This is a genomic window from Herbaspirillum sp. Her2, from assembly GCF_057961375.1.
This window is the reverse complement of record NZ_CM176331.1, coordinates 1-57,160: the sequence shown is the minus strand read 5'-3', so window position 1 is coordinate 57,160 and position 57,160 is coordinate 1. Positions and strand designations below refer to the sequence as shown.

The 57,160-nt window shown below is 59.7% G+C and carries 48 protein-coding genes, 3 tRNA genes, 6 rRNA genes and 2 pseudogenes (1 of these 59 cut by a window edge); 22 read left to right on the top strand and 37 right to left on the bottom strand.

The features are described from left to right. Positions 1-116 carry the beginning of a methyl-accepting chemotaxis protein gene (locus ACWHXP_RS00295; protein WP_489634742.1) on the bottom strand. It extends 2,101 nt beyond the left edge of the window, so 116 of the gene's 2,217 nt are visible here — the first part of the coding sequence; its start codon is at positions 114-116; the stop codon falls past the left edge of the window. 128 nt (positions 117-244) lie between these two features. After that, the gene (locus ACWHXP_RS00290) at positions 245-829 is read right to left on the bottom strand and encodes a chemotaxis protein CheW (protein ID WP_134223284.1); all 585 of its coding nucleotides are present in this window, start codon (positions 827-829) and stop codon (positions 245-247) included. A gap of 95 nt (positions 830-924) precedes the next feature. Here ACWHXP_RS00290 and ACWHXP_RS00285 point away from each other — a divergent pair, with 95 nt between their 5' ends. Further along, on the top strand, positions 925-1,116 hold the full coding sequence (locus ACWHXP_RS00285; protein ID WP_489634743.1) for a hypothetical protein: 192 nt from the start codon (positions 925-927) through the stop codon (positions 1,114-1,116). Between the two features lie 161 nt (positions 1,117-1,277). Here ACWHXP_RS00285 and ACWHXP_RS00280 read toward each other — a convergent pair whose 3' ends face one another. Beyond that, on the bottom strand, positions 1,278-1,430 hold the full coding sequence (locus ACWHXP_RS00280; RefSeq protein WP_006461975.1) for a rubredoxin: 153 nt from the start codon (positions 1,428-1,430) through the stop codon (positions 1,278-1,280). A 98-nt stretch (positions 1,431-1,528) separates the two neighbouring features. On the opposite strand from ACWHXP_RS00280, the gene thiD reads away from it, so the two are divergent. Then, positions 1,529-2,377, top strand: a complete 849-nt coding sequence (thiD, locus tag ACWHXP_RS00275; RefSeq protein ID WP_039786906.1) for a bifunctional hydroxymethylpyrimidine kinase/phosphomethylpyrimidine kinase — start codon at positions 1,529-1,531, stop codon at positions 2,375-2,377. Positions 2,378-2,411: 34 nt separating this feature from the next. Beyond that, the gene (hemL, locus tag ACWHXP_RS00270; RefSeq protein WP_310837904.1) at positions 2,412-3,695 is read left to right on the top strand and encodes a glutamate-1-semialdehyde 2,1-aminomutase; all 1,284 of its coding nucleotides are present in this window, start codon (positions 2,412-2,414) and stop codon (positions 3,693-3,695) included. A 164-nt stretch (positions 3,696-3,859) separates the two neighbouring features. Here the strand turns inward: hemL and erpA are convergent, their stop codons facing one another. The 6 genes from erpA to rplM all read right to left on the bottom strand — a co-directional run bounded on the left by erpA (position 3,860) and on the right by rplM (position 7,565). After that, positions 3,860-4,225: an iron-sulfur cluster insertion protein ErpA gene (gene erpA / locus ACWHXP_RS00265; RefSeq protein ID WP_008331898.1), complete on the bottom strand. Its 366-nt coding sequence runs from the start codon at positions 4,223-4,225 to the stop codon at positions 3,860-3,862. A gap of 73 nt (positions 4,226-4,298) precedes the next feature. Next, a complete protein-coding gene (locus ACWHXP_RS00260) occupies positions 4,299-4,694 on the bottom strand; it encodes a bactofilin family protein (RefSeq protein ID WP_039786903.1) in 396 nt (131 codons plus the stop codon). 9 nt (positions 4,695-4,703) lie between these two features. Next, the gene (locus tag ACWHXP_RS00255; RefSeq protein WP_121044014.1) at positions 4,704-5,408 is read right to left on the bottom strand and encodes a DUF6776 family protein; all 705 of its coding nucleotides are present in this window, start codon (positions 5,406-5,408) and stop codon (positions 4,704-4,706) included. Positions 5,409-5,431: 23 nt separating this feature from the next. Then, positions 5,432-6,469, bottom strand: a complete 1,038-nt coding sequence (gene argC / locus ACWHXP_RS00250; RefSeq protein WP_134223286.1) for an N-acetyl-gamma-glutamyl-phosphate reductase — start codon at positions 6,467-6,469, stop codon at positions 5,432-5,434. Between the two features lie 265 nt (positions 6,470-6,734). Continuing rightward, positions 6,735-7,127 (bottom strand): 30S ribosomal protein S9, encoded by a 393-nt coding sequence (rpsI, locus tag ACWHXP_RS00245; protein WP_006461968.1) that lies wholly within the window; start codon positions 7,125-7,127, stop codon positions 6,735-6,737. A gap of 9 nt (positions 7,128-7,136) precedes the next feature. Further along, positions 7,137-7,565, bottom strand: a complete 429-nt coding sequence (rplM, locus tag ACWHXP_RS00240) for a 50S ribosomal protein L13 (protein WP_013235788.1) — start codon at positions 7,563-7,565, stop codon at positions 7,137-7,139. On the opposite strand from rplM, the gene ACWHXP_RS00235 reads away from it, so the two are divergent. Then, complete coding sequence (locus ACWHXP_RS00235) at positions 7,564-7,953, top strand: hypothetical protein (protein WP_134136562.1); 390 nt, start codon at positions 7,564-7,566, stop codon at positions 7,951-7,953. The two genes, rplM and ACWHXP_RS00235, sit on opposite strands and share 2 nt — an antisense overlap. A gap of 255 nt (positions 7,954-8,208) precedes the next feature. Beyond that, a complete protein-coding gene (locus tag ACWHXP_RS00230) occupies positions 8,209-8,667 on the top strand; it encodes an OsmC family protein (protein ID WP_489623753.1) in 459 nt (152 codons plus the stop codon). 81 nt (positions 8,668-8,748) lie between these two features. Here ACWHXP_RS00230 and coq7 read toward each other — a convergent pair whose 3' ends face one another. The 9 genes from coq7 to ACWHXP_RS00185 all read right to left on the bottom strand — a co-directional run bounded on the left by coq7 (position 8,749) and on the right by ACWHXP_RS00185 (position 19,692). Next, entirely contained in the window at positions 8,749-9,375 is a 627-nt protein-coding gene (coq7, locus tag ACWHXP_RS00225) for a 2-polyprenyl-3-methyl-6-methoxy-1,4-benzoquinone monooxygenase (protein WP_489623754.1), read from the bottom strand. 96 nt (positions 9,376-9,471) lie between these two features. Next, positions 9,472-10,506, bottom strand: coding sequence for a dihydroorotase (pyrC, locus tag ACWHXP_RS00220; RefSeq protein ID WP_034329873.1), 1,035 nt, complete (start codon positions 10,504-10,506; stop codon positions 9,472-9,474). A gap of 230 nt (positions 10,507-10,736) precedes the next feature. Further along, complete coding sequence (locus ACWHXP_RS00215; protein ID WP_008331909.1) at positions 10,737-11,465, bottom strand: amino acid ABC transporter ATP-binding protein; 729 nt, start codon at positions 11,463-11,465, stop codon at positions 10,737-10,739. Positions 11,466-11,549: 84 nt separating this feature from the next. Continuing rightward, positions 11,550-12,245: an amino acid ABC transporter permease gene (locus ACWHXP_RS00210; protein ID WP_039786895.1), complete on the bottom strand. Its 696-nt coding sequence runs from the start codon at positions 12,243-12,245 to the stop codon at positions 11,550-11,552. A gap of 3 nt (positions 12,246-12,248) precedes the next feature. Beyond that, a complete protein-coding gene (locus tag ACWHXP_RS00205) occupies positions 12,249-12,998 on the bottom strand; it encodes an amino acid ABC transporter permease (protein ID WP_134223288.1) in 750 nt (249 codons plus the stop codon). A 187-nt stretch (positions 12,999-13,185) separates the two neighbouring features. Further along, a complete protein-coding gene (locus ACWHXP_RS00200) occupies positions 13,186-14,133 on the bottom strand; it encodes an amino acid ABC transporter substrate-binding protein (RefSeq protein ID WP_121043861.1) in 948 nt (315 codons plus the stop codon). A 928-nt stretch (positions 14,134-15,061) separates the two neighbouring features. Next, positions 15,062-16,354, bottom strand: a complete 1,293-nt coding sequence (locus ACWHXP_RS00195) for a Glu/Leu/Phe/Val family dehydrogenase (protein WP_489623756.1) — start codon at positions 16,352-16,354, stop codon at positions 15,062-15,064. 329 nt (positions 16,355-16,683) lie between these two features. Then, positions 16,684-17,700 (bottom strand): LysR family transcriptional regulator, encoded by a 1,017-nt coding sequence (locus ACWHXP_RS00190; protein WP_204725993.1) that lies wholly within the window; start codon positions 17,698-17,700, stop codon positions 16,684-16,686. A gap of 87 nt (positions 17,701-17,787) precedes the next feature. Further along, entirely contained in the window at positions 17,788-19,692 is a 1,905-nt protein-coding gene (locus ACWHXP_RS00185) for an ABCB family ABC transporter ATP-binding protein/permease (protein ID WP_489634744.1), read from the bottom strand. A gap of 159 nt (positions 19,693-19,851) precedes the next feature. On the opposite strand from ACWHXP_RS00185, the gene ACWHXP_RS00180 reads away from it, so the two are divergent. Continuing rightward, positions 19,852-20,286: an acyl-CoA thioesterase gene (locus tag ACWHXP_RS00180; RefSeq protein ID WP_489623759.1), complete on the top strand. Its 435-nt coding sequence runs from the start codon at positions 19,852-19,854 to the stop codon at positions 20,284-20,286. A gap of 113 nt (positions 20,287-20,399) precedes the next feature. Further along, positions 20,400-20,666: pseudogene (locus tag ACWHXP_RS00175) on the top strand (2-hydroxyacid dehydrogenase); the annotation flags it as partial. Here the strand turns inward: ACWHXP_RS00175 and ACWHXP_RS00170 are convergent. The 7 genes and pseudogenes from ACWHXP_RS00170 to ACWHXP_RS00140 form a co-directional block, all read right to left on the bottom strand. Beyond that, positions 20,646-20,909, bottom strand: a pseudogene (locus tag ACWHXP_RS00170) (type VI secretion system tip protein VgrG); the annotation flags it as partial. The pseudogenes ACWHXP_RS00175 and ACWHXP_RS00170 overlap by 21 nt on opposite strands. 470 nt (positions 20,910-21,379) lie before the next feature. Continuing rightward, the gene (locus ACWHXP_RS00165) at positions 21,380-21,820 is read right to left on the bottom strand and encodes a hypothetical protein (protein ID WP_489623762.1); all 441 of its coding nucleotides are present in this window, start codon (positions 21,818-21,820) and stop codon (positions 21,380-21,382) included. 10 nt (positions 21,821-21,830) lie between these two features. Further along, on the bottom strand, positions 21,831-22,730 hold the full coding sequence (locus tag ACWHXP_RS00160; protein ID WP_489634745.1) for a hypothetical protein: 900 nt from the start codon (positions 22,728-22,730) through the stop codon (positions 21,831-21,833). After that, positions 22,727-22,972, bottom strand: coding sequence for a hypothetical protein (locus ACWHXP_RS00155; protein WP_489623764.1), 246 nt, complete (start codon positions 22,970-22,972; stop codon positions 22,727-22,729). The genes ACWHXP_RS00160 and ACWHXP_RS00155 overlap by 4 nt, the downstream gene beginning before the upstream one ends. A 326-nt stretch (positions 22,973-23,298) precedes the next feature. After that, positions 23,299-24,999, bottom strand: a complete 1,701-nt coding sequence (locus ACWHXP_RS00150) for a long-chain fatty acid--CoA ligase (protein WP_276841248.1) — start codon at positions 24,997-24,999, stop codon at positions 23,299-23,301. 253 nt (positions 25,000-25,252) lie between these two features. Then, positions 25,253-26,410, bottom strand: coding sequence for an aminopeptidase (locus ACWHXP_RS00145; protein WP_489623765.1), 1,158 nt, complete (start codon positions 26,408-26,410; stop codon positions 25,253-25,255). A gap of 8 nt (positions 26,411-26,418) precedes the next feature. After that, complete coding sequence (locus ACWHXP_RS00140; RefSeq protein WP_489634746.1) at positions 26,419-28,521, bottom strand: molybdopterin-containing oxidoreductase family protein; 2,103 nt, start codon at positions 28,519-28,521, stop codon at positions 26,419-26,421. 107 nt (positions 28,522-28,628) lie between these two features. Here ACWHXP_RS00140 and ACWHXP_RS00135 point away from each other — a divergent pair, with 107 nt between their 5' ends. Then, on the top strand, positions 28,629-29,438 hold the full coding sequence (locus tag ACWHXP_RS00135) for a helix-turn-helix domain-containing protein (RefSeq protein WP_489634747.1): 810 nt from the start codon (positions 28,629-28,631) through the stop codon (positions 29,436-29,438). Here ACWHXP_RS00135 and ACWHXP_RS00130 read toward each other — a convergent pair. Next, positions 29,435-30,061, bottom strand: a complete 627-nt coding sequence (locus tag ACWHXP_RS00130) for a LysE family translocator (RefSeq protein ID WP_489634748.1) — start codon at positions 30,059-30,061, stop codon at positions 29,435-29,437. The two genes, ACWHXP_RS00135 and ACWHXP_RS00130, sit on opposite strands and share 4 nt — an antisense overlap. A 154-nt stretch (positions 30,062-30,215) precedes the next feature. Between ACWHXP_RS00130 and ACWHXP_RS00125 the strand changes: the two genes are divergently transcribed. The 4 genes from ACWHXP_RS00125 (at position 30,216) to ACWHXP_RS00110 (ending at position 33,309) form a co-directional block, all read left to right on the top strand. Next, the gene (locus tag ACWHXP_RS00125) at positions 30,216-31,409 is read left to right on the top strand and encodes a M20 aminoacylase family protein (RefSeq protein ID WP_489634749.1); all 1,194 of its coding nucleotides are present in this window, start codon (positions 30,216-30,218) and stop codon (positions 31,407-31,409) included. Between the two features lie 133 nt (positions 31,410-31,542). Then, positions 31,543-31,893 carry a DUF1304 domain-containing protein gene (locus ACWHXP_RS00120; RefSeq protein ID WP_034333253.1) on the top strand — a complete coding sequence of 117 codons (351 nt, stop codon included), beginning with the start codon at positions 31,543-31,545 and terminating at the stop codon, positions 31,891-31,893. A gap of 15 nt (positions 31,894-31,908) precedes the next feature. Beyond that, the gene (locus ACWHXP_RS00115) at positions 31,909-32,427 is read left to right on the top strand and encodes a DUF695 domain-containing protein (protein WP_039786873.1); all 519 of its coding nucleotides are present in this window, start codon (positions 31,909-31,911) and stop codon (positions 32,425-32,427) included. Positions 32,428-32,589: 162 nt separating this feature from the next. Next, positions 32,590-33,309, top strand: a complete 720-nt coding sequence (locus ACWHXP_RS00110) for a DUF4088 domain-containing protein (protein ID WP_121043903.1) — start codon at positions 32,590-32,592, stop codon at positions 33,307-33,309. Between the two features lie 19 nt (positions 33,310-33,328). On the opposite strand, the gene ACWHXP_RS00105 is transcribed toward ACWHXP_RS00110, so the two are convergent. Continuing rightward, positions 33,329-34,195, bottom strand: a complete 867-nt coding sequence (locus ACWHXP_RS00105; RefSeq protein WP_489634750.1) for a DUF3047 domain-containing protein — start codon at positions 34,193-34,195, stop codon at positions 33,329-33,331. A 148-nt stretch (positions 34,196-34,343) separates the two neighbouring features. Further along, a complete protein-coding gene (locus ACWHXP_RS00100) occupies positions 34,344-35,327 on the bottom strand; it encodes a LysR family transcriptional regulator (protein WP_034333243.1) in 984 nt (327 codons plus the stop codon). A gap of 242 nt (positions 35,328-35,569) precedes the next feature. Here ACWHXP_RS00100 and araD1 point away from each other — a divergent pair, with 242 nt between their 5' ends. The 10 genes from araD1 (at position 35,570) to ACWHXP_RS00050 (ending at position 45,363) form a co-directional block, all read left to right on the top strand. Further along, the gene (gene araD1 / locus ACWHXP_RS00095; protein WP_489623771.1) at positions 35,570-36,565 is read left to right on the top strand and encodes an AraD1 family protein; all 996 of its coding nucleotides are present in this window, start codon (positions 35,570-35,572) and stop codon (positions 36,563-36,565) included. A gap of 171 nt (positions 36,566-36,736) precedes the next feature. Further along, complete coding sequence (locus ACWHXP_RS00090) at positions 36,737-37,420, top strand: amino acid ABC transporter permease (protein ID WP_121043909.1); 684 nt, start codon at positions 36,737-36,739, stop codon at positions 37,418-37,420. A gap of 9 nt (positions 37,421-37,429) precedes the next feature. Continuing rightward, positions 37,430-38,080 carry an amino acid ABC transporter permease gene (locus ACWHXP_RS00085; protein ID WP_121043912.1) on the top strand — a complete coding sequence of 217 codons (651 nt, stop codon included), beginning with the start codon at positions 37,430-37,432 and terminating at the stop codon, positions 38,078-38,080. After that, positions 38,064-38,798 carry an amino acid ABC transporter ATP-binding protein gene (locus tag ACWHXP_RS00080; protein ID WP_034333235.1) on the top strand — a complete coding sequence of 245 codons (735 nt, stop codon included), beginning with the start codon at positions 38,064-38,066 and terminating at the stop codon, positions 38,796-38,798. Before ACWHXP_RS00085 ends, ACWHXP_RS00080 begins: the two co-directional genes overlap by 17 nt. 69 nt (positions 38,799-38,867) lie before the next feature. Continuing rightward, the gene (locus ACWHXP_RS00075; RefSeq protein ID WP_039786863.1) at positions 38,868-39,674 is read left to right on the top strand and encodes a transporter substrate-binding domain-containing protein; all 807 of its coding nucleotides are present in this window, start codon (positions 38,868-38,870) and stop codon (positions 39,672-39,674) included. 93 nt (positions 39,675-39,767) lie between these two features. Next, the gene (locus ACWHXP_RS00070; RefSeq protein WP_134223313.1) at positions 39,768-41,303 is read left to right on the top strand and encodes a UxaA family hydrolase; all 1,536 of its coding nucleotides are present in this window, start codon (positions 39,768-39,770) and stop codon (positions 41,301-41,303) included. A gap of 251 nt (positions 41,304-41,554) precedes the next feature. Beyond that, complete coding sequence (locus ACWHXP_RS00065) at positions 41,555-42,730, top strand: fumarylacetoacetate hydrolase family protein (RefSeq protein WP_489634751.1); 1,176 nt, start codon at positions 41,555-41,557, stop codon at positions 42,728-42,730. Between the two features lie 16 nt (positions 42,731-42,746). Beyond that, a complete protein-coding gene (locus ACWHXP_RS00060) occupies positions 42,747-43,511 on the top strand; it encodes an SDR family oxidoreductase (RefSeq protein ID WP_489634752.1) in 765 nt (254 codons plus the stop codon). Between the two features lie 223 nt (positions 43,512-43,734). Beyond that, positions 43,735-44,649, top strand: coding sequence for an SMP-30/gluconolactonase/LRE family protein (locus tag ACWHXP_RS00055; protein WP_489634753.1), 915 nt, complete (start codon positions 43,735-43,737; stop codon positions 44,647-44,649). 159 nt (positions 44,650-44,808) lie between these two features. Beyond that, positions 44,809-45,363, top strand: a complete 555-nt coding sequence (locus tag ACWHXP_RS00050) for an acyloxyacyl hydrolase (protein ID WP_121043921.1) — start codon at positions 44,809-44,811, stop codon at positions 45,361-45,363. Positions 45,364-45,935: 572 nt separating this feature from the next. On the opposite strand, the gene rrf (ACWHXP_RS00045) is transcribed toward ACWHXP_RS00050, so the two are convergent. The 9 genes from rrf (ACWHXP_RS00045) to ACWHXP_RS00005 all read right to left on the bottom strand — a co-directional run bounded on the left by rrf (ACWHXP_RS00045) (position 45,936) and on the right by ACWHXP_RS00005 (position 56,910). Then, positions 45,936-46,048, bottom strand: a 5S ribosomal RNA gene (gene rrf / locus ACWHXP_RS00045). 139 nt (positions 46,049-46,187) lie between these two features. Beyond that, positions 46,188-49,059, bottom strand: a 23S ribosomal RNA gene (locus ACWHXP_RS00040). Positions 49,060-49,428: 369 nt separating this feature from the next. Then, positions 49,429-49,505, bottom strand: a tRNA-Ile gene (locus ACWHXP_RS00035). Between the two features lie 118 nt (positions 49,506-49,623). Next, positions 49,624-51,154, bottom strand: a 16S ribosomal RNA gene (locus ACWHXP_RS00030). Between the two features lie 536 nt (positions 51,155-51,690). Beyond that, positions 51,691-51,803: ribosomal RNA gene (rrf, locus tag ACWHXP_RS00025) — 5S ribosomal RNA — on the bottom strand. Positions 51,804-51,942: 139 nt separating this feature from the next. Next, positions 51,943-54,815: ribosomal RNA gene (locus tag ACWHXP_RS00020) — 23S ribosomal RNA — on the bottom strand. 284 nt (positions 54,816-55,099) lie between these two features. Then, a tRNA-Ala gene (locus ACWHXP_RS00015) sits at positions 55,100-55,175 on the bottom strand. A 7-nt stretch (positions 55,176-55,182) separates the two neighbouring features. Continuing rightward, positions 55,183-55,259 (bottom strand) — tRNA-Ile (locus ACWHXP_RS00010). A gap of 118 nt (positions 55,260-55,377) precedes the next feature. Beyond that, positions 55,378-56,910: ribosomal RNA gene (locus tag ACWHXP_RS00005) — 16S ribosomal RNA — on the bottom strand. Together the 16S, 23S and 5S rRNA genes with 3 tRNA genes alongside form the textbook arrangement of a ribosomal RNA operon. Between the last annotated feature and the right edge of the window lie 250 nt (positions 56,911-57,160).

The following is a 57,160-nucleotide window of genomic DNA, read 5'->3' as shown; positions in this document are numbered from 1 at the left end:
CCGCCCTGCCCGGCCGACCGGCCTCGATCGCCTCCGGCCACGGCAGCGCTCCCGGTGCCGGACCCAGGGGCGGCCGGGAGCTTCTTTTTCGACAGATACGGCAAGGTCGGTTCCATGGCCGGCGTTCCTATTCCCTCTTTACAGATCTCGCAGATCTTCTGGATTTCTCAGGTTTTTCTGATTTTCAGGCCTGCAGCTGCAGTGGCTTGCAGAGGCCGCCTCGGCGTCGCTTGCGACACGGCTGCTAGCGGCCGATCTGCAGAAAACGGCTGTCCTGGCTCAGCAGCGACAGGTCCAGTTCATCCCATTGCTGACCACCGCTGTCTTTATAACGTCCGGCAAGGCCCAGCAAGGGAATTTCCGTATCGTAATTTTTCGATATTTTGGTCATTTCTGTGATGTCACGCAGTCCCAATACCCTTGACACCAGCAAGCCGCATTGCGGTGCCAGGCCGTGAGCCAGCAGCAGGACGTGGCTGCTGCGGCCGATTTCCTGGGGGACGGCACCGGCCAGGCCCATGAGATCGGCCAGGCCGATCAGGCTGCCGCGGATGTTGAGCAGGCCGCGAAACCAGTCGCGGGTGGCGGGTACGGGGGTGATGGCAAGGCCGGACAGCGGAACGATCTCGCCAGCCTGGGCCAGCGGGACCAGATAGCAGTGCTCGCCCATGGCGACCGCCAGGCGGCGCGAGCGCATGCTTTCGTTGTCGGAAGCGGCCATGCGCGCCAGCAGCGAAGCCTGGAACTGCTCCAGTCCCTCGCGCTCCGGCAGGCCGGGAAAGCTGCGGGCGGCGGGCGCGTTGATGACGAAATCCTTGGTGTGTGGCATACCAGCCCTCATGAAACGGTTAAGAAAGGCCATGCCGCCGCACGCTTGCGCGCACGCCGAAGCGCGCCAGCGGCGCGTTGGCGGGGCTGGGCTCAATGGACAAGACCGTCGGGGGAGATGCCGTACAGGGGCCGGGCGGACGTCTGTGCGTCCTGTTATCCGGTCATGCGGGCAAAGCTGGTACTGTTCACGATTTTACCCAGAAAAGTTCGCTGCTTTTCCGCCCGGCAAAGACATGGCACCAGCAGGCAGAAAAAAATGATGGGAAAACGCGACGAAAACCGTGACAAAGCGAGAGTTTGATGTAGATCAAATCCCGTAAGGCAGGAAAACAGGAGGGTGAGCGGCAACTCCCGGCCAAGGAAGCGCCGCCAGCGTGCCGCCGGGCACATGGCGGCGGGACGCAATGCCGAAGCCGTCGGCGGCGGTGCAGGCGATCAGCAGGCGATCAGATGGCGACCATCTCGAAATCTTCCTTGCGGGCGCCGCATTCCGGGCAGGTCCAGTTGATGGGCACGTCGTCCCAGCGGGTGCCCGGGGCGATGCCTTCTTCGGGCAGGCCTGCTTCTTCGTCGTAGATCCAACCACAGATCAGGCACATCCAGGTTTTGAATTCGGTTTGGCTGCTATTCGTCACGGCTGACTATCCCTAAAATCAATCAAGTAAAATGCTAAGTCAGCTATCTTAATCTACTCGACGTGCAAAACCAAACTCCTCCCCTCATCCTCAGCTTCGGCGCAGCTGATCCGGTCGGCGCCACGGGCGTCCAGGCCGATCTCGCCACTTTCGCCGCCATGGGCTGCCACGGTTTGTCGGTGGTGACGGCTTTGCTCATCGGCGACACCGCCCGCGTCGAAGACGTGCAGGTGGTCGACGTCGACTGGGTCGCCGACCAGGCCCGCGTGATCCTCGAAGACATGGCCGTGGCCGCCTTCAAGGTCGGTGCGCTGGGCAGCATCGAGAACATCTCGGTGATTGCCGAGATCGTCTCCGACTATCCCGACGTACCGCTGATCCTGGATCCCTTCATCAGTGCCCTGGCCAACCAGGAAGACGAGGATGATCGCCTGATCGCCATCCGCGAACTGCTGATCCCGCAGGCCACGGTGCTGATCTGCTCGGCCGGCGAACTGACCCGCCTGGCCGAAACCTGGCGCGAGCCGGTGCCGGGCGATGCGCTGGAGCTCGATGCCATGCGCATCATCGAGATGGGCTGCGAATACCTGCTGGTGACCAATACCCAGACCGACCTGCAGGAAGTGGCCAATTCGCTCTTCGACGAATCCGGCCTGGTGCGCCAGGATGCCTGGCCGCGCCTGCCGGGCTCCTTCGTCGGTGCCGGCAGCACGCTCTCGGCGGCCATGGCAGCGATGCTGGCCAATGACCTGGAAGTGCCGCTGGCGGCGTCCGAAGCGCAGGAGTTCACGCTGGCCGCGCTGGCCAATGCGCAGCGCATCGGCATGGGCAAGCTGCTGCCCGACCGCTATTTCTGGGCGCGCGAATCGGAAGATCCCGCCGATCTGGACGCGCCGCCTTCCATCAACTGATTCACTGCATCCGGACGGTATCGTCCGCACACTCATGACCAAGACCAATGCATCCCTGTTCGCCCGCGCCCAGCAAAGCACGCCGGGCGGCGTCAATTCCCCGGTACGCGCCTTCCGCTCGGTAGGCGGCACCCCGCGCTTCATCGAACGCGCCGAAGGCCCCTGGTTCTGGGATGCCGAAGGCAAGCGCTACATCGACTACATCGGCTCCTGGGGCCCCGCCATCGTCGGCCACGCCCATCCGGAAGTGGTCAAGGCGGTACAGCAGGCAGCTGCACGCGGCCTGTCCTTCGGTGCACCGACCGAGGCTGAAATCGAGATGGCCGAAGAGATCATCAAGCTGGTGCCCTCCATCGAGCAGATCCGCCTGGTCTCCTCCGGCACCGAAGCCACCATGAGCGCGCTGCGCCTGGCCCGTGGCGCCACCGGCCGCGACAAGATCATCAAGTTCGAAGGCTGCTACCACGGCCACGCCGACTCCCTGCTGGTGAAGGCAGGCAGCGGCTTGCTGACCTTCGGCAATCCGACCTCGGCCGGGGTCCCTGAAGACTTCGCCAAGCACACCCTGGTGCTGGACTACAACAACGCCGCCCAGCTGGAAGAGGCCTTCAAGAATGCCGGCAACGAGATCGCCTGCGTGATCGTGGAACCGGTGGCGGGCAACATGAACCTGGTGCGTGCTTCGGATGAATTCCTGCGCACCATGCGCCGCCTGTGTACCGAATACGGCGCCATCCTGATCTTCGATGAAGTGATGTCGGGCTTCCGCGTGGCACGTGGCGGCGCCCAGGAGTTGAACGGCATCGTTCCCGACCTGACGGCGCTGGGCAAGGTGATCGGCGGTGGCCTGCCGGTGGCCGCTTTTGGTGGCCGCGCCGAGGTGATGAAGCATCTGGCACCGCTGGGTGGCGTCTACCAGGCAGGTACCCTCTCGGGCAACCCCGTGACGGTGGCGGCCGGCATGGCGACCCTGAAGATCATCCAGCAGCCGGACTTCTACACCCATCTGACGGCCCAGACCCGCAAGCTGGCCGATGGCCTCGCCGCTGCCGCCAAGGCAGCCGGCGTGAGCTTCGCAGCCGATGCCATCGGCGGCATGTTCGGCCTCTACTTCGATGCCAAGGTGCCCACCAGCTATGCCGAGGTGATGCAGGGCGACAAGGAACGCTTCAACCGCTTCTTCCACAAGATGCTGGATGCGGGCGTGTACTTCGCGCCTTCAGCCTTCGAAGCCGGCTTCGTGTCGGCCCAGCACAGCGATGCGATCATCGAGGAAACCATCGCCGCTGCGGCCAAGGCCTTCACCGAACTGGGGTGAGGCTGGTGCGGGCATTTCCGGTGGCGCCTGGCCGTTCCCGGAAACGCCCGCTGCACGGTGGGTCCAGGGCGATATGAAGGTTCTGGACATGAAAAAAGGACGCCGAGGCGTCCTTTTTCTTCATCTCCCCGCAAAGCTGCGCCAGGCGGGGAGTCTGGCAGCGCTTACACCGAGAACGAAGAGCCGCAACCGCAAGTGGTCGTGGCGTTCGGGTTCTTGATGACGAATTGCGCGCCTTCCAGGTCGTCCTTGTAGTCGATTTCAGCGCCCACCAGGTACTGGTAGCTCATCGAGTCGATCAACAGCTGGACGCCGTTCTTGCTCATCGTGGTGTCGTCTTCGTTGACGATTTCATCAAAGGTGAAACCGTACTGGAAACCCGAGCAACCGCCGCCCTGCACGAAGACGCGCAATTTCAGGTCGGGATTGCCTTCTTCCTCGATCAGCTGGGCCACCTTGGCGGCTGCGCTGTCGCTGAAGTTGATCGGGGCGGGCATGTCGGTTTGTTGCAGTTCGGCTACGGCATTCATTTCGGGCTCCTGCTGGGCTTGAGGCGGATCAATACATCAGATCGATAAAGCCATTATAAGCGCTTGCGGATTTTCATGCTTCCGACGATGCAGCCAGCTTCAGCACCGGCGTCTCGACCTGCTGGTCATGGCTGAGCTTGCCGGAGACCAGTGCCCCGCCATGCATCTCCAGCGCCTTGTAGAAGACATTGCCGGTAATGCGAGCCTTGGGCTGCAGCTCCAGCAGTTCGGTGGAGTGGACATCGCCGACGATCTCACCGTTGACGATCAGGTGAGCCGCGCGCACCTCGCCGACCACCTTGGCGTGCTCCGAGATGACCAGCACGCTGGGCTGGCCGGTTTCGGCGTTGATGTTGCCGGTGATGGCGCCGTCGATGCGCAGGCCGCCCTTGAAGCCGACGTCGCCCGTGATGCTGGTGGACATGCCGATCAGGCTGTCGATCGTGCTTTTGGTCTTGCGTGTAAACATGGAATCACCTCACAGATCTACCGACTGCTGGGCACGCACCTGGCCGCGGTCGAGAACTCGGACTGCCACCGACTTCACGATGGCACCTTCGGGAATGGTCAGCAGGCCTTCGACCCGCTGGTAATACTTGAATGCGAGCCGATAGCGCGCCTGGTCAGCGGAATTGCCTTCCGGGAAGTTGATGGTAACACCTTTGCCGCCCTGCACCATATTGACACTAAGCTGCAGGTTTCCTGCAAACTGTTGCGTTCCCCCACCACCTTGCATGACCAGCACGCGATAGCGCAGCTGGTTGGGCGCGGCCTGTTCGGCCTTGAAGCGCTGGATGGTGATGCCGGGTGCGCCCAGGTTGGTCGGCAGCAGGCTGTCGAAGAAGGCCAGATCTTCCTTCTGGCGATTGATTTCCGCCTCCATGTTCTTGACCTGGGTCGCCAGGGTGGCTTGCGCCGTCTGGGCAATCTTCAGTTCATTTTGCGACGCGTTGGAGGCAGATTGCAAGCGCTCATTTTCCGCGGTCAGCTTCTTGACCTGTTCGCTCAATTGCTCGATCTGCTCGCCCGCATCCCCATGCAGGCCAGGCAGGTTGTTGCGCCCCAGCTGGTAGGTCCAGACTGCCGCCGCCGCTCCCACGGCCACCACCGCTGCCCACAGAAGGATCAGCAGCGGCAGCGGCAGATGGCGCTTGATGGTCATCTTCGGCGCAGAAATCGTCATGCGCCGACGCCACAAGCGGTACTTCACGGCAGGACCGGGACCTGCTGCAGGCCGCTGGTTTCTTCCAGACCGAACATCAGGTTCATGCACTGCACGGCCTGGCCGGAAGCACCCTTGACCAGGTTGTCCTGGACCACCAGCACCACAACCGTGTCGCCATTGTCCGGACGATGCACGGCCAGGCGCAGCATGTTGGAAGCGCGCGTGGTGCGGGTCTCGGGATGCGAACCGAAGGGCAGCACGTCGACGAAGGGCTCGTCCTTGTAGGCGTCTTCGAACAGGGCCTGCAGGGCGGCGTTGTCGATGTCCTTGGTCAGGCGGGCGTACAGGGTGGAATGCATGCCACGGATCATCGGCACCAGGTGCGGCGTGAACAGCAGGCCGACCTTGTCGCTGGTCAGGTGCGACAGGCGTTCGATGGTTTCGGGCGAGTGGCGATGGCCGGAGACGCCATAAGCCTTGAAGTTGTCCGAGGCTTCCGAGAACAGCAGGCTCAGTTCCGCCTTGCGACCGGCGCCGGAGACGCCGGACTTGCAGTCGGCGATCAGGTGCGAGGCATCGATCACGCCGGCCTTCAGCAGAGGTGCGAAGCCCAGCTGCATGGTGGTCGGATAGCAGCCAGGATTGCCCACCACGCGCGCCTTGCGGATGGCCTCACGGTTCAGTTCGGGCAGGCCGTAGGCGGCTTCCTTGAGCAGGTCAGTGCAGCTGTGCGGCAGCTTGTACCACTTCTCGAAGGCGGCCACATCCTGCATGCGGAAGTCCGCGGCGAGGTCGATCACCTTCACGCCGGCGGCCACCAGTTCCGGGGCCTGGGCCATGGCCACGCCGTGCGGGGTGGCGAAGAAGACCACGTCGCAGTCGGTCAGGCGCGCCTTGTCGGGCGAGGAAAAGGCCACATCGACGCGGCCGCGCAGGGAGGGATACATCTCGGATACCGGCATGCCGTCTTCCTTGCGCGAGGTCACGGCCTCCACCCGGGCTTGCGGGTGAGTCGCAAAAATACGCAGCAATTCGACGCCGGTGTAACCGGTTCCGCCAACGATACCTACCTTGATCATGTCTGTTCCTTGCGAGAAAAGGCGAAGAGAAAACGCCGTGGCGGACGAGCGCCGGACGCGCGTGCATGGCACGCTGAAAAGCGGTCAATTTTAGCAGGAGAATATTTCCCGCTGATTTCCGCTCGGACAGTAATTTCCGCAAATAGCCGAAATTATCGTCACACTACGAGACGTTGCGCAAGCAAGCCACACCTGCAGCGACAACGCATAAAAGCAAAAAGCCGCCGGCACAGATGCCGACGGCTTTCCGTAATGCAAGAAACGATTAACGCTTCGAGAATTGCTTTGCGCGACGTGCCTTGCGCAGACCAACCTTCTTACGTTCGACTTCACGCGCGTCACGGGTGACGAAGCCTGCGTTCGACAGAGCCGACTTCAGGCCGGCGTCGTAGTCGATCAGGGCGCGGGTGATGCCGTGGCGAACAGCGCCGGCCTGGCCGGATTCGCCGCCACCGTGGACGTTCACCTTGATGTCGAAACGTTCGACGTTGCCGGTCAGTTCCAGCGGCTGACGGATCACCATCAGGCCGGTTTCGCGGGAGAAGTACTCAGCGGCGGGCTTGCCATTGACGATGATGTTGCCCGAACCTGCCTTGATGAAAACACGCGCCACTGCACTCTTGCGACGGCCGGTTCCGTAATTGTAGTTACCGATCATGTCTGTTCCTTAGAGGGCGAGGGGTTTCGGTTGCTGCGCGGCGTGCGGATGGTTGCCATCTGCATAAACCTTCAGCTTCTTGATCATGGCGTAGCCCAGCGGACCCTTGGGCAGCATGCCCTTGACGGCCTTCTCCAGCGCACGGCCGGGGAAACGCTGTTGCATCTTCAGGAAGTTGGTTTCGTAGATGCCGCCCGGATAACCGCTGTGGCGGAAATAGGTCTTCTCAGTGGCCTTGGTGCCGGTCACGCGCAGCTTGCCTGCGTTGACGACGACGATGAAGTCACCGGTATCGACGTGCGGAGTGAATTCGGGTTTGTGCTTGCCGCGCAGTCGGAGTGCCACTTCGCTGGCAACACGTCCGAGGACCAAGTCCGTCGCGTCAATCACGAACCACTCGCGCTGAACCTCATGGGCTTTAGCGGAAAAGGTCTTCATGTTTGACTTTCTCTATCAATATATAAACGCTCAAATGGCGGTTCCGCTCATGCGGGCCAGCCGGCGGATGCCTGCTGTCCTGGGTACTTCGCTTCGCGGACTCATCCTTTTATCTTCCCGAGCGCATGGGAAAGCCGGCAAGTATAGCCTTTTCAAGGACTTAGCGTCAAAAGGTTTCGGGGGATTGTGGCGTCAATCCGGCAATTTGCCGGGGTTTTATCGCTGGAAGACTGCATTTCATTGCCGGTGGCACAACTTTGCGTCGCACTTTGGCCAAGCTTGGCGAAAAAAGGACAAAAAAAACCCGGACACTGAGGTTCCGGGTTTAATCCACACCAATGAGGAGGGTGGAGGAGACATCGTTACGTGCTGCAAAAACTTCCGTTGAATTCAATATAGCAAAGCGGTTTGTGCAACGCAATAACGCGAGGCGAATAAATTTGTAACTGTCTGCAAGCGGCGTCACTGCTGGGTTACAAGTTGCTGAAAGCACAGTGGAAACGCGATAGATGAATATTCATTCGACAATTTTTCCGCAGCGCAAAAATCACGGAGCTTCACATGCCCTCCCCTGTACCGGCTGCAGGTATGCGCGTCAAAAGCTACAATACGCAGCTTCATTGAACCGATTGGGACGAGACAGATGGAATGCACAGTACGTTGGACCGGCTTGTCCGGCATGACCTTCACCGCGGAAACCGGTTCGGGCCACCTGCTGACGATGGATGGCGCGCCCGATGGCGGCGGCCGCAACCTGGCCCCGCGTCCGATGGAAGTGGTGCTGGCCGGTACCGGTGGCTGCACCGCCTATGACGTGGTGGTGATCCTGCGCAAGAGCGGCCAGGACGTGCGCGGCTGCGACGTGACCCTCAAGTCCGAGCGCGCCGAGACCGATCCCAAGGTGTTCACCAAGATTCATTTCCACTTCGTCGTGCGTGGCCGCAACCTCAAGACCAACGTGGTCGAGCGCGCCATCAAGCTGTCCCACGACAAATATTGCTCGGCCTCGATCATGCTGGAGAAGACGGCCGAGATCACGCACTCCTTCGAGATCATCGACGACCTCACCGATATCTCCTCTGCAGCCGCCCAGCAGCAGTAAGTTTCGGGGCAGGATGCAGCAAGAAAAAAAAGCGGCCGAGGCCGCTTTTTTCATGTCCGGCGATCCGCTTGCCGTCCGGGTTCAGACCCGGTAAGCCACCGTGGTCATGACCTTGGCCATGGCCTTCATCAGCCCACGGACCGGTGCCGGCACTTCGGCTGCGCCCAGGTCACGTGCGGCCTGGCCGTGCTCGATCTCATCCAGGCGCATCTGGTCGACGATGGCGCGCGAGCGGTTGTCCTGGGCCGGCAGCTTGTCCAGGTGGCCCAGCAGGTGGTGCTCGACCTGGCGCTCGGTCTCGGAGACGAAGCCAAGATTGCGCGCATCGCCCAGCCGTGCGGCGATGCTGCCCAGCACATAGGCGCCGCCATACCACAGCGGATTGAGCAGGCTGGTATGCGACCCCAGTTCGCGCAGGCGTTCGGCGGTCCAGGCGAGGTGATCCTCTTCCTCGATGCCGGCGCGCTTGAAGGCCGCCTTGATATCTTCCGTCTGGGCGAAGCGGCCCTGGGCATCGTAGAGCGCCTGAGCACAGACCTCGCCCACGTTGTTGACCCGCATCAGCCCGGCCGCGTGGCGTTTCTCGGCCTCGTTCATGACACCGTCCGGCAGGCCGCGCCCCGGGTTGGGACGGCTCTCGAACACCACGCCGCTGATCACGCGCAGCGCCTTGTCGAAATCGGTAATCAGTTCATCGACGACTTGCATACAGCTCGCCTTTCTCTCGTTGTGATGGACATCCCGGCCGCGCCGCCTGGGCGCGCGGACCGGGGACGAAGGAATACGGCTGATCCCTGAAACGGATCAGACCATCTTCCAGTGGATCTGTTCGCCTGCCGACAGCGGCACCACCGTGGCATCGCCCATGGGCAGCTCGGCGGGAATGGCCCAGGTCTCGCGCTGCAAGGTGACGGTGCCGGTATTGCGCGGCAGGTTGTAGAAGTCCGGACCGTTGAAGCTGGCGAAGGCTTCGAACTTGTCCAGCGCACCGGCGCTGTCGAAGGCCTGGGCATACAGCTCCAGTGCATGCAGCGCGGTGTAGCAACCGGCGCAGCCACAGGCGTGTTCCTTGGCACCCTTGGCGTGCGGGGCCGAATCGGTACCGAGGAAGAACTTGTCATTGCCCGAAGTGGCTGCCGCCACCAGCGCCTTGCGATGAGTCTCGCGCTTGAGGACCGGCAGGCAGTAGTAGTGCGGACGGATGCCGCCCTTGAAGATCTCGTTGCGGTTGAACAGCAAATGGTGCGCCGTGATGGTAGCGGCCGTCGGGCCTTCGCCGGCCAGCACGTAGTCGGCCGCTTCCTTGGTGGTGATGTGCTCGAAGACCACCTTCAGTTCCGGCATGGCCTGGCGCAGCGGCTTCATGATGCGGTCGATGAAGACGGCTTCGCGGTCGAACAGGTCGATCTCGGGGTCGGTTACTTCACCGTGGACCAGGAAGGGCATGCCCACTTCCTGCAGCACCTCCAGGGTCTTGTAGCACTTCGACAGGTCGGTCACGCCGGCGTCGGAGTTGGTGGTGGCACCGGCCGGATAGAGCTTCACGGCCTTGACGAAACCGCTTTCCTTGGCACGGCGGATTTCCTCGGGCGGGGTGTTGTCGGTCAGGTAGAGCACCATCAGCGGCTCGAAGGACATGCCTGCGGGCAAGGCGGCCAGGATGCGATCGCGATACGCACCGGCCTGCGCAGTGGTGGTCACCGGCGGCTTCAGGTTGGGCATGACGATGGCGCGTGCGAACTGGCGTGCCGTATGCGGCAGCACGTCCTGCATGGTGGCGCCGTCGCGCAGGTGCAGGTGCCAGTCGTCCGGGCGGGTGATGGTCAGTACGTTACTCATTGCGGATCTTTCGGTCTTGGAGTGGTGTCGGTCTGAGGATTACGGATCAGGCAAGGCATCCCGGCCGATGCGGGCTGTGGAGAGCCAGCCGCGATGTCTTCAAGGGCGACATTCTACCGTAGCCGTCAAGCACCCCGGAGGGCAAGCCCTGACCCGCTTTTGACCTGGCACAAACGACAAGGGCCGCCCCGTTGCCGGGGCAGCCCTTGCCGCGATGCGAATGCGCGCGATCAGTGGGTGATGATCTTGGCCAGGAAGTCGCGTGCGCGTTCCGAACGCGGCGAGGCGAAGAACTCATCCTTGGCGCAATCTTCCACGACCAGGCCCTTGTCCATGAACACCACACGGTTGGCGACCTTGCGGGCGAAGCCCATTTCGTGGGTCACGACCATCATGGTCATGCCTTCCTGGGCCAGGCCGACCATGACGTCGAGCACTTCATTGATCATTTCCGGATCCAGCGCCGAGGTCGGTTCATCGAACAGCATGGCGATCGGGTCCATCGACAGCGCGCGGGCAATCGCCACACGCTGCTGCTGGCCGCCGGAGAGCTGGCCGGGGAACTTGTCCTTGTGCGCCAGCAGGCCCACGCGGTCCAGGTACTTCAAGCCCTTTTCAGTAGCCTCTTCCTTGGAGCGGCCCAGCACCTTGATCTGGCCGATGGTCAGGTTCTCGCGGATGGAGAGGTGCGGGAACAGTTCGAAGTTCTGGAACACCATGCCGATGCGCGCACGCAGCTTGGACAGGTTGGTCTTGGGGTCGCCGACGGAGACGCCATCGACGGTGATGGTGCCTTTCTGGAAAGGCTCCAGGCCGTTGACGGTCTTGATCAGCGTGGACTTGCCGGAACCGGACGGGCCGCACACCACCACCACGTCGCCCTTCTTGACGGAGGTCGAGCAGTCGGTCAGGACCTGGAAGCTGCCGTACCACTTGCTGACATTGTTGAGTTCGATCATTTGATTCTCCTGGATTTCTGAATTCTGGATTCACTGGCAGCCAGCCTGGCGCCACAAAGCGCGGGCGGCGGCCGTCAAAAACATTTAGCGGATGATGGCGATCTTCTTCTGGAAGCGCTTGACCAGTTGCGACAGGCCAAAGCTCAGCACGAAATACACCACGGCCACGAAGAGATACATTTCCACCAGGCGGCCATCACGCTGCGCGATCTTGGAAGCGCTGGTCACGAAGTCCGGCACCGAGCCCAGCACGTAGACCAGCGAGACGTCCTGGAACAGCACGATGGTCTGAGTCAGGAGGATCGGGGTCATGTTGCGGAAGGCCTGCGGCAGCACCACGTTGCCCATCATCTGCCAGTAGTTCATGCCGATCGCATAGCCGGCGAACACTTGCCCGCGCGGAATGGACTGGATGCCCGAACGCATGATCTCGCAATAATACGCGGCTTCAAACAGGATGAAGGTGATCAGGGCCGACTGGAACGCACCGACCTGGATGGGTTCGGAGGCACCAATGATCCAGGCACCGATGAAGGGCACCAGGAAGTAGAACCAGAAGATCACCAGCACCAGCGGAATGGAGCGGATCAGGTTGACGTAGGTGGTCGCGATGAACGACAGCGGCTTGTTGGACGACAGGCGCATCATGGCCAGCAGCGTGCCCAGGATGATCCCGCCCAGCATGGCCGAGAAGGTCAGAATGAGCGTGAACTTCAGGCCGGTCGTGAAGAGGTAGACCCACGAGCGCTGGATGACGTCGAAATCGAAATTGCTGAACATGGATCAATGCCCTCCTGCGCTGGTGCTGCCGCCGGTGATGTAGCCCGGAACGGCGGTGACCTTTTCCAGCAGGCGCGCCATCAACAGCGCGATCACGGAAATGATCAGATAGATGATCGTGGCACCGCTGAGCGCCTCGAAGGTCTGGAAAGTGAATTCGCGCATCGAGTAGGTTGCGGCAGTCAGTTCCACCAGGCCGATGGTCAGTGCTACCGAGCTGTTCTTGATGATGGCGGCGAACTCGTTGGTCAGTGCCGGGATGATGATGCGGAAGGCCATCGGCAGCAGCACGTAGCGATAGGTCTGCACCGGGGTCAGGCCCAGGGCGGCACCCGCCATGCGCTGGCCGCGCGGCAGCGCCTGGATGCCGGTGGTCACCTGCACGGCCACACGGGAAGAGGTGAAGAAACCCAGGGCCAGGGTCGCGGTCACGAAGGACGCATCCGGCAGGCTCTTGATCCAGTCACCGATGGCGCTGGGCAGCAGTTCCGGCACCACGAAGTACCACAGGAACATCTGGACCAGCAGCGGAATGTTGCGGAACAGTTCCACATAACCGTTGGCAATGCGCACCACCCAAGGTTTGGTGGTGGTACGCAGGGTACCGAAGATGGTGCCCAGGACCAGTGCCATGATCCAGGCGCAGGCGGCTGTGGCCAGGGTCCATTTCAGGCCCGCCAGCAGCGTGTCAATGTAGGGGATGCCATCGGGAGACATCTCCCAGAAGATTCCCCAATTCCAGTTGTAATGCATAAATGGCCTCGTCTGTGGTTCGAAGTCTGTGTTCTCGGGCGCGGTCACCAGGCAAATGCCGCGCCGCTTCTTGTTGGTTCAGCGCCTTGGCCGCCCCGGCATTGCCGCAAGGCAAGCGGGACAGTTCCGGCTAAACAAAACGGGGGACAGGCCCCCGTTTCGTTCGATTGCACGAAGCAATGCGCTTTTACTTCTTCTTGCCCAGGTTCTTCTGCGCTTCCGGCACGACAGCGTAGGCAGCCGGATCGTAGGAGTCGGTCGGCTTGGCCAGAACGGCTTGCAGCTGCGGGCTCATCGGCACGTTCAGGTTGACACCCTTGGGCGGGATCGGCGACTGGAACCACTTCGCGTAGATCTTCTTGATGTCGTCACCCTTGTAGACCACGGTCAGGGCTTCGTCGACGACCTTCTTGAAGTCGTTGTCGCCCTTCGGCAGGATCAGGCCGTACGGCTCGACCGACAGGGCTTCCGAGGAAACCTGGTAGTCAGCCGGGGCCTTGGAGTTGGCGGCCAGCGAGGACAGCAGGATGTCGTCCATCACGAAGGCCGCGGCACGGCCGGTTTCCACCATCAGGAAGGCTTCGGCGTGGTCCTTGGCAGCCAGGATGTTCATGCCCAGGTTGCGTTCGGCGTTCAGTGCGGTGATCTGCTTCAGGTTGGACGTACCGGAGGTCGAGACCACGGTCTTGCCCTTCAGGTCATCCAGCGTCTTCAGGTTGGCCGACTTCTTGGACAGGAACTTGTTGGCAGTCACGAACTCGGTCACCGAGAAGGCCACCTGGTTCCAGCGTTCCTGGTTGTTGGTTGCGGAGTCGCAGGAGATGTCGGTGGTACCGTTGGCGATCAGCGGGATGCGGGTGGCCGAGGTCACCGGCACCATCTTGATGTTCAGCGAGGTCAGGCCCAGCTTCTTCTGGATCGCGGTCGCGGCCTTCAGGCACAGGTCGATCGAGTAGCCTTGGTAGGACTGCTTGTCGTCCAGATAGGAGAAGGGAATCGACGAATCGCGCACGCCCAGCGTCAGGGTGCCCGAGTCCTTGATCTTCTTCAGACGGCCGGTGAATTCCTCAGCATGCACCGAGCTCATCAGTACGCTTGCCCCAACCAAAACCCCTGCTAGCTTCAATAACTTCATTGTGTGACCTCCTGGAAAAATTTTTTACGTAACGGTTCAAATGGCCTGGTAGCGAATCCGCTTGCGCGCTGCCCCTACCGGGCTGGCCGGCCGTATTGACGAGCCTGTTATTGTTCTCTGCCGTGTCGCCTATTCTGTGTGCTAACACAGTTCTTTGCCAGCTTTGTTTGCTCCACCACTGGCGATCTCTGGCGATGACCACCCCCTCGGTGAAGCGCAGACTGGCAAATTACCCGAGCGCAACTGTCGGCGGGCGCATTGTACGACATATGCCGCCCGGTCTGGCAATCCGCAGAAACCCTCATGGCGGCGGTACCACGATCCGACGCAATGAGGAGGGTTTCGCACCTCGCAGGAAGCCCTGAAGAGGACGTCGGCAGCACGGCAGCAACCCCATTCCTTTCAGCAATATCCATGCCAGAAACGCCATCCGCACGCAGCACGCGAGCGCATGGGCGTGCTGCGGCAGGCAGCATCATGACAGCGGTGATCGGGGAATGGACAGAAGCCGGAGGCACCAGCGCAGAGCCAGTGTGGACGCCGCTTGCGGGGCGATATGCAGAAACGTGCAGGGAAGAATGGAAGCCAGCGTCAGTGCGGCGAATGCGAGTGCGACAAACGTGAAGAGACAGGTCAAAACCACACCGTCCGATAACGTGCACGACATCGGCATGACAGGCCGCAGCAGCCCGTGCCGGATCATCCGCACATGCGGCAGCGCCCGGCATGTTGATGCCGGGTCCGTCACTGAAGATCTTGCGCCGCAAGGCTGGTTGGCCTGCGGTGCGCATGCGCACAGCAACCACGTCTCCTCCGAACCAGAGTGCTCTGGAATCATGCGGCCGACGGTCTGTGGCGCAGTGCGCCGCCGTCTTTGGCCGTGGTGGTCCGGTGCTCGCCGGACCGTTTTTTTTACAGCATCACTGCATCACGGATACAGGCCGCGCATTTCACGCGCCTGCAGCACGCGGGTACACGCCACGATGAAGGCCGCGGTACGCAGCGACACGTTCTTCTCTTCGGCCAGCTGCCATACGGCGGCGAAGGCTTCGCGCATGATGCGGGTCAGGCGCAGGTTGATTTCATCTTCGGTCCAGAAGAAGCTGGAGAAGTCCTGCACCCATTCGAAGTAACTCACCGTCACGCCACCGGCGTTGGCGATCACGTCCGGCACGATCAGCACGCCCTTGTCGCGCAGGATGTCATCGGCGGCCGGGGTGGTCGGGCCGTTGGCGCCTTCCAGGATGATCTTGGCCTTGATGTGATTGGCGTTGGCTTCGGTGATCTGCTGTTCCAGTGCGGCAGGCACCAGAATGTCGCAGTCGACCGACCAGAATTGGGCGCGGTCGGTGATTTCATCCGCACCTTCGAAGCCCTTGACGCTGCCATTCCTGGCCACGTAAGCCTGCAGTGCCGGCACATCCAGGCCACCGGCATTGAAGACGGTGGTCACGTGGTCCTGCACCGCCACCACCTTGGAACCGGCTTCAGCGAACAGGCGCGCAGCGATGCCGCCGACGTTGCCGAAACCTTGCACCGCGACCTTGGCATCCTTGATGTCCATGCCGCGCTTGGCAGCGGCTTCGCAACCGACCACGAAGACGCCACGACCGGTGGCTTCATGGCGGCCCAGGCTGCCGCCCAGGGAGATGGGCTTGCCGGTGACCACGCCCGAGGACGTGCTGCCCTGGTTCATGGAGTAGGTATCCATCATCCAGGCCATGATCTGCGAATCGGTGTTCACGTCCGGTGCCGGGATGTCCTTGTTGGGGCCGATGATGATGCCGATCTCGCTGGTGTAGCGGCGCGTCATGCGCTGCAGTTCGCCACGGGAGAGCGTCTTGGGATCAACACGGATACCGCCCTTGGCACCGCCATAGGGCACGTTCACGGCGGCATTCTTGATGGTCATCCAGGCCGACAGGGCCATCACTTCGGACAGCGTCACATCCTGGTGGAAACGCACACCGCCCTTGCCGGGACCGCGCGAGGTGTTGTGCTGCACGCGATAGCCCTCGAAGTGGGCAATGGTGCCGTCGTCGCGCTCGATGGGCACGTCGACCACCAGGATGCGCTTGGGACGCTTCAGGGTTTCCACCCAGCGGGCCAGCGAGCCCAGGTGGGGCGTGACGCGGTCGATCTGTTCGAGATAGACGCCCCACGGACCGATGCCGTGCGGGACGAGATAGGAAGGCACTTCGTGATTAGGTACGTTCGACATGATGCAATCGCTCCTTTGGATAGCCGTGCTGTTCAAAGACAAAAGGCCTGCAAATTCCGAAAGTCCGCCAGGCATGTTACTCCGTCGGCAGCGGCCTGCAAGCCGCACCACAAGGCGCGCAAGAAGGCGGCGACGGAGGCGCGCCCGCCAGCGCGGCGCGGGGTGCGCCTGCTGGAAATTCGTGCCTGTCCGATTCAGCGCCGCCATCGTAGCCAGCCGCTCAAAACAACGCTAATGCTTTGTGAGCATGCAATTATGCAGCGCTTGCATAACCTTTGAAATCCCTTGATGGACAAGGGATTGCGCCATTTTCACCTGTTAATTTTTGATCAGGAATCGCGTTTTTCAGCCGTGCGCGGACTTTTTCCGCCAGCCCCCTTGGGACGCTCCCCACGTTCGCCGCGCTCGGCCTTTTCCTGCCGCTGCGCATCCAGCTCCACCAGGTATTCCCACAGCCGCGCCACCAGCGCCTTGCCGGTACGCTGGGCGGTCGGGCGCTCGCGATAGAGGCGGATTTCCATCTCCACTTCCCACTCCCCGGTGGGACCGTCGGTGCGCGCCAGCTGGCGGTTGCGCACTTCGCGCAGCACCGACGATTCCGGCAGGAAGGCCACCCCATGACCCTCCAGCGCCATCATCTTGAGGCTTTCCGACATGTCGGTCTCGTAGTGTTTCATCAGGTGCAGCGGACGCTTGGTGTCGGCCATCATCAGCTCCACCATGCGGCCCAGGTAGGCATTGCTGGTGTAGGAGAGGAAGGGCACGGGAGCCTTGGCGCTGCCCGGGAAAACGTAATCCGGCTTGCCGTTGCGGTCGCAACGCGAATACGGGCGCAGGGTTTCGGTGCCCATGGTCAGCATGTCGTAGCGGCTGGCATCGAGCTGGACCGGCTGGCGCGGATGGTGATAGCACAGCAGCAGGTCGCAGCCGCCTTCGACGATGGTCATCACGGCATCGTGGACGTTCAGGGCGATCAGACGCGTATTGATGGAGCCGAAGCCCGACTCCAGGGCGCTGAGCCACTTGGGCATGTAGGTCAGCGACAGCGTATGGGGGACGGCGAAGTCGATGGTGGTCTGCGCCGTGGGCCGCTTGCCGCGCAGCAGCGCGCGCGTGTTGTTGATCTGGCCCAGCATGGCCACGGCCTGTTCGTAGAAGACTTCACCGGCGGCCGTCAGGCGCGTGGGATAGGAGGTGCGGTCGATCAGGTCGGTGCCCAGCCAGGCTTCCAGTGACTGAATGCGCCGCGAGAAGGCCGGTTGCGTCACATGCCGCAGCTCCGCCGAGCGACTGAAACTGCGCGTTTCCGCCAGGGAGACGAAATCCTCAAGCCATTTGCTTTCCATTGCCCGCCCACTTCCCGTTCTAGGTCGAATGCGCGAATTGTGCCGCTGTGCCCGCGCCGGCGCAAGCTGCGCGCGCGGGCGAGGGCCTCAGCGACGTTCGGCCGGCATCAGCACCGTCGGTTCGGCACCGGGCTCGGCCGCCGCTGCCACGCCCTCCGGCTGCGGCACCACCGAACCGCCCTCCTCTTCCGCGCCGGCCTGCTGGCGCAGCCACATCTGCGCATACAGGCCATCGGCCATCAGCAGCCCGGCGTGGGTGCCGCGTTCGACGATGCGGCCGTGATCCATCACCAGGATCTGCTGCGCATTGACGATGGTGGACAGGCGATGCGCAATGACCAGCGTGGTGCGCTCGCGCGCGATCTCTTCGAGCTGCTGCTGGATGGCCTGCTCGGCGCGAGAATCGAGGGCCGAGGTGGCTTCGTCGAAGATGAGGATGGCCGGATCCTTGAGCAGCGTGCGGGCGATCGCCACACGCTGCTTTTCGCCGCCGGACAATTTCAGTCCGCGCTCGCCGACCATGCTGGCGTAGCCATCGGGGAGCGACTCGATGAAGTCATGGATATAGGCCGCCTTGGCCGCTGCCACGATCTGCTCGCGCGTGGCCCCCGGCTTGCCGTAGGCGATGTTGTATTCGATGGTGTCGTTGAAGAGCACCGTGTCCTGCGGCACGATGCCGATGGCCTGGCGCAGCGAGGCTTGCGTGACATTGCGCAGGTCCTGGCCATCAATGCGGATGGCCCCTCGGTCGACATCATAGAAGCGATACAACAGGCGCGACAACGTCGACTTGCCCGAACCGCTATGACCGACCACTGCCGTGGTGGTACCGGCCTGCACCTTGAAATCCACATCGAAGAGAATCTGGCGATTGCGCTCGTAGCTGAAGTCGACATGCTCGAAATGCAGCTCCGCGCCCTGCGTCTTCAAGGGCTGTGCACCGGGCCGGTCGGCCACTTCGCGGTTTTCTTCCAGCAGAGAGAACAGGCGTTCCATGTCGGCCAGGCTCTGCTTGATCTCGCGATAGAGCACGCCCAAAAAGTTGAGCGGAATGTAGAGCTGAATCATGAAGGCATTGACCAGCACCATGTCGCCCAGCGTCATGCTGCCATCGATGACGCCGGCGATGGCGCGCCACAGGATGAGCGTGACGGCGATGGCGATGATGGCCGACTGCCCGGTGTTGAGCAGCGACAGCGAACTCTGCGATTTGACGGCCGCGCGTTCATAGCGCTGCAGGCCTTCGTCATAGCGGCGCGCTTCGAATTCCTCGTTGCCGAAATACTTCACCGTCTCGTAGTTGAGCAGCGAATCGATGGCGCGCGTATTGGCATGCGAATCCAGCTCGTTCATGGTGCGGCGGAAATGCGTGCGCCACTCGGTGACCGTGATGGTGAAGAGGATGTAAAGCACCAGCGCACCGGCCGTGATGAGCGAGAACCAGATGTCGTAATGCGTGCTCAGGTAGGCCAGCACCAGCACGATCTCGATGATGGTCGGCAGGATCGAGAACAGCGTATAGGACACCAGCGTGGAGACCCCGCGCGTGCCGCGTTCGATATCGCGCGTCATGCCTCCGGTCTGGCGGTTCAGGTGGAAGCGCAGCGACAGCGCATGCAGGTGGCGGAAGACCTGCAGCGCGATGGTGCGCACGGCGCGCTGCGTGACGCGGGCAAACATCAGTTCGCGCAATTCGGTGAAGAGCGCCGTGGCCAGCCGCAGCGCGCCGTAGGCCACCAGCAGGCCGAGGGGCAAAACCAGCAGGGCTTGCGGATGCGCGGGCGTGATGGTCATGGCATCGACCAGTCTCTTCAACACCAGCGGCACGCCCACGTTGGCCAGCTTGGCCCCGACCAGGAAGGCCAGCGCAAGCATCACGCGCCACTTGTAGGTCCACAGGTACGGCAGCAGCGTGCGGACGACTTCCCAGTCGCCACGCTGGCGTTTGATGGGGACTTGCGATGAGGAGGCGGAATTGGGGTAGCGGCGCATGGGCGGGTCGGGTTGAAAGGGGTCGGGCACGGCAACACAGCAGGCGGGCAACATCCGATACACTAGGCCGTTGCCGCGCCTGCGGGCGCACAGCCGCAAAACCGAATTATAAGAGCCATCCCGGCGCGCCGCCGGACATCACCTGCAAAGGAGCCTTCCATGTCATCCACCGTTTCCCAACTTCCGCCGGGCAAGGCACCGCAGCTGCGCGTCATGCCCATGCCGTCGGATGCCAATGTCTATGGCGACGTCTTCGGTGGCTGGATCATGGCCCAGGTCGACATCGCCGGCTCGCTGCCGGCCACGCGCCGCGCCAACGGGCGAGTGGCGACCATTGCGGTCAATTCCTTCCTGTTCAAGAATCCGGTGTTCGTGGGAGACCTGCTGTCCTTCTATGCCGATATCGTCAAGGTCGGCAATACCTCCATCACGGTCAACGTCGAAGTCTATGCCGAGCGCAATCGCCTGCAGACCGAAATCGTCAAGGTGACCGAAGCCACCCTCACCTACGTGGCCACCGATGAAAACCGCAAGCCGCGCCCGCTGCCGCCGCTGGATCCGGTGCGCGAAGCGGGGGCCAGCCCGGCGGTCTGAGCGCCGCCCTTCCCCTCCTGCGGGCTTGAAAATTTTTCAGCCCGCAGGGTGCAGCGCAGACGTATCGTTATGCCTCCCTCACTGTCTTCCTCTTCCTCTTCTTCATACTGCCCATGACCTCCTCCAGCCGCCCTGTCGTCCTCATCGTCGCCCGCCTGCCGCAGCACCTGCTGGACTTGCTGCAACAGAACTTCACCTGCCACAACCTCATCCTCGATCCGCTCACCGAGGAAGCGCTCGCTGCCATCGCGCCACAGGTGCGCGGCATTGCCGCCAATGGCGAAGCCAAGGTCGGGCGCGAGTTCATGGCGCGCTTTCCGGCGCTGGAGATTGTCTCGGTGTTCGGGGTCGGCTATGACGGGGTGGATGTACCGGCTGCCGTCTTGCCGGACGAGCTCCACGCAAAGCAATTTGCCCTGGAGGTCCTTGAGTTCGAGCGTGGCGTTGTCGGCCAACAGCTCGACGGTGAATTCGAAGTCGCGCGACAGGCCTTCGCTGGCGTCAAGCTTGTTGACGAGCAGTTCAGAAAGGGGGGCGTCGTTGTGTGGGAAAGTGAGCCGCAGAATGCGGGCGTGCTGATAGTCTGAAAGCAGCTGCTCCAGACCCCGGAGGGTTTCGCTCATGCAGGAATCCTGTGTTCATCAAGTTTCCCTCCCTGATGTAACACCGGCGCGCATTTTAATATTTCCTCGTGGAAAGCCGCAACTACCTCGTGACACCGATGGCCAAAAAATCTGATGATCTGCCCGAAGGGGAACCAGTTCTTGTCAGCGGCGTACCGTCCCACCCATGCAGAACCTTAAGCAATACGGCCCCGGAACTTCGATCACGTTGAATTCGGATGGCGGCTCAAGCTTTCAATAGCCCCGTTATAACGGCCAGGAACGATGGCCTGATTTTTAAACGAAGGAATGTCACTCTCTGCTTGTCATGAATCAAGCTGTCAATCTTGGCAGCACCATGGATCCCCTCGTTTTCTCGCGGTGTCATGCCAAAGCATGATTTCCAGGATCGACTTGACTGGAAATGTCGACTGTCTCATGTCCGTTCATGTTTTTGAGTAGATCAACAGAACCTCGGAATATAAGCGGCTTCAAGTTTCTTCTGTTGGCCAATCGTCCCATCTTCCTTTTGCAAACACGGCCACCGATTTGTTACTGTCATCGTGGCCCCCAAAGCCGCCTGCTGCCAATCCGAGTTTAAGAAAAATAGTCGTGCCAGCGATCATGATCGGCGCATCGTCCCAATCATGCAGAACCTTAAAAGCATGCGCTCCCGGAACTTCGAACAATTTAAGTCCATTCAATTGCACATTTGGCAGATTGGGATACAGGCTAATCTCTACTAGTCCATCATCCGCATCTGAGAAAGTTAACTGCAGACGCTTCTCGCTCCAATACTCCGTTGATTCATCGAAGAACTGGCATTTCTTTGCGGATAGCGGCGCGCCTAATATTTTATGAGCTTCGCCTCGATTCATTCCGAACTTGAGCGGTCCGACGCCGAGGTAGGACGTGATGATATGTTCTCGCATAGTCAATCTCCTAAGGCAATAATCCGTGCTTATCAAGACATTTAAAATATTCCAGCATTTCTAGCATCGCTTCGTTATATTTTCGCGGGTTGCCCGCGTTCTTGACTATCTTTCGTACATCCTTGATTTCAATGGCCATCGCTTTACGCCATTGTTTTTTCTTGATGAGATTTTCGACCGTCGTTCGATAGAAAGTAGCTTGTTTGGAATATCCGTTGCTTGACGTTTCTATATGGTCGAGAGGATCCATCTGAATTGCTGGGCCTTCATTGAGCATCAACGGACTGACGTGATCGGCTGGCATGTGATGCGAGTCTTTCCCGTCATTTCTGGGCTTGCTCGTCTTGCCATGCGCCCCTCCTCGATAAGGGCCTTTGCCACTCCCCTGACGCAAATGATCGCAAGGCCCCTTTGGTTTTTTCTTTACCGTGGTATCTTTGCCGCCCCCCTTGCCTCCACCGCCCGCATGGGCCGCCTTCACGGCATTGGCTTCCTTCGCGGCCTTGGCAGTTTCCACCGCTTCTTTTGCAGCCCTCGCCACTTTGACCGCTTCTTCAGCTTCGCGCGCGCCCTTTGCTGCGCTTGCCGCGCTCACTGCTCGCTTGGCCACCTTGCCTGCCGTCGTAACGACTTTTCCGCCCGGAATCATGCTGGCTGCCGCGATACCTGCTTCAACGTGGTCGCCCTCGGCGGTATAGAGCGCCGCATCGATCGCACCCGTGATCACCGACAAGCCCGGAACAAAACTCGCAACGCCCAGCACCCCGTGCACCCAAGGACTGGACCTTTGCCAAAACGTTTTCTCGGCGGTGGTCTCCGGTTTCAGCGCTGCGTTGTCTCCTCCGCCGTGCGGCTCTATGCGTGTTGCTGACCTCTCAGCCTGCTCGAGGATGACTCCTTTGGTCGTCATGGCCGCTTGTCCCGCGTCATGTCGCACGGGAGGCAGGTCAGGTTTCCGGATTCAGTTCGGGCGTTATCCGCCCGGCGCCAACGATTGAGAGCAAAGTTGCGTGACAGCCCTTCGCTGGCGTCAAGCTTGTTGACGAGCAGTTCAGAAAGGGGGGCGTCGTTGTGTGGGAAAGTGAGCCGCAGAATGCGGGCGTGCTGATAGTCTGAAAGCAGTTGCTCCAGACCCCGGAGGGTTTTGCGCATGCAGGATTCCTGTGTTCATCAAGTTTCCCTCCCTGATGTAACACCGGCGCGCATTTTAATATTTCCCAATGGAAACGCGCAACTCCTGAATGACGACGGCGGGCGACTGCATGAATTTTCGCCCCAAGGTGCGATACCCCTTCAGGCAAGGAGCCGGCCTGTCCCTCCCGAGAATCCGATCTGCCCAGGAAAATGACGACTCAACACCAGCCATCTCGTGTGAGCCCAAACTGAAAAGGCCTGAGTCCGGTGCAATACCGAACTCAGGCCTTGATGCAGAAACTGACTGACGTACGTAAGGAGATCAGATTACGGCAGCACTCGTTTCATGCTGCCTGTTTCTGCGGTGCCTTCGCAGGATCATCCCGCAACTCGCGGCGCAGGATCTTGCCCACGTTGGTCTTGGGCAGCTCATCGCGGAACTCGATGTACTTGGGCTTCTTGTAACCGGTGAACTGCTCCTTGCAGTAAGCCATCAGCTGCTCACTGGTCAGCGACTTGTCCTTGCGCACCACGAAGAGCTTGACCGCTTCGCCGGTATGTTCATCAGGCACGCCCACACAGGCGCACTCCAGCACCGCCGGATGCTGCGCCACCACGCCTTCGATTTCATTCGGATAAACGTTGAAGCCCGAGACCAGGATCATGTCCTTCTTGCGGTCCACGATCTTGGTGTAGCCCTGTGCATCCATCACACCGATGTCACCGGTCTTGAAGAAACCGTCCGGGGTCATGACCTTGGCCGTCTCATCCGGACGCTGCCAGTAGCCCGGCATCACCTGCGGACCACGAATGGCGATCTCGCCCGGCTGGCCCAGCGGCACAGGATGGCCATCGTCATCAAGGATGGCGATCTCGGTGGACGGCAGCGGCAGGCCGATGGTGCCGGTGTATTCATCGATGGTGCAGGGGTTCGCGCTGGCAATCGGAGAAGTTTCGGACAAACCGTAACCTTCGATGATGGGACAGCCGGTCAGCTTCTTCCACTTGTCCGCCACGCTCTTCTGTACCGCCATGCCGCCACCCACGCAGCAGCGATAGCCGGAGAAATCCAGCTTGGCAAAATCGGCATTGTTGAGCAGCGCGTTGTAGAGCGTGTTGACCGCGGGGAAGGTGTTGACCTTGTACTTGGCCAGCTCCTTGACGAAACCGGGAATGTCGCGCGGGTTCGGGATCAGCAGGTTCAGCGCGCCTTCACGCGTGCCCAGCAGGTTGCAGACGGTGAGCGCAAAGATGTGATACAGCGGCAGCGCGCAGACGAACACCAGCTGGTCGATGGGCTTGCCTGACTTCAGCGCCGGGGTCAGCCATTCTTCGGCCTGCAGCACGTTGGCGATCAGGTTGCGATGGGTCAGCACCGCCCCCTTGGCCACACCCGTGGTACCGCCGGTGTATTGCAGGAAGGCGACGTCATCGGGCGTCAGCGATACCTTCTGCAACGTCTTGCCCTCGCCCTGCGACAGCGCGCGGCTGAAGGAGATCGCATTGGGCAGCGACCAGGACGGCACCATCTTCTTGACGTGCCGCACCACCAGGTTGACGATGGCGCCCTTGAGGGTGCCAAGCAGCTCGCCCATGCTGGCCACCACGATGTGCTTGACCTGGGTATGCGCCACCACCTTCTGCAGCGTGCAGGCAAAATTCTCCAGCACGAAGATGGCTTCGGCACCGGAATCCTTCAACTGGTGTTCCAGCTCGCGGGCCGTGTAGAGCGGATTGACGTTGACCACCGTGTAGCCGGCACGCAGGATGGCGGCGATGGCGATCGGGTATTGCAGCACGTTGGGCATCATGATCGCCACGCGCGCGCCCTTCTGCAGGCCCAGGCCTTGCAGCCAGGCCCCCATGGCGCGCGACATGGCATCGAGCTCGCCATAACGGAGATACTTGCCCATGCAGACATAAGCGTTGCGATCGGCATGCTTGGCGAAAGCCTCTTCGATCATCTGCACCAGCGAACCGTAACGGCTGGGGTCGATGTCAGCGGGAACGCCTGCGGGATACGATGCAAGCCAGAATCTTTCCATAGTGTGTCCTCTGTCTCCGGTCATAACGTGCGCTGGGGCTGGGCGGTGATGCAAGGCCACCGCGTTGGCGCGCACAGCAAAAAAAGCACGAGTGTTTTTTTATTTATCGCAGATGCTATCCAGCATTCGACTGCGGGGCAAGCTTTTTGCGCCCCAAATTTGAGATTTTTTGCAAAAAGGTTGGCAACGGCTGCGATATCGCGGTCAGTCAGCGCGTATTGCACGGCTCGGCAAACCGGTATTGCATTGAAATTCATCCGGCATGATACGCCGGGTCGTTGCTCTTGGGCCGTTCCATGGTGCAGGCGGGAAACATTTCCGCCTCCGCCTTGCCCGTGGTCAAGGGCGCGTCTCCCAGCGCAGCATGGCGTGCGGCCTTGTCCATGCGTGCCAGTGCGCGCACCTTGTCATAAAAATCGGGGAAGCCGCTGCTGCGGGCAAACAACTGACGGAAGGCAGGGACCAGGTCGTGATACGCCCCCACCAGTGCGAGATGCGCATTGGACAGCGGCATCGCGAACCAGCGGTCATACCCGGCATAGCCATTCCAGCGGGTGACCTTGATCTGCGCATATTCAGCGCGCAGGGCATCGAAGATGGCCGCCTTGCGCTGGCGCTTGTCGGCATCGCTGGCGTCGCTGTCGTAGTTCTCCTTCAACCGGTCGCGGTACTTGTCCAGCAAGGCCAGGAACTCACGCTTGCGGGCGGCAAAACGCTGGTAGGCCTGGACCATCGCCGGATCGTGGCGCGCCGCCAGCCAGCGTTCCACACCCAGCTCTTCCACCGCTACCGCAAACCCTTCATTGAAGGACGTATCACCGGGCGCATACACGGTCTGGTGCGCCAGCTCATGGAAGATCAGTCGCGCCAGTTCGCCATCGGGATACTGGATGAAGGTGGAGATCACCGGATCATCGAACCAGCCCAGCGTGGAATACGCCGGTACACCGGCGACCTGCACATCATAACCTTCGGCCTTGAGCGTGTCGGCATAGGTCTGCGCATCGCTGAGGTGATAGTAGCCGCGATAGTCCACGCAGCCGGCAATGGGGAAACACCACTGCCGGGGCTTCAACGACAACTCGGGTGCGGCCACGACATTCCACAGCACGAAGGGCCGGTCCAGTTGTGCGTAACTGCGATAGCTGCCGTTATCGGGCAGATCGAGTTCGGTGACGGCATAGCGGCGGATCTCGCGCACCGTCTGCAGCTTGGCCTTGAGCGCGGGCGAGGTGGCCGGGTCATCGAGCCACTCCTCCAGCGGTTTTGCCTGCGCCAGCAGCGAGAACTGCCCGTGCGCGGCCTGGGCGTAATACGAGACCGCAGAACAAGCCGACAGCCCGCACAGCGACGCCAGCACCGCCAAGGTCAGCCCCCAGCGCACAGAGCGACGCAAGCCACGGCGCAGCATGAAAAACCTCAGGCGGCCACGACCGGCGGCTGCAGTTTTTCCACCTGCACCAGCACGTCATAGAAGGTGGGCGCATTGCCCATGTCGGTCAGGCGCTGGCTGGTGACTTCGTTGGCGTTCTTGCCATCGGCGGCAAATTTCTTCCACCAGATCGACAGGCCCACCACCAGCCCCACGCGCGCCTTGTCGGTCACGCGCACGCGTGCCTGCATGCTGCCGCGATCATTGAAGATGCGCACCGTATCTCCCTGCGCAATGCCGCGTGCAGCGGCGTCCTGCGGATGCATGTCGAGGTGCGGTTCGCCCTCCGTATCACGCAGGCTCTGTACATTGACGAAGGAAGAATTGAGGAAATTGCGTGCCGGCGGCGAGATCATCGCCAGCGGGTATTTCGCGCCCAGCTGCGGATTGCTGGCCACAGATTCATAGGGCGCGATATAGGCCGGCAAGGGATCGAGACCCGCGGCCTTCATCTGTTCGGAATAGAACTCGCACTTGCCCGAGGGCGTGGCAAACCCGCCATCGGCAAAGGGCGCGACCGGCACCGAAAGACGCTGCCAGCCCTTCTCCTTCAACTGTTGCCAGTCGTAGCCGGCGCTGCGCGGATCATCGCGCTTGAAGGCCACGGCGGCCAATTGATCGTCGCTGTCCTTGAAACAGTCTTCTTCAAATCCCATCGCGGCCGCCAGCAGGCGGAAGATCTCGGTATTGGGCTTGGCCTCGCCCAGCGGCGCAATGGCGGCATTGTTGGCCATCATGTAGACGTGGCCATACGACGCATGCACGTCGATGTGCTCCAGCTGGGTCGTCGCAGGCAGCAGGATATCGGCGTAGTCGGCGGTATCGGTCTGGAAATGTTCCAGCACCACCGTGAACAGATCTTCGCGCGCAAAGCCCTGCGCTACCTTGCCGGACTCCGGGGCCACCGCCACGGGGTTGGAGTTGTAGACGATCAGCGCTTCCACCCGGGGACCGAAGTCGGGCGAGGCCGGCCTCAACAGGTCATCGCCGATGGTGCTCATGTTGATGATGCGGCTAGGCTTGCCGTGACGCGCGGCCAGGTCGGGACGGCTCAAGGCGGCCGTGTCCTTGGGGAAGCTGTCCGATACCGACAGCTGGATGCCCCCGGAAGCATGACGCCAGGCGCCGACCAACGCTGGCAGGCAAGCCACGTTGCGCGCGGCCATGCCGCCGCCGCGCACGCGCTGCAGGCCGTAGTTGGCGCGGATGAAGGCACCCTCGCCGGCCAGCGCCACTCGGGCATATTCGCGCGCCAGGTTCTGCACTTCCTCCGCACTGATGCCGCACACTTCAGCGGTGCGGGCCGGCGTCCATTCGGCCACGCGCTCCTTGAGTTGCTCGAAGCCGAGCGTGTAGCGTGCGATGTAATCGTGGTCCAGCAAGTCTTCCGCGATCAGCACGTGCATCAGGCCCAGTGCCAGGGCTGCATCGGTACCGGGCAAGAGCGCGATGTGCTGGTGGCACTTCTCGGCGGTCAGCGAGCGATACGGATCGATGGCGATCAGGCGCGCTCCGTTGCGCTTGGCCGCTTGCACGCGGGTCCAGAAATGCAGGTTGGAGGCAATCGGATTGCCGCCCCAGATGATGATGAGCTTGGCGTGATCGACCTGTTCCAGATCGGTACCGATGCGCGCACCAATGGTGTAGCGATAGCCTGCGCCACCGGCGGAGGCACAGATGGTGCGGTCCAGCTGCGAGGCACCGAGACGATTGAAGAAACGGCCGGCCATCGATTCGCCCTGCACCTGACCCATGGTCCCGGCGTAGCTGTAGGGCAGGATGGCTTGCGGATCGCGCAAGGCGATCTGGCCCAGGCGCTGTGCGATGGTGGCGATGGCCTCGTCCCAGCTGATGCGCTCGAACTTGCCCTCGCCCTTCTTGCCCACGCGGCGCATGGGATGCAGCAGGCGGTCCTGATGATAGGTGCGCTCGGCATAGCGCGAGACCTTGGTGCAGAGCACGCCGGCCGTCGGCGGGTGCTCCGGATCGCCGCGCACTTCCGTGGCGACGCCGTCCTTGACGGTCACCAGCAGGGCGCAGGTATCAGGGCAATCATGGGGACAGGCGGCACGGACGATGGTGGTGGTCATGGCAGAGAAGAAAGCGGGGAAAGAAAACAGGGAAGCCCTCGGCGCACGCGAGGCAGGCAGCTACTTTATCTTAAAATGGCGCGTCACGACTCTTCCGTAGTGCCGCCATGTCTCCTTCACCGTACTTCTGGCGTCCTCCCGCCTTGCCCTTCTTCGAAGGCCGTCGCGCCACCGGCAGCCTGTCCTGCTATGCGCCGCATACGCATGACAGTTTTTCCATCGGCGTCGTCGATGGCGGCCACAGCGTCTTTACGCTGGCCGATCGCAGCGAGCCCATTTTCCCTGGCGACGTGATCCTCGTGCGGGCCGGAGATGTGCACAGCTGCAATCCGGCGGACCTGCAGCGCTGGAGCTATCGCATGTTCCATCTGGACAGCAACTGGCTGGCTACCTTGCTGGCGCAAACCCCGGCCACATGCGGGTTGCTCGCGGGCATGCCGTCGCAGGTGGTGCGCTCGCCGGAGGCACTGCAATGGCTGGACCGCATGACGCATACGCTGGAGCATGGCCATCCAGACCTGGAGCGCGAGGTAATACGTTGTCTGCAGCACGTGATGCGCGCGTGCGCCGATGCCTGCCCGCCCGGGCAGGCCAGCGATGCGCCCGAAGACGACGGCCTGCAACGTGCCCATGATTTCCTGCTGGCGCATTGCCGCGACCGCGTTTCGCTGGCGACCCTGGCGGAACTCGCCGGCACCAGCCGCTACCAGTTGATCCGCCAGTTCCGCCGCCGCTTCGGCCTGACCCCGCATGCCCTGCAGCTGGACATGAAGATCCGCCAGGCGCGCACCCTGCTGCAGCAGGGTGCCAGCACCGTCCATACCGCGCTCGATACCGGCTTTGCCGACCAGAGCCACTTCCATCGCGCCTTCAAATCGCGGGTGGCGGCCACACCGCTGCAATATCGCCGGGCCTAGCTGCGGCTGGCCACCAGTGCGGCGGCAGCGAGCATCAGCAGCAGGCCCGCGCCCCGCTCGATGAGCGGCAGCACGCGCGTGAGCGCCCGCATCACACGCTGCTGCGCGATGAAATACACCAGCCCGGCATCCCAGGCCAGCACGGCTCCAAACATCCAGACGCCGTAGAAGAGCTTGGTCGACGCGCCGGTTTGCGCCGATACGATAACGGTGAACAGGCCAAAGTAAAACACGCCATTCTTGGGATTGAGTGCGGCCGAAAGAAAACCTGTCCCCAGTACGGCCCATGGCGCGACCCTGGCGGCCGAAACGGGGGCAGCAGGCAAGACGGCCGGGTACCGCCCGGCGCGCCAGAAGACCCATCCCAACCAGGCCAGGTAGAGCGCTGCCAACCACTGCATGGCCGCCAGCAGCAGTGGTGCTCGCTGCAGGAGACTGAAGCCGCCGATGGCCAGCGCGATGTAAAGCCCGTTGGCCAGCGCAATCCCCAGGGCTGCAGCCAGCCCATAGCCCCGCCCATGGCGCAGGCTGCCCCGCAGCAGCAAGAGGAAATCCGGACCGGGACTGGCCAGCGCCAGCAGATGCGCGCCCGCCAGCAGGAAGAATTCGGAAGAAAGCATCATGTGTGTCGACGCCTGCCCGGCGCCCCTGTTAAAAATGCGCATGCTAGGCAGGCTCACGGCCGCTGTATTGAACGAAATTGCACAGGCGCTCCCGTGCCGCCAAGGCGCGGTAAGATAGGCACACTTGTTACCAACGCCATCGCACCAGACTCCCATGAAACTCATCGACCCCATCGTCCAGTTCCACGCCGACCTGCAGAAGATCCGCCGCGACATCCACGCCCATCCCGAGCTGTGTTACGAAGAAGTGCGCACCGCCGACGTGGTGGCGCAAAAGCTGACCGAGTGGGGGATTCCGGTCGTGCGCGGCCTGGGGGTGACGGGCGTGGTCGGCATCATCAAGAAGGGCGACAGCCCCCGCGCGATCGGCCTGCGCGCCGATATGGATGCGCTGCCCATGTCCGAAATCAATACCTTCGACCATGCCTCGCGCCATCCCGGCAAGATGCACGCCTGCGGCCATGACGGCCATACCGCCATGCTGCTGGGGGCGGCCCGTTACCTGGCGCAGCATGGCGACTTCGATGGCACCGTGTACGTGATCTTCCAGCCCGCAGAAGAAGGCGGCCGTGGCGCCGAGCGCATGATCCAGGATGGTTTGTTCGAGAAGTATCCAATGGATGCCGTCTTCGGCATGCACAACTGGCCCGGCATCCCGGCCGGTCACTTCGGCGTGACGCCGGGTCCGCAGATGGCCTCCAGCAACGAGTTCCACGTCACCGTCAAGGGCAAGGGTTCGCACGCCGCGCAGCCGCACAAGGCGGCCGATCCGGTGATGACCGCGGTCCACATCGCCCAGGCCTGGCAGAGCATCGTGGCGCGCAACGTCAATCCGAATGATCCGGCGGTGGTGTCGATCACCCAGATCCACACCGGCAGCGCCACCAACGTCATCCCCGACGAAGCCATGATGGTCGGCACCGTGCGCACCTTCAGCCTGCCGGTGCTGGACCTCATCGAGCGCCGCATGCAGGAGATCGCCGAGCACACCGCCGCCGCCTTCGATGCCACGGTCGACTTCCGCTTCAACCGCAACTATCCGCCGCTCATCAACCATCCCGAGGAAACCGCCTTCGCCGTTGAAGTGCTGACCGAACAGTTCGGTGCCGACCATGTGGATGCCAAGACCGAACCGACCATGGGCGCGGAAGACTTCGCCTTCATGCTGCAGCACAAGCCAGGCTGCTACGTGTTCCTCGGCAATGGCGATGGCGGCCACCGCGACCAGGGCCATGGCCTCGGTCCGTGCAACCTGCACAACCCCAGCTACGATTTCAACGACGACCTGCTGCCCGTCGGTGCCACTTACTGGGTGCGGCTGGCCGAGAAATTCCTGCAGGCGAAGTAAGCGCCGCAGCGGCGTGCAGGGCATTGGCGCGCGGGCGCATTTCAGGCATGATCGCCAAAGCCCGCCGCCCGGCGCACTCTGCAACGCGCTGCGAAGGTGCGGCAAGAACGTATAACGACAACAGGGAGAAACCGTGCACACGCTCGCCACCATCCTGGTCCTGCTGGTCGCCCTTGAACATGTCTGGATCCTGATCCTGGAAATGTTCCTGTGGACCAAGCCGCTGGGTCTGAAGACCTTCCGCCAGTCGCGCGAAGCCGCCGAAGCCACCCGCGTGCTGGCCGCCAACCAAGGTCTCTACAACGGTTTCCTCGCCGCCGGCCTGTTCTGGAGCCTGGCCACGGGCGACCATGCGGTGCAGATCTTCTTCGTGAGCTGCGTGCTGGTGGCCGGCATTTACGGTGGACTCACCGCCAAGCGCTCCATCCTCTACATCCAGGGTCTGCCCGCCCTGCTGGCGCTGCTGGCCCTGCTGGCCAGCTGATACGGCGAGACGATCATGAAGCGCGCCCTGCTCCTGACCCTGCTGCTCCTGCTGGCGCGCCACGGGCTGGCGCAGGATCCTGAGCCCGAGTGGTGGAACTACCAGGCCCAGCGCGGCGATCGCCTCACGGTGGTCAAACTGGACATGGGCTTGCGGCGCAGCTTCCCGCTGTCCGGGTTTCCGTATGTGGTGGTCACGCGGGTGAGTTATGCGCCGGGCACGCCCGATGGCTTGCCGGCGCTGGCCGAGCAGGACCGGCTGGAAGCCCTGTCCGATCAGATGGCTGCGGCCATCGGCAAGAAGACCCGCAGCATCTATGCCGGCACCGCGTTCAGCCAGGGCCAGCAGCAATCCTGGTTCTACGTGACCGATCCCAATGGACTCGAAGCAGTGGTGGCGGGGGTGCATGCCCAGCTCTGCCAGGGCTGCAAGACCAGCACCGCCATCCTGGCCGATCCCGCCTGGGCGCTATATCGCGACCAATTGTTGCCGGACGGGGAAACCCGGCAGCGCTATGGCTTGCGCAGTTATTGAGGTCCGCGCCGCAGGGGCGGCGTAAAGTTTGGCACGACAGCTGCCGATAACAAGTTTCCTGGCAGCATCAGCATTGACACCGCGTCATCACAACCAGTCCGGCATGCCGCATGGCCTTGTCGGCGCAACAACAACATCGGACACGGTCCGAGGGGAAGCCGCATGAAACAGATCAAACTCATCCTCAAGGACGATATCTACGACTCGCTGGAGCGGGATTATCACAACTTCGTGCGGCTCTCGACCAAGATCGATTCGGGTTTCGTCAAACCTTCCTTCGACAGCTACCTGCTGGCCAAGCTCTCCGAGAACACCAACTTCCTCACCGAAGAGGCGGTGCAGCACCTGATGCTCTCGGGCCAGTATGCGTGGGCGCGCCGGGCGATGGACAAGGAATTCCCGGACGTGGTGCAGATCCTGATCGAACAGGCGGCCAATTACGGGTTCTGGATTGCGGTGCGCCACGACTGGGGCACCGAGGAACTGGTCAATGCCTCGCGCGCCTGGGCCGGCGCCATCATCAAGCAGGCCAAGGGCGATGAAACGCAGATCGACGTGCTGGCCTCGCAGATCAAGGCGTCCGCCACGAATATCGCGGTAGTGCAGGAACGCCTGAAGACACCGGCCTCGCAACTGGCCCATGCCATGGTGCAGGAATTGCGCGAGACCCATATCGCCATCGAACATGCCTCGGGCATGGTGGCGCGGGAAAAGCTGGGAGCCCTGCGCACCCTGCTGAAACTCGGGCGCGCCTATGGAAATGTCTCGGAGAAGGCCGAGCAGGACATGATGGACAAGCTCAAGCGCGAAAAGCCCTGGCTCTTCGAGACCGGCCCCAAGGGTTTCTGGGGCCACGTTGCCGCCTGGTGGCGTGGGGTCTGAGCCCGCGGCACGTCAATCCTCAGGGAGCCGGCACCGCCTGCGCATCGCGCATCAGGCGGATGTCGCCATACCAGGCTTCCATCTTCTGCACGGTGTTGTCGGTATCGGTAAGCACGCCCACGCCGATCAGGCGGCCGGGCTTTTCACCGAAGGCACGCTCGTAGTCTTCCGCGACGTTGCGCTGGTAATTGCACCACTGCCCCACATGCTCCGCACCGCTTTCCACCGCCAGCATCTGGATGCGGCCGGTGCGGCCGTTGGCGATCACCGTACCGACCGGCACCTTGGGATCCCACACATACATCAGCGTGGCATAAGGCAGCTCATGCCCGGTCAGCAGCTTGGCCGTATCGAAGAGGATGGTATCCATCAGCGAGAGCTTGTCGTGGTCGCCATCGAAGGCCAGCACGATGCGCACCGGCGAATCATCGGTTTCCCGGTGGGTGAGATCGGCCGTGGGAATCAGACCGGCGGCTTTCCAGCTCCAGGTCAGCCAGGGCTTCTTGTTGATGTCGATGTCGACCGCATGGCGCAGGCCGGATGAGGCGCGGTCGGCAAAGGCGTGCAGCACGCTGCGGCCATTGTCCTGCACCAGACGGTATTCGGTAGGAATCTTCTTGCGGGTGAAGACCAGCGGCTCCCAACCGGTCGGCAAGCCTTCCGGCGGGTTGGCCGAGAACAGTGCCAGGGCCTGGTCCAGCTTGGCCTGTTTGGCTTGCCGGGCGGCCTCGTCGAGCGGTGCGGGCTTCTGTGCGGCGCAGCCTGCCAGCAGCAGGGCGCCGGTCACGCAGAGCGCGGCCAGCACGGCACGAGCGGCAGAGGCAGGAGGGGAAACAGGACCGAGAGCAGCAAGGCGCGTGCGCGCACGCGTAAGACGCAAATTCATGAAGGCCAACCGGAGAAAGCGGATTCTGAGGGAAAGTCTGCGGCCACCCCGACCGCAGACGAACACTAACAGGAAAATCACGCCTGACGGCATCCGGAAAAACCCTAGCCTGTAAAAAAAACGTCAGGAACGCAACGCGGCGGTTGGCTCAATTTTGCTGCCGCAGGATCTGGATGAACATCTTGGCCAGCGACGACAAGGTACTGTTCTTGCGCGTGACGATGCCGTAATGCTCGATGCGGGTCTTGAGGTTCACCGGCAGGATCCCCAGCATCTGGCGCGCAGCAAAGAAATGCGCGATGTCCAGCGGCATCACCGCCACCATGTTCGATTGCGCCAGCAGGGTGATGGTGACGAAGGGCGAGGCGGTCTCGATCACGTTGCCCGGCACCTTCACGCCTTCCAGCTTGAACTCGTGCTCGATCCAGATGCGCATGGGCATGTTGCTCGAATAGAGAATCCACGAGGCATCGGCCAGCTCCTGCAGGCGCACCTTCTGCGCCGTGGCCAGCGGATGGTCGATGCCGCTGACGATGCACATGGGCTCGCCACGCAGCATTTCGTAATGGTAGAGGTTGGGCTGCGAGCTGACCGAGGAACGGCCGATCATCAGGTCGATGCGGCCCTGGTCCAGCAGCAGCAGCTGGCGGGCACTGGTGTCTTCGCTGATCTCGATGGAGACGTCCGGCTGGATCTCGCGCAGGCGCGACAGCGCACGCGTGACGAAGGGCGCCGCCCCCATGATGGTGCCGATGGACAAGCGGCCGCCGCGGCCGCTGATCATGTTCTGCAATTCTTCGCGCAGGTTGGCGACATCGCTCTGGATCAGGCGCGCATAGCGGATCACGCAGCGGCCCAGCTCGGTGGCCTCGATGCCGCGCGGTGAGCGGTCGAACAGCGTCACGCCCAGCGCATCTTCCATTTCATGCAAGGCCTTGGTGGCGGCCGGCTGGGTCATGTGCATCACTTCGGCTGCCTTGTGCAGGGAGCCCTGCTCGTCGAGCGCCGTCAGCAGCGCGACCTGGCGAAAGCGCAGGCGGCTGACGATGGAACCGACCGAAGGCAGTGCATCGCCTGCCGCGCCCTCCTCGCCGAGTCGGTTATCACCCGATGAATTAAGCTCATTAGACATCCTTGGTTCAGCCTCTTATAGTCGTCCCGGAAAAAACACAATGCTAGCGCATCTGCCCCCTGCCCACGGCGATGCGTGAAAAAAGCTCAGGAGACGACGGGCAGATTGATCCACAGGTGGCTTCGCCTGGCGGCAGTTTCCTGCCGCGTGCGAATCGCAGCCCCTGTTCTGCACATCGCTCCCCTGGACCCTGACCGCCCCTGACCGGCGGCCATATGGATGACGACGGCAAAGGAGACCTGGTGAGGCTGATTCAATATCGCGATCTGCATGGCCAACGCCGCGTCGGCATCGTCAATGGCGCCAGCATCCAGGTGCTGGGCGAGGTCGACACCATGCGCGAACTCGGCTTGCTGGCCATCGAACGCCATACCGGGCTGGAACGCCTGGCCCAGTTGCTCAATACCGACCGCTCCGAAGACTATGCCGCGATCCTGGCCGAGGGCCGCATCCTGGCCCCGCTGGACCATCCCGACCCGGCCCACTGCCGCGTCTCCGGTGCCGGTACCACGCACCTGGGCAGCGCCACCACGCGCGACAAGATGCATCGCCGCATCGAAGGCGATGAGCTCGACAAGACCGATACGCAACTGATGATCGAATGGGGCATCGCCGGCGGCCGCCCCGCGCCGGGCACCGTGGGCGTGCAGCCCGAATGGTTCTACAAGGGCGATGGCCATTGCATCGTCGCGCCCGGCCAGCCCTTGCCGCGTCCCGACTTTGCCCTCGATGGCGGCGAAGAACCGGAGATCGTCGGGCTCTACCTGATCGATGACGCAGGCTGTCCGCGCCGCCTCGGCTTTGCCATCGGCAACGAGTTTTCGGATCACGTGATGGAGCGCAGCAATTACCTGTATCAAGGCCACTCCAAGCTGCGCCACTGCGCTTTCGGTCCGGAGCTGCTGGTGGGCCTGCCCCCGGCGCACCTGGTCGGCATGACACGCATCCGTCGCCGTGGCCGCGTGATCTGGGAACAGGAATTCCTGACCGGCCCGGACAACATGTGCCACTCCATCGAGAACCTCGAATACCACACCTTCAAGTACGCGCACCTGCTGCATGCGGGCGACGTGCATGCGCACTTCATGGGCGCGGCCAACCTGTCGTTCGCCTACAGCGTGCGCACCGAGGATGGTGACAGCATCGAGATCAGCATTCCCGATTTCGGCGCACCGCTGGTCAATGGCATCCAGCACGTGCAATCGAACTTGCGACCGGGTGGCGTCAGGCAGCTGTAGCCGCGCCGCCCGGACCCAGGCGCGCCGCAAGGCGCAGCAGTACCGGCAATCATGCCAAGGCCCCGACCTCAAGGTCACCCAACAAGAGGCCGCCCCCAGGAAAATCAAAAAGGAGACCACCCTCATGCTGCTGTATCCCCCTTCCCCTGACGCTGCACGGACGGAGCGTCGATGAATTACACCTTCGATTTCATGAGCGTGTTCGCCAACTGGGATCGCCTCTTGATGGGTGCCTGGCTGACGATACAGCTCTCGGCCCTGTCCATCGCACTGGGCTTCGTGGTCGGCACGCTCGGTGCGATTGCCGGCAAGAGCCGGCTGGCGCTGGTGCGCGGCCTGGTACAGGCGTATGTCGAGATCATCCGCAATACGCCGCTGCTGGTGCAGGTGTTCCTGGTGTTCTTCGGCCTGGCCAGCATCGGCTGGAAGCTCACCGCCGAGACCGCTGCCGTCATTGCGCTCACCGTCAACGTCGGCGCCTACACCACCGAGATCATGCGCGCCGGCATCAACTCCATTCATCCGGGCCAGATCGAGGCGGCTGAATGCCTGGGCATGTCGCGCTTTCACGTGTACTGGCACGTGGTGTTGCTGCCGGCGGTGGAGCGCGTCTATCCCTCGCTGACCAGCCAGTTCATCCTGCTGATGCTGGCTTCCAGCATCACCTCGCAGATCTCGGCCGAAGAGCTGACCGCCACCGCCAACCTGGTGCAGTCGGAAACCTTCCGCAGCTTCGAGGTGTATGCGGTCATCGCGGTGGCGTATCTCGCCCTGTCCTTCCTGTTCCGTGGCGCATTCTGGGCAATCAGCCAGATGGCCTTCGTGCGCAAGCGCAAGCTTGGCACCAACCTGTAAGGAGGCGCGATGAACGCATTCAGTTTCCTGCACGTGGAATACCTGCTGCAAGCCGCCGTCTGGACCGTGGTGCTGTCGCTGGTGGCCTTCGTCTTCGGTGGCGTGGCCGGCTTCGTGATCGCCCTGTGGCGGGTCTCGCCCAATGCCCTGCTGCGGGGGATCGCCAGTACCTACATCCAGGTGGTGCAGGGCATCCCGCTGCTGGTGATCCTGTTCGTGGCCTACTTCGGGCTCGCCATCGCCGGCTTCAAGCTCACCCCGCTGGTGGCGGCCGGGATTTCCTTTGCGATCTACTGCGCTGCCTTCCTCGGCGAGATCTGGCGCGGCTGCATCCAGGCGGTCCCCAAGACCCAGTGGGAAGCCTCGGAATGCCTGGGCTTCAACCGCTTCGAGCAGCTCACCAAGGTGATCCTGCCGCAGGCGGTCAAGATCGCCACGCCACCCACCGTGGGCTTCATGGTGCAGATCGTCAAGAACACCTCGCTGGCCTCGGTGATCGGCTTCGTCGATCTCTCGCGCGCCGGCCAGATCATCAACAACTCGACCTTCCAGCCGTTCACCGTGTTCGGCTGCGTCGCACTCATCTATTTTTGCCTGTGCTTCCCGCTGTCGGCGCTGTCCAAGCACTTTGAAAGGAAATTGAATGTCAGCCATCGTTAAGATCAATGATCTGCACAAGAGCTTCGGCAGCAACAAGGTATTGAACGGTGTTTCGCTGGATGTGCAGAAGGGCCAGATGGTGGCCATCATCGGCAAGAGCGGTTCGGGCAAGAGCACGCTGCTGCGCTGCCTGAACGGTCTGGAGAAAGTGGATGGCGGCAACATCCATGTATGCGGACATGATATCCATCATCCGGACAAGCTGAACCTGCGCGAATTGCGCAAGCAGGTCGGCATCGTCTTCCAGAGCTACAACCTGTTCCCGCACCTGACCGTGGAGCGCAACATCACGCTGGCGCTGACCACCATCAAGAAGATGTCCACCGAGGAAGCGAAGAAGATCGCCCACAAGGTTCTGCAGCTGGTGGGCCTGGAAAACAAGAAGGAAGCCTACCCCGAGCAGCTCTCGGGCGGCCAGGCGCAGCGCGTGGCGATCGCCCGCTCGCTGGCCATGGCGCCGGAACTGATGCTGTTCGATGAAGTGACCTCGGCGCTGGATCCGGAACTGACCGCCGAAGTGCTGAAGGTCATGGAAGACCTGGCCCGTGGCGGCATGACCATGGTACTGGTCACGCACGAGATGGCCTTTGCCCGCAAGCTGGCCGATGTACTGGTGTTCATGCACCAGGGCCAGGTGTGGGAGATCGGTCCGCCCGACGAACTCTTCAGCAATCCGAAAACCGCCGAGTTGCAGAAGTTCGTATCAAGCGATCTGTAAAAGATCGCCTATCCATCTTGTATGGATTTTGTTTTCAGCAGCATCCCTACAATCACCCAGGAGACATCAATGAAAAAACTGTTCAACTTCACCAGGAAGGCCGCCGCCGTCGTGCTGGGCCTGGCTTGTTTTGCCCAGGCCGCACATGCCGATGCCCTGGCCGACATCAAGGCGCGCAAGAAGGTGCTGATCGCCATCGACCTCGGCGCGCCGCCTTTCGGCATGACCAACGCCAAGCTGGAGCCGCAGGGCTCGGATGTGGAAACCGCGCGCCTGCTGGCCAAGGACATGGGTGTGGAACTGGAGATCGTGCAGGTCACCGGCCCCAATCGCATTCCCTTCCTGATGACCGGCAAGGCCGACATGGTGATCTCGTCCTTCTCGATCACGCCGGAACGCCAGAAGGTGGTGGCCTTCACCCAGCCCTACGGTGCCTCGCAGTTCGTGGTGGCCGCACCCAAGGGCGAGAACATCAAGGGCCTCAATGATCTGGTCGGCAAGCGCGTGGCGGTGGTTCGCGGCAACATGCAGGATTCGCTGCTGACCCCGCTGGCCCCCAAGGGAACCAACATCGTGCGTTTCGATGACGATGCCACCGTGACCGCGGCCATTATCTCGGGCCAGGTCGATGCACTGTGCACGCCCAATTCGCTGGCCTCGGCCATTGCCAAGCAGAATCCGTCCAAGAACCTGGAAACCAAGTTCGCCATCAAGGACATTCCCTATGCCATCGGCCTGCGCAAGGGCGAGCCGGCACTGGAAAAGTGGCTCAACGAATGGATCACCGCCAACCTCAAGAATGGCAAGCTGCCCGGCATCTACCAGCAATGGGTAGGCAGCCCCATGCCTGACCTGGCGCAGTTCGCGCCCAAGTAAGACCGTCGTTTCCGGCATGCCGCGCCAGCCAGCGCGGCATGCGCCCGCCGCCTGCGCGGCCAGCCTGCAGCATCCACGTTCTCCGAGACCAACATGAAAGCCAACTCTCCCGTCATCCGCCTGAACCCGGTCGATGATGTCGTCATCGCCCGCCAGCAGCTCATCTCCGGCACCGTGCTGCAGGACGAAGGCGGCCTCAAAGTCCAGGGCCTCATTCCCGCCGGCCACAAGATGGCGACCCGCGCCATCTCTGCGGGCGAGCCGGTCAAGCGCTATGGCCAGATCATCGGCACGGCCAGCCAGGACATCGCGCCCGGCCAGCACGTGCACACGCACAACCTGGCCATGGCCGAGTTCTCGCGTGAACACCATTTCGGCGCGGACGTGAAGCCGGTCGATTTCGTCGCCGAGCCCGCCACCTTCATGGGCATCGTGCGCCCCGATGGCCGCGTGGCCACGCGCAACTACATCGGCGTACTGACCTCGGTGAACTGCTCGGCCACCGCGGCACGCGCCATCGCCGATTACTTCCGCCGCGACATCCATCCCGAAGTGCTGGCCGACTATCCCAACATCGATGGCGTGGTGGCCCTGACCCACGGCCAGGGTTGCGCCACGGATTCGCAGGGCGAGCCGCTGCAGATCCTGCGCCGCACGCTGGCGGGTTACGCCACCCATCCCAACTTCGCTGCGGTGCTGGTGGTGGGCCTGGGCTGCGAGACCAACCAGATCTCGGGCCTGATGGAAAGCCACAACCTGAAGGAAGGCGAATACTTCCACACCTTCACCATCCAGGGCACCGGCGGCACCGCCAAGACCGTGGCGCTGGGGATCGAGAAGATCAAGAAGATGCTGCCCAAGGCCAATGACATCAAGCGCGAGCCGGTGTCGGCCAAGCACCTGACGCTGGGCCTGCAGTGCGGTGGTTCGGATGGCTATTCGGGCATCACGGCCAATCCGGCGCTGGGTGCGGCAGTGGACTTGCTGGTGCGGCATGGCGGCACGGCCATTCTTTCCGAAACGCCGGAAATCTATGGCGCCGAACACCTGCTCACCCGCCGCGCGGTATCGCCGGAAGTCGGTGAGAAGCTGCTGGCCCGCATCGCCTGGTGGGAGGAGTATTGCGCCAAGAACGATGCCGAGATGAACAACAATCCTTCAGCGGGCAACAAGGCCGGTGGCTTGACCACCATCCTCGAGAAGTCGCTGGGCGCGGTCGCCAAGGGCGGCACCACCAACCTGGTGGATGTCTACAAGTATGCGGAGACGGTCACCGCACGCGGCTTCGTCTTCATGGATACGCCGGGCTACGACCCGATCTCGGCCACCGGCCAGGTCGCCGGAGGGGCCAACATGATCTGCTTCACCACGGGCCGCGGTTCGGCCTATGGCTGCGCACCGGCACCGTCGCTCAAGCTGGCCACCAACACTGCGCTGTGGCAACGCCAGGAAGAAGATATGGACATCAACTGCGGCGAGATTGCCGACAGCAATGTCACTCCGCAGGAGGTCGGTGAACGCTTCTTCCAGATGATCCTCGATACGGCATCGGGCAAGAAGACCAAGAGCGAGCTGCATGGCTACGGACAGGATGAATTCGTGCCCTGGCACATCGGTGTCTATACCTGATGCTGATGCAGATCGTGAAGGCCCGGCTGCGGCCGGGCTAGTGTTATCCCGCAGTGAATCATGGTGATCCGTATTACGCCGGCCCGGGTCGCGTAATACGGACTGCCGGCCAAGCATCCTTGCCTTCGGGCATCCACGGGGAAGAGGATGTTTCGCCCGCAGTGAGTCTTCCCCCTTGCAGAACACGACATCGTGGCGACGCCCGCTTCCCGAGTCATCCGGGTCCGCCTCCAACATAAGGAATCAAGAACATGGCACACACTTATTCGCTTCAGGCCCACCTGCCTGAAGACCACGCGCAGGCCACGCTGATCGGCCGCCTCTGGCAACCGGGCGTGGGCCCGGTGCTGGTGCGGATCGACGCCGACGGTGCGTATGACCTCACGCTCATCGCCGCCACCTCCAGCGAATTGCTGGAACTCGACAACCCGGCCGCCGCCGTGCGCGCCGCCACCAACATGACCCGCATCGCGACCTTGCAGGAGTTGCTCGACAATGCCGACGCCGCCCATCGTGATACCTCGCGCCCCTGGCTGCTGGCCCCCATCGATCTGCAGGCCGTCAAGGCCAGCGGCGTGACCTTCGTGGCCAGCATGCTGGAGCGCGTGATCGAGGAACAGGCGCGCGGTGACGCCGGCAAGGCGGAATCGGTGCGCAAGGCGATCACGGCGGTGATCGGCGACAACCTCTCCAGCGTGGTGCCGGGCTCACCGGAAGCTGCGCGCCTGAAGGAAGTGCTGCTGGAGCAAGGCGTGTGGTCGCAATACCTGGAAGTGGGCATCGGCCCGGATGCGGAAATCTTCACCAAGGCACAGCCGATGTCGTCGGTGGGCCTGGGCGATGAAGTCGGCATTCACCCCAAGTCGGCCTGGAACAATCCCGAGCCGGAAATCGTGCTGGCCATCAACAGCCATGGCAAGGTGGTGGGAGCGACCCTGGGCAATGATGTGAACCTGCGCGACTTCGAAGGCCGCAGTGCCCTGCTGCTGGGCAAGGCCAAGGACAACAATGCTTCCTGCGCAGTCGGGCCTTTCATTCGCCTGTTCGATGCAAACTTTTCAATTGACGATGTGCGTCGCGCCGAACTTACAATGCGGGTCGATGGTACGGAAGGCTTCACGCTCAAGGGCAGCAGCTCGATGTCCATGATCAGCCGCGATCCGCTGCAGCTGGTGGAGCATGCGATCGGTCCCAATCACCAGTATCCGGATGGACTGGTACTGTTCCTGGGGACCATGTTCGCACCGACCCAGGACCGTTTTGGTCCCGGCCAGGGCTTCACCCACCAGGTCGCCGACATCGTGACGATCTCCACCCCCAAGCTGGGTGCGCTGGTGAACACCGTGAACTTCAGCGACCAGACCGCACCGTGGACTTTCGGGCTCACCGCGCTGTACAAGAATCTCGCCAATCGCAAACTCGTTTAATCGCAAAGGAACAAGCATGTCCGCATCCACTGGCCGCCTCGCCGGCAAGACCGTCCTCATCACTGCTGCGGCCCAAGGTATTGGCCGCGCCTCGACTGAATTGTTTGCGCGTGAAGGCGCTCGCGTGATCGCTACCGATATCAGCAAGACGCATCTGGAGGAGCTCGCCTCCATCGCTGGTGTGGAGACACATCTGCTGGACGTCACCGACGACGACGCCATCAAGGCGCTGGTGGCCAAGGTCGGCACCGTCGATGTCCTCTTCAACTGCGCGGGCTACGTGGCGGCCGGCAACATTCTGGAGTGCGATGACAAGGCCTGGGATTTCTCCTTCAATCTCAATGCCAAGGCCATGTTCCACACCATCCGTGCGGTGCTGCCGGGCATGCTGGCCAAGAAGGCCGGCTCCATCGTCAACATCGCCTCGGCCGCATCGAGCGTGAAGGGCGTGGCCAATCGCTTTGCCTACGGAGCCTCCAAGGCGGCCGTAGTGGGGCTGACCAAGTCGGTGGCGGCGGACTTCGTGGCGCAGGGCATCCGTTGCAATGCGATCTGCCCGGGCACCATTGAATCGCCCTCGCTGAACCAGCGCATCAGCACGCAAGCCAAGGAGACCGGCAAGAGCGAAGACGAAGTCCGCGCCGCCTTCGTGGCCCGCCAACCCATGGGCCGCATCGGCAAGGCCGAGGAAGTGGCGGCACTGGCCTTGTACCTGGCATCGGACGAGTCGAACTTCACTACCGGATCGATCCACATGATTGATGGTGGGTGGTCCAACTAAGCAGGGGATGGGATGATCGTTCGAGGGTCTCGCATCAGGACGATGCGGATGATACGAACGGTCCGCCAGATCAGGACGGCATGCTGCGCGCATGCCGTTTTTCTTTTGGCGCGCTGCGCGCTGATCCTCCTGCTGGCGTGAGGGATGTTGCGGATCAGGTTTATCAAACCAGATCCGCGCGGCATAATGAGCGCTTACTCATTCATGCTTACAGGCAAGCTCCATGTCCCAGGCATCTCCCACATTGACTGCTGACACCTTCACCACCGTTTCTCCCGAACCGATGCTGCTGGGCGAATCGCCCCTGTGGCACGCGGAGGAAGCAGCACTCTACTGGATCGACATTCCCGGCAAGGCCGTCCACAAGCGCGTACTGGCCACGCAGCAGCACCAGCGCTGGGACATGCCGGAAGAACCCGGCAGTATCGTCAAGCATGCGCAAGGCGGGCTGGTGGTGGCGTTGCGGTCGGGCATGTTCCATCTCAATACTGGCAATGGCGCGCTGACGGCGCTGCTGGAAGCGCCCTACGATATGGCACGCATCCGCTTCAATGACGGGCGCTGCGATGCCTCTGGCCGCTTCTGGTGCGGCACCATCTATGAGCCGCGTGATCGGGATGGCGGCACCTTGTATTGCTTCGAACGTAATGCCTTGCGTGATGCGCATCATGCCGTGGTCACTTCCAATGGCGTGGCGTTCAGCCCGGACCAGCGCCTGATGTATCACGCCAATACGCCGGCGCACCGCATCAACGTCCATGACTATGATCTGGCTACCGGCCAGACCAGCAATTGCCGCCTGCTGCGCCAGTTCGACAGCGACAAGACTGCGCCCGATTACGGCGGACGTCCGGATGGTGCCGCGGTCGATAGCGAAGGTGCGTACTGGTGTGCGATGTTCGAGGGAGGGCGGGTGTTGCGGCTGTCGCCACAGGGCGAGATCCTGCAGGAGATCCGCGTGCCGGCGCGCTGTCCGACGATGGTGGCATTTGGGGGCGAGGATCTGCGCACGCTCTTCATCACGACCGGACGCAATGGCCGCAGCGAGGCGGAGCTTGCCCAATATCCGCTGTCTGGACATGTGCTGGCCATTCGCGTGGAGGTGGCGGGAAGACTTGAGTACAGCTATCGCCCATGAGGCTGCGCGCCGTCTGTGGTAAGGACGCGGCACAATATTTCACGCGAGTATGCATTTGTGATGATTATGAGAGAATATCGCGTCCCCGCGGCTGCCCTTGCGCCGCGCCGAATACAAGCAAAGATCCTTCAAAACCATTTACGCGCTGAAAGAGAATCCATGACTAAATTGAAGAGCCTGGTCGCCAAGATCGCTTTTGCTGGCGTTGCCGCCATTGCCATCCAGTCGCCCAGCTACGCCATCGACGGCATGTCGCTGGAGTACGGTACTGGCAACAACACCCAGCTGGCCCGTATCGGTGCCCAGTTCAACTGGGGTCCGAACTGGAATTTCTGGCAGTCCAACGGCACCCACGTCGGTGGTTACTGGGATCTGTCGCTGGCCAACTGGCGCATGAACCACTACAACAACACCAATGACAGCGGCAACCTGATCGACCTGGGTCTGACCCCGGTGCTGCGTTTCCAGCGCGATGACGGCAAGGGTTTCTACGGTGAAGCCGGTATCGGCGTGCACCTGTTCTCCAAGCTCTACCGCAACAATGACAAGGTGTTGTCGACCGCCTTCCAGTTCGGTGACCACATCGGTGCCGGCTATGTGTTCAGCAATGGCCTGGACCTGGGCATCCGCCTGCAGCACTTCTCCAACGGTGGCATCAAGCAACCCAACGGCGGCGTGAACTTTGCCGTGGCACGTGTGGCTTACAAGTTCTGATGATCTGAGCTTGTACTGCTGAAAATGAAGAAGCCGGCTTTGCCGGCTTTTTTATTGTCTGGTGTTTTGAGAGAGGGTCGCGAGTGGTGAATGACTGCTATTGCATATCAGGGGGGACTGACCTGCTCCTGAATGTTAGATTTTTGCCTGTGCATAAATTAACTGCTACTGGGGTTGTTAGCGCAGGCTGTGTATAAATCTAAGGTTTGGATTTCCCGGAGTGCCTTATTACGGGTGTTTGGAGTCAATTGATCTTTCAGATCCTAAATGTCTGTGTATAAGAAAATGCACAGAGACCGAGCGCAGTGATTTCCGTCTGTGAATAAAACTAAGAATAGACGTTGAATGCCAGCAGGACGATATGACGGCAAAAAGGTCTCGCTCGCGCAGCTTGAAGCGCCCGGCACCACGCAGCGGCAAGGATGAAACGCAGATTATCGATCCTCGGACCGTTCGAAACTTTTTACTCCCATCGAACCGTCTTTCGCATCGACCGCGCTGTAATCATAAATCGAGCGCACAAAGCAAAAACCCTCGCTACTTGCGTAACGAGGGTTCTTGGGGAGTAACAAGCCTGACGATGACCTACTTTCACACTGGTTGCAGCACTATCATCGGCGCGAAGTCGTTTCACGGTCCTGTTCGGGATGGGAAGGGGTGGTACCAACTTGCTATAGTCATCAGGCATAACTTGTAAAGTCAGTTGCTCTCGACGGAGCAGCAACTAACCCAAACTGGAAGAAGTATTTAGTAGATTCTTGGGTGTGATGCACTATGGCAAACACAATATATGCTCAACTTGTCTATAACAGAGCTAATGTTATAGGAACAAGCCGCACGGGCAATTAGTATCAGTTAGCTTAACGCATTACTGCGCTTCCACACCTGACCTATCAACGTCCTGGTCTCGAACGACCCTTTAGGGGAATCTAGTTCCCGGGAAGTCTCATCTCAAGGCGAGTTTCCCGCTTAGATGCTTTCAGCGGTTATCTCTTCCGAACTTAGCTACTCGGCAATGCCACTGGCGTGACAACCGATACACCAGAGGTTCGTCCACTCCGGTCCTCTCGTACTAGGAGCAGCCCCCTTCAAACTTCCAACGCCCACGGCAGATAGGGACCAAACTGTCTCACGACGTTTTAAACCCAGCTCACGTACCACTTTAAATGGCGAACAGCCATACCCTTGGGACCGGCTACAGCCCCAGGATGTGATGAGCCGACATCGAGGTGCCAAACTCCCCCGTCGATATGAACTCTTGGGAGGAATCAGCCTGTTATCCCCAGAGTACCTTTTATCCGTTGAGCGATGGCCCTTCCATACAGAACCACCGGATCACTATGTCCTACTTTCGTACCTGCTCGACTTGTCAGTCTCGCAGTTAAGCACGCTTATGCCATTGCACTATTAGCACGATGTCCGACCGTACCTAGCGTACCTTCGAACTCCTCCGTTACACTTTGGGAGGAGACCGCCCCAGTCAAACTGCCTACCATGCACTGTCCCCGATCCGGATAACGGACCAAGGTTAGAACCTCAAACAAACCAGGGTGGTATTTCAAGGTCGGCTCCACGCAGACTAGCGTCCACGCTTCAAAGCCTCCCACCTATCCTACACAGATTGGTTCAAAGTCCAATGCAAAGCTACAGTAAAGGTTCATGGGGTCTTTCCGTCTAGCCGCGGGTAGATTGCATCATCACAAACATTTCAACTTCGCTGAGTCTCGGGAGGAGACAGTGTGGCCATCGTTACGCCATTCGTGCAGGTCGGAACTTACCCGACAAGGAATTTCGCTACCTTAGGACCGTTATAGTTACGGCCGCCGTTTACTGGGACTTCAATCAAGAGCTTGCACCCCATCATTTAATCTTCCAGCACCGGGCAGGCGTCACACCCTATACGTCCACTTTCGTGTTTGCAGAGTGCTGTGTTTTTATTAAACAGTCGCAGCCACCATTTTATTGCAACCCTTTTGTCCTTCTGGCGCAGGCCAGTCAAACTACTTGGGCGTACCTTATCCCGAAGTTACGGTACCAATTTGCCGAGTTCCTTCTCCCGAGTTCTCTCAAGCGCCTTAGAATACTCATCTCGCCCACCTGTGTCGGTTTGCGGTACGGTCTCGTTAGACTGAAGCTTAGAGGCTTTTCTTGGAACCACTTCCGATTGCTTCGCGAACAAGTTCGCTCGTCTCACACCCTTGAATTACGCTGCCGGATTTGCCTAACAGCCTTCTTCGATGCAAAAACCGACTATTCCAACAGTCGGACAACCTTCCGCGATCCGTCCCCCCATCGCATCTAACGACGGTGCAGGAATATTAACCTGCTTCCCATCAGCTACGCATCTCTGCCTCGCCTTAGGGGCCGACTCACCCTGCTCCGATGAACGTTGAACAGGAAACCTTGGGCTTACGGCGTGCGGGCTTTTCACCCGCATTATCGCTACTCATGTCAGCATTCGCACTTCTGATACCTCCAGCATCCTTTACAAGACACCTTCACAGGCTTACAGAACGCTCTCCTACCATATCCTTGCGGATATCCGCAGCTTCGGTGACTGGCTTAGCCCCGTTACATCTTCCGCGCAGGACGACTCGATCAGTGAGCTATTACGCTTTCTTTAAAGGATGGCTGCTTCTAAGCCAACCTCCTGACTGTTTTAGCCTTCCCACTTCGTTTTCCACTTAGCCAATCTTTGGGACCTTAGCTGGCGGTCTGGGTTGTTTCCCTCTTGACGTCGGACGTTAGCACCCGGCGTCTGTCTCCCAAGCTCGCACTCATCGGTATTCGGAGTTTGCAATGGTTTGGTAAGTCGCGATGACCCCCTAGCCATAACAGTGCTCTACCCCCGATGGTGATACTTGAGGCACTACCTAAATAGTTTTCGGAGAGAACCAGCTATTTCCAAGTTTGTTTAGCCTTTCACCCCTATCCACAGCTCATCCCCTAATTTTTCAACATTAGTGGGTTCGGTCCTCCAGTGCGTGTTACCGCACCTTCAACCTGGCCATGGATAGATCACTTGGTTTCGGGTCTACACCCAGCGACTGAACGCCCTATTCGGACTCGATTTCTCTGCGCCTTCCCTATTCGGTTAAGCTTGCCACTGAATGTAAGTCGCTGACCCATTATACAAAAGGTACGCAGTCACCCCTTACAGGGCTCCTACTGTTTGTATGCACACGGTTTCAGGATCTATTTCACTCCCCTTCCGGGGTTCTTTTCGCCTTTCCCTCACGGTACTGGTTCACTATCGGTCGATTACGAGTATTTAGCCTTGGAGGATGGTCCCCCCATGTTCAGACAGGATTTCACGTGTCCCGCCCTACTTGTCGCAAGCCTAGTTCCACACCATCGATTTCGCATACGGGGCTATCACCCACTATGGCCGGACTTTCCATTCCGTTTTGCTATCGTTGATGCTAAATCTTGCAGGCTGATCCCATTTCGCTCGCCACTACTTTGGGAATCTCGGTTGATTTCTTTTCCTGTAGCTACTTAGATGTTTCAGTTCGCCACGTTCGCTTCGTTACCCTATGTATTCAGATAACGATGACCTTACGGCCGGGTTTCCCCATTCGGAAATCTGCGGATCAAAGCTTGTTTGCCAGCTCCCCGCAGCTTATCGCAAGCTACTACGTCCTTCATCGCCTGTAATCGCCAAGGCATCCACCATGTGCACTTATTCGCTTGTTCCTATAACGTTAGCCTCTTTTGCAAGAGCGTTATATGAAGCGTTGAGTTTTAGCGTTTGCCGTATTCCAAAGTAAGTCTTCTAATTGCTAAGATCACTTCGTAATACTTTGATTGATACAATCACACCCATTTTTACTTTCGCAAGAACCGAAGTCCTGGCGATCGTTTAAATGAATCTTTACTTCTTCCAGATTGTTAAAGAACAAAAACAGCCATTGATCGTAAAAGATCAAACCTAAATCACTACGTCTTGCGTTTTGCGACGCTGACTTAGGTTTGACATTTCTTGGTGGAGGTTGACGGGATCGAACCGACGACCCCCTGCTTGCAAAGCAGGTGCTCTCCCAGCTGAGCTAAACCCCGAAACCTTGGTGGGTCTGGTTGGGCTCGAACCAACGACCCCCGCGTTATCAACACGGTGCTCTAACCAGCTGAGCTACAGACCCGCTTGGATCAGTATCAGTAGCCAGTCAGTGACCTTGTGTCACGGACCGCGCTTCACCAAATAACTGTTCTTGATTTACAGCCGATAAGTGTGGACGCTTAACTTCGTGTGCACTCTAGAAAGGAGGTGATCCAGCCGCACCTTCCGATACGGCTACCTTGTTACGACTTCACCCCAGTCACGAATCCTACCGTGGTGAGCGCCCTCCTTGCGGTTAGGCTACCCACTTCTGGTAAAACCCGCTCCCATGGTGTGACGGGCGGTGTGTACAAGACCCGGGAACGTATTCACCGCGACATGCTGATCCGCGATTACTAGCGATTCCAACTTCATGGAGTCGAGTTGCAGACTCCAATCCGGACTACGATACACTTTCTGGGATTAGCTCCCCCTCGCGGGTTGGCGGCCCTCTGTATGTACCATTGTATGACGTGTGAAGCCCTACCCATAAGGGCCATGAGGACTTGACGTCATCCCCACCTTCCTCCGGTTTGTCACCGGCAGTCTCATTAGAGTGCCCTTTCGTAGCAACTAATGACAAGGGTTGCGCTCGTTGCGGGACTTAACCCAACATCTCACGACACGAGCTGACGACAGCCATGCAGCACCTGTGTGATGGTTCTCTTTCGAGCACTCCCAAATCTCTTCGGGATTCCATCCATGTCAAGGGTAGGTAAGGTTTTTCGCGTTGCATCGAATTAATCCACATCATCCACCGCTTGTGCGGGTCCCCGTCAATTCCTTTGAGTTTTAATCTTGCGACCGTACTCCCCAGGCGGTCTACTTCACGCGTTAGCTGCGTTACCAAGTCAATTAAGACCCGACAACTAGTAGACATCGTTTAGGGCGTGGACTACCAGGGTATCTAATCCTGTTTGCTCCCCACGCTTTCGTGCATGAGCGTCAGTGTTATCCCAGGGGGCTGCCTTCGCCATCGGTATTCCTCCACATATCTACGCATTTCACTGCTACACGTGGAATCTACCCCCTCTGACACACTCTAGCCGTGCAGTCTCAAATGCAATTCCCAGGTTGAGCCCGGGGATTTCACATCTGACTTACACAACCGCCTGCGCACGCTTTACGCCCAGTAATTCCGATTAACGCTTGCACCCTACGTATTACCGCGGCTGCTGGCACGTAGTTAGCCGGTGCTTATTCTTCAGGTACCGTCATTAGTAATAGATATTAGCTACTACCGTTTCTTCCCTGACAAAAGAGCTTTACAACCCGAAGGCCTTCTTCACTCACGCGGCATTGCTGGATCAGGGTTGCCCCCATTGTCCAAAATTCCCCACTGCTGCCTCCCGTAGGAGTCTGGGCCGTGTCTCAGTCCCAGTGTGGCTGGTCGTCCTCTCAGACCAGCTACTGATCGTTGCCTTGGTAGGCTTTTACCCCACCAACTAGCTAATCAGATATCGGCCGCTCCAGGAGCATGAGGTCTTGCGATCCCCCACTTTCATCCGTAGATCGTATGCGGTATTAGCTAGTCTTTCGACTAGTTATCCCCCACTCTAGGGCACGTTCCGATATATTACTCACCCGTTCGCCACTCGCCATCAGGAGCAAGCTCCTATGCTGCCGTTCGACTTGCATGTGTAAGGCATGCCGCCAGCGTTCAATCTGAGCCAGGATCAAACTCTTTAGTTTAATCTCTGTTTTGTGCCATTTCTGGCTACCCCGAAGGGCATCGCTCTCTCAAAATACTGACAGGTAATTTCTTGCGAACTTACCTATATTTCTTGTGAGCATTTAATATTTAAAGTTTCCAGAACCGAGGCTCTGTCGCACTTCATTAAACGCCCACGCTTATCGGCTGTTAATTTTTAAAGATCTGTCTGTCGCAAACGCGCTTGGCGCTGTTTGCATCGCTGCGAATCGTTTTGTTCGTCAGCAGCAGAGAAACGAGATTATGTAGCAGTTTGTTTATCGCGTCAACTACTTTTTTGCGATTCGTTTTAAATCTTTTCGTCTCGCTTAACTTCGGCTTTGACTACTTCCATTTAAAACGTACTTCACACTGCTTCATGCCTCTTTGCTTTCCGGTTCAACCTGGTTCGCTTTTCAGCGGTCACCGTTGTTCCGGCCAGCTCGGTGAAGACTCATTCATACGTCAGGGTCTCACACGTATACTTAAAAGCAAAAACCCTCGCTACTTGCGTAACGAGGGTTCTTGGGAGTAACAAGCCTGACGATGACCTACTTTCACACTGGTTGCAGCACTATCATCGGCGCGAAGTCGTTTCACGGTCCTGTTCGGGATGGGAAGGGGTGGTACCAACTTGCTATAGTCATCAGGCATAACTTGTAAAGTCAGTTGCTCTCGACGGAGCAGCAACCAACCCAAACTGGAAGAAGTATTTAGTAGATTCTTGGGTGTGATGCACTAGGGCAAACACAATATATGCTCAACTTGTCTATAACAGAGCTAATGTTATAGGAACAAGCCGCACGGGCAATTAGTATCAGTTAGCTTAACGCATTACTGCGCTTCCACACCTGACCTATCAACGTCCTGGTCTCGAACGACCCTTTAGGGGAATCTGAGTTCCCGGGAAGTCTCATCTCAAGGCGAGTTTCCCGCTTAGATGCTTTCAGCGGTTATCTCTTCCGAACTTAGCTACTCGGCAATGCCACTGGCGTGACAACCGATACACCAGAGGTTCGTCCACTCCGGTCCTCTCGTACTAGGAGCAGCCCCCTTCAAACTTCCAACGCCCACGGCAGATAGGGACCAAACTGTCTCACGACGTTTTAAACCCAGCTCACGTACCACTTTAAATGGCGAACAGCCATACCCTTGGGACCGGCTACAGCCCCAGGATGTGATGAGCCGACATCGAGGTGCCAAACTCCCCCGTCGATATGAACTCTTGGGAGGAATCAGCCTGTTATCCCCAGAGTACCTTTTATCCGTTGAGCGATGGCCCTTCCATACAGAACCACCGGATCACTATGTCCTACTTTCGTACCTGCTCGACTTGTCAGTCTCGCAGTTAAGCACGCTTATGCCATTGCACTATTAGCACGATGTCCGACCGTACCTAGCGTACCTTCGAACTCCTCCGTTACACTTTGGGAGGAGACCGCCCCAGTCAAACTGCCTACCATGCACTGTCCCCGATCCGGATAACGGACCAAGGTTAGAACCTCAAACAAACCAGGGTGGTATTTCAAGGTCGGCTCCACGCAGACTAGCGTCCACGCTTCAAAGCCTCCCACCTATCCTACACAGATTGGTTCAAAGTCCAATGCAAAGCTACAGTAAAGGTTCATGGGGTCTTTCCGTCTAGCCGCGGGTAGATTGCATCATCACAAACATTTCAACTTCGCTGAGTCTCGGGAGGAGACAGTGTGGCCATCGTTACGCCATTCGTGCAGGTCGGAACTTACCCGACAAGGAATTTCGCTACCTTAGGACCGTTATAGTTACGGCCGCCGTTTACTGGGACTTCAATCAAGAGCTTGCACCCCATCATTTAATCTTCCAGCACCGGGCAGGCGTCACACCCTATACGTCCACTTTCGTGTTTGCAGAGTGCTGTGTTTTTATTAAACAGTCGCAGCCACCATTTTATTGCAACCCTTTTGTCCTTCTGGCGCAGGCCAGTCAAACTACTTGGGCGTACCTTATCCCGAAGTTACGGTACCAATTTGCCGAGTTCCTTCTCCCGAGTTCTCTCAAGCGCCTTAGAATACTCATCTCGCCCACCTGTGTCGGTTTGCGGTACGGTCTCGTTAGACTGAAGCTTAGAGGCTTTTCTTGGAACCACTTCCGATTGCTTCGCGAACAAGTTCGCTCGTCTCACACCCTTGAATTACGCTGCCGGATTTGCCTAACAGCCTTCTTCGATGCAAAAACCGACTATTCCAACAGTCGGACAACCTTCCGCGATCCGTCCCCCCATCGCATCTAACGACGGTGCAGGAATATTAACCTGCTTCCCATCAGCTACGCATCTCTGCCTCGCCTTAGGGGCCGACTCACCCTGCTCCGATGAACGTTGAACAGGAAACCTTGGGCTTACGGCGTGCGGGCTTTTCACCCGCATTATCGCTACTCATGTCAGCATTCGCACTTCTGATACCTCCAGCATCCTTTACAAGACACCTTCACAGGCTTACAGAACGCTCTCCTACCATATCCTTGCGGATATCCGCAGCTTCGGTGACTGGCTTAGCCCCGTTACATCTTCCGCGCAGGACGACTCGATCAGTGAGCTATTACGCTTTCTTTAAAGGATGGCTGCTTCTAAGCCAACCTCCTGACTGTTTTAGCCTTCCCACTTCGTTTTCCACTTAGCCAATCTTTGGGACCTTAGCTGGCGGTCTGGGTTGTTTCCCTCTTGACGTCGGACGTTAGCACCCGGCGTCTGTCTCCCAAGCTCGCACTCATCGGTATTCGGAGTTTGCAATGGTTTGGTAAGTCGCGATGACCCCCTAGCCATAACAGTGCTCTACCCCCGATGGTGATACTTGAGGCACTACCTAAATAGTTTTCGGAGAGAACCAGCTATTTCCAAGTTTGTTTAGCCTTTCACCCCTATCCACAGCTCATCCCCTAATTTTTCAACATTAGTGGGTTCGGTCCTCCAGTGCGTGTTACCGCACCTTCAACCTGGCCATGGATAGATCACTTGGTTTCGGGTCTACACCCAGCGACTGAACGCCCTATTCGGACTCGATTTCTCTGCGCCTTCCCTATTCGGTTAAGCTTGCCACTGAATGTAAGTCGCTGACCCATTATACAAAAGGTACGCAGTCACCCCTTACAGGGCTCCTACTGTTTGTATGCACACGGTTTCAGGATCTATTTCACTCCCCTTCCGGGGTTCTTTTCGCCTTTCCCTCACGGTACTGGTTCACTATCGGTCGATTACGAGTATTTAGCCTTGGAGGATGGTCCCCCCATGTTCAGACAGGATTTCACGTGTCCCGCCCTACTTGTCGCAAGCCTAGTTCCACACCATCGATTTCGCATACGGGGCTATCACCCACTATGGCCGGACTTTCCATTCCGTTTTGCTATCGTTGATGCTAAATCTTGCAGGCTGATCCCATTTCGCTCGCCACTACTTTGGGAATCTCGGTTGATTTCTTTTCCTGTAGCTACTTAGATGTTTCAGTTCGCCACGTTCGCTTCGTTACCCTATGTATTCAGATAACGATGACCTTACGGCCGGGTTTCCCCATTCGGAAATCTGCGGATCAAAGCTTGTTTGCCAGCTCCCCGCAGCTTATCGCAAGCTACTACGTCCTTCATCGCCTGTAATCGCCAAGGCATCCACCATGTGCACTTATTCGCTTGTTCCTATAACGTTAGCCTCTTTTGCAAGAGCGTTATATGAAGCGTTGAGTTTTAGCGTTTGCCGTATTCCAAAGTAAGTCTTCTAATTGCTAAGATCACTTCGTAATACTTTGATTGATACAATCACACCCATTTTTTTGATTCATACAAGGACCGCAGTCCTAGCATTCATCATCAAATGAATCTTTACTTCTTCCAGATTGTTAAAGAACAAAAACAGCCATTGATCGTAAAAGATCAAACCTAAATCGCTACGTCATACACGCTGACTTAGGTTTGATATTTCTTGGTGGAGGTTGACGGGATCGAACCGACGACCCCCTGCTTGCAAAGCAGGTGCTCTCCCAGCTGAGCTAAACCCCCGAAACCTTGGTGGGTCTGGTTGGGCTCGAACCAACGACCCCCGCGTTATCAACACGGTGCTCTAACCAGCTGAGCTACAGACCCGCTTGGATCAGTATCAGTAGCCAGTCAGTGACCTTGTGTCACGGACCGTGCTTCACCAAATAACTGTTCTTGATTTACAGCCGATAAGTGTGGACGCTTAACTTCGTGCGCACTCTAGAAAGGAGGTGATCCAGCCGCACCTTCCGATACGGCTACCTTGTTACGACTTCACCCCAGTCACGAATCCTACCGTGGTGAGCGCCCTCCTTGCGGTTAGGCTACCCACTTCTGGTAAAACCCGCTCCCATGGTGTGACGGGCGGTGTGTACAAGACCCGGGAACGTATTCACCGCGACATGCTGATCCGCGATTACTAGCGATTCCAACTTCATGGAGTCGAGTTGCAGACTCCAATCCGGACTACGATACACTTTCTGGGATTAGCTCCCCCTCGCGGGTTGGCGGCCCTCTGTATGTACCATTGTATGACGTGTGAAGCCCTACCCATAAGGGCCATGAGGACTTGACGTCATCCCCACCTTCCTCCGGTTTGTCACCGGCAGTCTCATTAGAGTGCCCTTTCGTAGCAACTAATGACAAGGGTTGCGCTCGTTGCGGGACTTAACCCAACATCTCACGACACGAGCTGACGACAGCCATGCAGCACCTGTGTGATGGTTCTCTTTCGAGCACTCCCAAATCTCTTCGGGATTCCATCCATGTCAAGGGTAGGTAAGGTTTTTCGCGTTGCATCGAATTAATCCACATCATCCACCGCTTGTGCGGGTCCCCGTCAATTCCTTTGAGTTTTAATCTTGCGACCGTACTCCCCAGGCGGTCTACTTCACGCGTTAGCTGCGTTACCAAGTCAATTAAGACCCGACAACTAGTAGACATCGTTTAGGGCGTGGACTACCAGGGTATCTAATCCTGTTTGCTCCCCACGCTTTCGTGCATGAGCGTCAGTGTTATCCCAGGGGGCTGCCTTCGCCATCGGTATTCCTCCACATATCTACGCATTTCACTGCTACACGTGGAATTCTACCCCCCTCTGACACACTCTAGCCGTGCAGTCTCAAATGCAATTCCCAGGTTGAGCCCGGGGATTTCACATCTGACTTACACAACCGCCTGCGCACGCTTTACGCCCAGTAATTCCGATTAACGCTTGCACCCTACGTATTACCGCGGCTGCTGGCACGTAGTTAGCCGGTGCTTATTCTTCAGGTACCGTCATTAGTAGTAGATATTAGCTACTACCGTTTCTTCCCTGACAAAAGAGCTTTACAACCCGAAGGCCTTCTTCACTCACGCGGCATTGCTGGATCAGGGTTGCCCCCATTGTCCAAAATTCCCCACTGCTGCCTCCCGTAGGAGTCTGGGCCGTGTCTCAGTCCCAGTGTGGCTGGTCGTCCTCTCAGACCAGCTACTGATCGTTGCCTTGGTAGGCTTTTACCCCACCAACTAGCTAATCAGATATCGGCCGCTCCAGGAGCATGAGGTCTTGCGATCCCCCACTTTCATCCGTAGATCGTATGCGGTATTAGCTAGTCTTTCGACTAGTTATCCCCCACTCTAGGGCACGTTCCGATATATTACTCACCCGTTCGCCACTCGCCATCAGGAGCAAGCTCCTATGCTGCCGTTCGACTTGCATGTGTAAGGCATGCCGCCAGCGTTCAATCTGAGCCAGGATCAAACTCTTTAGTTTAATCTCTGTTTTGTGCCATTTCTGGCTACCCCGAAGGGCATCGCTCTCTCAAAATACTGACAGGTAATTTCTTGCGAACTTACCTATATTTCTTGTGAGCATTTAATATTTAAAGTTTCCAGAACCGAAGTCCTGTCGCACTTCATTAAACGCCCACGCTTATCGGCTGTTAATTTTTAAAGATCTTGTCTGCCGCAAACGCGCTTGGCGCTGTTTGCATCGCTGCGAATCGTTTTGTTCGTCAGCAGCA

Coding starts and splice junctions, on each gene's coding strand:
- ACWHXP_RS00290 (WP_134223284.1), bottom strand. CDS start 829: ATGCCACACACCAAGGATTTCGTCATCAACGCGCCCGCCGCCCGCAGC.
- ACWHXP_RS00285 (WP_489634743.1), top strand. CDS start 925: ATGGACAAGACCGTCGGGGGAGATGCCGTACAGGGGCCGGGCGGACGT.
- ACWHXP_RS00280 (WP_006461975.1), bottom strand. CDS start 1,430: ATGTGCCTGATCTGTGGTTGGATCTACGACGAAGAAGCAGGCCTGCCC.
- hemL (WP_310837904.1), top strand. CDS start 2,412: ATGACCAAGACCAATGCATCCCTGTTCGCCCGCGCCCAGCAAAGCACG.
- erpA (WP_008331898.1), bottom strand. CDS start 4,225: ATGAATGCCGTAGCCGAACTGCAACAAACCGACATGCCCGCCCCGATC.
- ACWHXP_RS00260 (WP_039786903.1), bottom strand. CDS start 4,694: ATGTTTACACGCAAGACCAAAAGCACGATCGACAGCCTGATCGGCATG.
- ACWHXP_RS00255 (WP_121044014.1), bottom strand. CDS start 5,408: ATGACGATTTCTGCGCCGAAGATGACCATCAAGCGCCATCTGCCGCTG.
- argC (WP_134223286.1), bottom strand. CDS start 6,469: ATGATCAAGGTAGGTATCGTTGGCGGAACCGGTTACACCGGCGTCGAA.
- rpsI (WP_006461968.1), bottom strand. CDS start 7,127: ATGATCGGTAACTACAATTACGGAACCGGCCGTCGCAAGAGTGCAGTG.
- ACWHXP_RS00235 (WP_134136562.1), top strand. CDS start 7,564: ATGTTTGACTTTCTCTATCAATATATAAACGCTCAAATGGCGGTTCCG.
- rplM (WP_013235788.1), bottom strand. CDS start 7,565: ATGAAGACCTTTTCCGCTAAAGCCCATGAGGTTCAGCGCGAGTGGTTC.
- ACWHXP_RS00230 (WP_489623753.1), top strand. CDS start 8,209: ATGGAATGCACAGTACGTTGGACCGGCTTGTCCGGCATGACCTTCACC.
- coq7 (WP_489623754.1), bottom strand. CDS start 9,375: ATGCAAGTCGTCGATGAACTGATTACCGATTTCGACAAGGCGCTGCGC.
- pyrC (WP_034329873.1), bottom strand. CDS start 10,506: ATGAGTAACGTACTGACCATCACCCGCCCGGACGACTGGCACCTGCAC.
- ACWHXP_RS00215 (WP_008331909.1), bottom strand. CDS start 11,465: ATGATCGAACTCAACAATGTCAGCAAGTGGTACGGCAGCTTCCAGGTC.
- ACWHXP_RS00210 (WP_039786895.1), bottom strand. CDS start 12,245: ATGTTCAGCAATTTCGATTTCGACGTCATCCAGCGCTCGTGGGTCTAC.
- ACWHXP_RS00205 (WP_134223288.1), bottom strand. CDS start 12,998: ATGCATTACAACTGGAATTGGGGAATCTTCTGGGAGATGTCTCCCGAT.
- ACWHXP_RS00200 (WP_121043861.1), bottom strand. CDS start 14,133: ATGAAGTTATTGAAGCTAGCAGGGGTTTTGGTTGGGGCAAGCGTACTG.
- ACWHXP_RS00195 (WP_489623756.1), bottom strand. CDS start 16,354: ATGTCGAACGTACCTAATCACGAAGTGCCTTCCTATCTCGTCCCGCAC.
- ACWHXP_RS00190 (WP_204725993.1), bottom strand. CDS start 17,700: ATGGAAAGCAAATGGCTTGAGGATTTCGTCTCCCTGGCGGAAACGCGC.
- ACWHXP_RS00185 (WP_489634744.1), bottom strand. CDS start 19,692: ATGCGCCGCTACCCCAATTCCGCCTCCTCATCGCAAGTCCCCATCAAA.
- ACWHXP_RS00180 (WP_489623759.1), top strand. CDS start 19,852: ATGTCATCCACCGTTTCCCAACTTCCGCCGGGCAAGGCACCGCAGCTG.
- ACWHXP_RS00165 (WP_489623762.1), bottom strand. CDS start 21,820: ATGCGAGAACATATCATCACGTCCTACCTCGGCGTCGGACCGCTCAAG.
- ACWHXP_RS00160 (WP_489634745.1), bottom strand. CDS start 22,730: ATGACGACCAAAGGAGTCATCCTCGAGCAGGCTGAGAGGTCAGCAACA.
- ACWHXP_RS00155 (WP_489623764.1), bottom strand. CDS start 22,972: ATGCGCAAAACCCTCCGGGGTCTGGAGCAACTGCTTTCAGACTATCAG.
- ACWHXP_RS00150 (WP_276841248.1), bottom strand. CDS start 24,999: ATGGAAAGATTCTGGCTTGCATCGTATCCCGCAGGCGTTCCCGCTGAC.
- ACWHXP_RS00145 (WP_489623765.1), bottom strand. CDS start 26,410: ATGCTGCGCCGTGGCTTGCGTCGCTCTGTGCGCTGGGGGCTGACCTTG.
- ACWHXP_RS00140 (WP_489634746.1), bottom strand. CDS start 28,521: ATGACCACCACCATCGTCCGTGCCGCCTGTCCCCATGATTGCCCTGAT.
- ACWHXP_RS00135 (WP_489634747.1), top strand. CDS start 28,629: ATGTCTCCTTCACCGTACTTCTGGCGTCCTCCCGCCTTGCCCTTCTTC.
- ACWHXP_RS00130 (WP_489634748.1), bottom strand. CDS start 30,061: ATGATGCTTTCTTCCGAATTCTTCCTGCTGGCGGGCGCGCATCTGCTG.
- ACWHXP_RS00125 (WP_489634749.1), top strand. CDS start 30,216: ATGAAACTCATCGACCCCATCGTCCAGTTCCACGCCGACCTGCAGAAG.
- ACWHXP_RS00115 (WP_039786873.1), top strand. CDS start 31,909: ATGAAGCGCGCCCTGCTCCTGACCCTGCTGCTCCTGCTGGCGCGCCAC.
- ACWHXP_RS00110 (WP_121043903.1), top strand. CDS start 32,590: ATGAAACAGATCAAACTCATCCTCAAGGACGATATCTACGACTCGCTG.
- ACWHXP_RS00105 (WP_489634750.1), bottom strand. CDS start 34,195: ATGAATTTGCGTCTTACGCGTGCGCGCACGCGCCTTGCTGCTCTCGGT.
- ACWHXP_RS00100 (WP_034333243.1), bottom strand. CDS start 35,327: ATGTCTAATGAGCTTAATTCATCGGGTGATAACCGACTCGGCGAGGAG.
- ACWHXP_RS00090 (WP_121043909.1), top strand. CDS start 36,737: ATGAATTACACCTTCGATTTCATGAGCGTGTTCGCCAACTGGGATCGC.
- ACWHXP_RS00085 (WP_121043912.1), top strand. CDS start 37,430: ATGAACGCATTCAGTTTCCTGCACGTGGAATACCTGCTGCAAGCCGCC.
- ACWHXP_RS00080 (WP_034333235.1), top strand. CDS start 38,064: ATGTCAGCCATCGTTAAGATCAATGATCTGCACAAGAGCTTCGGCAGC.
- ACWHXP_RS00075 (WP_039786863.1), top strand. CDS start 38,868: ATGAAAAAACTGTTCAACTTCACCAGGAAGGCCGCCGCCGTCGTGCTG.
- ACWHXP_RS00070 (WP_134223313.1), top strand. CDS start 39,768: ATGAAAGCCAACTCTCCCGTCATCCGCCTGAACCCGGTCGATGATGTC.
- ACWHXP_RS00065 (WP_489634751.1), top strand. CDS start 41,555: ATGGCACACACTTATTCGCTTCAGGCCCACCTGCCTGAAGACCACGCG.
- ACWHXP_RS00060 (WP_489634752.1), top strand. CDS start 42,747: ATGTCCGCATCCACTGGCCGCCTCGCCGGCAAGACCGTCCTCATCACT.
- ACWHXP_RS00055 (WP_489634753.1), top strand. CDS start 43,735: ATGTCCCAGGCATCTCCCACATTGACTGCTGACACCTTCACCACCGTT.
- ACWHXP_RS00050 (WP_121043921.1), top strand. CDS start 44,809: ATGACTAAATTGAAGAGCCTGGTCGCCAAGATCGCTTTTGCTGGCGTT.